Raw genomic sequence first — 57,081 nt, 5'->3', positions numbered from 1 at the left:
CGATGGCGACGGAGGGCACGAGGAAGGCGAGCCCGGTCTCCAGGGCGCTGAAGCCGTGCACCGACTGCAGCAGCACGGTGAGGAAGTAGGGCAGGGTGCCGAACGTGGCCATGTACAGGAACGTCACCGTGATGGCCACGCTCAGGCTGCGGTTGCGGAACAGGCGGAACGGCATCAGCGGGTCGGCGCTGCGGGACTCGATCGCGGCGAACGCGGCGAGGCACACCACGGCGGCGGCCGCCGCCCCGATGACCGCCGGCGCGCCCCAGCCCCACTCCGGGCCCTCGACCAGCGCGAAGACGAGCAGGGTGGCGCCGGCGGTGACGGTCAGGGCGCCGGGCAGGTCGAACCGGCGGCCCGCGCCGCCCGCCGGGTCGCGCGGGATCACGAACACGGCGGCCAGGGCCACGAGCCCGGCCAGCGGTACGTTGACGAAGAACACGGCGGGCCAGCCGAATGCCTCGGTGAGCACACCGCCCAGCAGCGCGCCGACGGTCAGGCCGCTGGCCCCGGCCCCGCCCCACACGGCGAGCGCCCGGTTCCGCTTGGGGCCCTCCTCGAACAGGGTGTTGATCAGCGACAGCGTGGACGGCAGCAGCAGCGCGCCGCCGATGCCCTGCACCGCCCGCGCGGCGACGATGACCTCCGGGCTGCCCGCCAGCCCGCCGGCCAGCGAGGAGACGGCGTACACGGACAGCGCGAGCACGAAGATCCGGCGCCGGCCGAGCAGATCGGCGGCCCGGCCGCCGAGCAGCAGGAAGCCACCGGCGAAGACCACGTAGGCGCTGACGACCAGTTGCTGGGTCTGGCCGGGGAAGTCCAGGTCGGCGCCGATGTCGGGCAGGGCGACGAACACGATGTTCAGGTCGAGGGAGAAGATCAGCTGCGCCAGCGCCAGCAGCGCCAGGCTCCAGCCCGGCCGGGTCCGGCCGGGTCCGGTCGGCCGCGGGTGCGGCCCGGGGGAGGGGGACATGGTCGGCCCTTCGGGTCATGGGCAGGGCGGCCCGGCTCACCAAAACAGTTCGTATAATTGCGTACTGTCGAACTTTCGCTCAACGGGGCCATCGGTATCCGGCCACACCGGCGTCGGCCGCGGGGGCCCGTACGGTCCGGTGCCGGATCTGAACGCGCGCCTGGCCGGGCGGTCGCGTTACCGTGGAGCGGTGATCCCGCACGACCCGGACCCGGCAGGGAATCCGGTCCGGGAATCTCCTCCACGGTGACCGGAAAACGACCGTGATCCGCCAAGTGGCCGCACGAGCCGGGAAGTTGCCGCCCGGCCGGAAGACTCTTGTCGCGGGCAGGGTCGGTGTGTTCTTGTGGTGCCATCGGATGATCGGAAGGGGTGTGCGGGGTGGAGTCGACGGCCGGCGCCGGACAGCTGCTCGCCATCAGCGACCTGCACATCGGCTATCCGGACAACCGCGCCCTCGTGGAGGGCATGCGGCCCGAGAGCGACGAGGACTGGCTGATCGTGGCCGGCGACGTCGCCGAGACCGTGGCCGACATCCGCTGGGCCCTCGGCACGCTCGCGCGCCGCTTCCGCAAGGTGCTGTGGGTGCCCGGCAACCACGAGCTGTGGACCCACCCCCGGGACGAGGTCACCCTGCGCGGCGTCGCCCGCTACGAACACCTGGTCGAGGTCTGCCGGGAACTGGGCGTCGTCACCCCCGAGGACCCCTATCCCGTGTGGCGCGGCGCCGGCGGCCCGGCCGTCGTCGCCCCGCTGTTCCTGCTCTACGACTACTCGTTCCTGCCGGCCGGCTGCGCCACCAAGGCGGAGGGCCTCGCCTACGCGGAGAGCACGGGCATCGTCTGCAACGACGAGTACCTGCTGCACCCCGACCCCTACCCGACCCGTGAGGCATGGTGCCGGGCCCGGGTCGCCGAGACCGAGCGCCGGCTGGCCGAGCTGCCCGATGACCTCCCGACCGTGCTGGCCAACCACTACCCGCTGGACCGGCACCCCACCGAGATCCTCTGGCACCCCGAGTTCGCCATGTGGTGCGGCACCGGGCTGACCGCCGACTGGCACCGCCGGTTCCGGGTCGCCACCATGGTCTACGGCCATCTGCACATCCCCCGCACCACCTGGCACGACGGAGTCCGCTTCATGGAGGTCTCCGTGGGTTACCCCCGCGAATGGCGCAAGCGACCGGACCCGCCGGGAAGGCTGCGCCGCATCCTGCCGATGGAGGTCGAAGCAGGTGATCGAGGAGCTGCTCCCGGAGTCGGTCGTGGCCGTGGAGGCGCACACTGACGACCCGCTGTGGGAGACCCCGCTCTACCCGGCGGAGGAGGCGCTCGTCGTGCGCGCGGTGGCCAAGCGGCGCCGTGAGTTCGCCGCCGTGCGCGGCTGTGCCCGGCGCGCCATGGAGAAGCTCGGCGTGCCGCCGCAGGCCGTGCTCAGCGGCGAGCGGGGCGCCCCGCTGTGGCCGGACGGGGTGGTCGGCAGCATGACCCACTGCGAGGGCTACTGCGCCGCCGCGCTGGTCCGCGCCGGTGACCTCGCCTCCCTCGGCATCGACGCCGAGCCGCACGGACCGCTCCCGGAGGGCGTCGGCGACGCGGTGTTCCTGCCCGCCGAGTCCGCGCGGCTCGACGAGCTGGCCCTGCGCCGGCCCGCCGTGCACTGGGACCGGCTCCTGTTCAGCGCCAAGGAGTCCGTCTACAAGGCGTGGTTCCCGCTCACCCGCAAGTGGCTCGACTTCTCCGAGGCCGACATCACCCTGCACCCGGACACCGGCGGCGAGTCGTACGGCACCCTGCGCGCCGAACTCCTCGTGCCCGGGCCCCTGGTCGGCGGCCGACGCCTCCAGACCTTCGAGGGACGGTGGATCGTCAGGGACGGAGTGGCGGCGACATCGGTCGTCGTACCGCACGCGTCCCCGGCACCGAGTACCTGACGGCCGGCGGACCGCGTACCCCGCGCGCCCGTATGCCTGTGTGCCCCGGCGCCGGGCGCCGCGCGTGCCGACGGGCCGTCAGGCGGGCGGGTACCAGTCGCGCAGCAGGCGGAAGAACTCCGCCTCGTTGCCCGCCAGTCCGGCGTGCGCCAGCGCATGTTCGGCCTCGGCGAGCACCGCGGGCGGCACGACGGCGGGCCGGCCGGTCTCCGGCGGCGCGTCGAGGGCGGCGCGCACCGTGTGGAGCAGCCGCAGATACGCCTGGACGGCGGTGCGCTCACGATCGGTCAGTACGGCGGTGGGCATCGGTCGGCTCTCCCCGGGTAGGCGTCACGGTCGCGCGCCCTGCGGCGCCGTGCACCGCGTCCGGCGGCGCACACCCCCAGCTTGCCGCCCGCCACTGACAATCCCGTCCGGCTCGGCCGGTGTTCGCCCGCTCAGCGCAGGCGCGAGGAGGAAACGGCGGCACCCGGGCGTGCAGTACGGCCCGTCATCGGCGGGTGTCAGGACCCCGCCGCCCGATTCACGACTCGGGCCGCTTCACGCTCTCCAGCAGCATGTCCAGCCACTCCGCGACCTTGTCCCGGTGCTGGTCGGTGGGCAACTGCGCGGCCCGCCAGGCGATTCCGCGCACCCCGTGGTCCTGCAGCAGCCGCTCCAGCGGATCCTCCGCGGCCTCGACATCGGCCCGTTCCCGGTCCGCGAGCTTCTGCAGCAGCTCCTGCTCGACGCGTTGTAACGCGCCCGCCAACGCCTCGGGGTCCTCCGCGGTGAGGAAGCCCGCGTGCACCCGGAAGAAGCGCTGCAGCGCGTCGCAGTGCTCCATGGTGGGCCGCCGGTCGCCGTTGATGAGGGCGCCGGCCTGCTGCCGGGACATGCCCGCGCCGTCGGCGATCTCCTGCTGGGTGTACCGGCGTCCGCCCGGTTTCAGCCGGGTGCGGCGCAACAGGTCCAGGCGCTGCAGGAAACGCGCCTGGACGTCCGGTTCGCCCGCCGGCCGTCCGCTGAGCAGGGCCCTGACCACCGGCTCGGGCACCCCGCAGGCGATGGAGAGCCGCCCGACGTCGAAGACCTCGGCGTGCGGTACGCCGAGGCGGTCGGCGAGCGCGGTGACGCGGGCGACGACGGCCGGCAGCTGGGCGGTCGCCGAGGCGCCCGGATCCTCGTAGCCATCCGTCACCGACAGAACTCCTACGTCTCTAAAGAGGGCTTCAGGTGCGTCCGTGCTTCTCACGAGCGGTCGCCGTGAACTTCCCGGAGAGTAGCCCGTGTCCGGAACCCACATCCAGGTGTCGCCACAACTGTGGCGAATTTCAGCCGTCAACCGGCACGAAATGCCACGATAGTTGACACGACTCTTGCCTGGGCAGCAGGATCGCATCGCCGCGTGAAAGGCCGCAGAGGCAAGAGGGGTGACCTCCCGATGGCACATCAGGCAGGAGGGCAGCGGCCGGCACCGCGGCCCGTCCCCGACACTTGCGACACCCGGGCGTACCTCCAGGACTACGGGGCGCTGCTGGAGTACATGTCGTGCCCGTCCCTGGTCGTCGACCACCAGTGGAACGTGGTCATGGCGAACCGGGCGTTCGAGACGCTGTTCCGTGACGTGCGCCCGCACGAGACGGCCATGCCGGGGGTGAACTTCCTGCGGTTCGTGCTGTTCCACCCGGACGCGGGCCGGGTCCTCGGCGAGCACGAGGCGGCCTGGTGCCTGCCGATGCTGGCCCAGTTGCGCACCGCGCTGGAGGCGTACGCCCACGATCACGAACTCCAGGCCGTGCGCCGGGAGATCGCCCAGGATCCGATCATGGAGGCGGCCTACCGGCACGGCCTGCCGCACTGGATCCGCGCCGTCGGCGAGGCCGCGACCCGGCTCGACGGTGCCGTGCGCCTCCTGCACCACCCGGACCCGCGCCACGGGCGCACCGAGTGCCGCATCGTGGAGGAGGCGCCGCAGCCGCTGCGGGAGCTGGGCTACCGGCGCCTGACGATGGTGCTGCGCGAGCCCCGCCGCCCCACCGCACCGGTACGCCGCCCCCGCCGGACCCGCGGCACCACCTCCCACCTCACAGCGGTCCCGACGTCCGAGGGGTGACCTGCCCTCGGGCGTCGGGGGGCGACTTGGCCGTGCCTCCCCCTCCACCCCGCCGCACTTACGCAAGTGGCTTGCAACGCTTGCGCTACGCTTGCGTTCATGACGCGACGACTTGCGGAAGTGGCCAAGAAGGTCGGGGTCAGCGAGGCCACCGTCAGCCGGGTGCTCAATGGCAAACCCGGGGTCTCGGACGCCACCCGGCAGGCGGTGCTGACGGCTCTCGACGTGCTCGGCTACGAGCGTCCCACCCAGCTGCGCGGCGAACGCGCCCGGCTCGTCGGCCTGGTCCTGCCCGAGCTGCAGAACCCCATCTTCCCGGCGTTCGCCGAGGTCATCGGCGGAGCCCTGGCGCAGCTCGGGCTGACCCCGGTGCTGTGCACCCAGACCAAGGGCGGGGTCTCGGAGGCGGACTACGTCGAGCTGCTGCTCCAGCAGCAGGTCTCCGGTGTCGTGTTCGCCGGCGGCCTGTACGCCCAGGCCGACGCGCCGCACGACCACTACCGGCTGCTCGCCGCGCGCAACATCCCGGTCGTGCTGGTCAACGCGGCCATCGAACACCTCGGCTTCCCGGCCGTGTCCTGCGACGACGCCGTGGCCGTCGAGCAGGCGTGGCGGCACTTGGCCTCCCTCGGTCACGAGCGCATCGGCCTGCTCCTCGGCCCCGGCGACCACGTCCCCTCGGCCCGCAAACTCGCCGCCGCCCGGGCGATCGCCGGCGACCTGCCGGAGGAGTGCGTCGCGCGGGCCATCTTCTCCCTCGAGGGCGGGCACGCCGCCGCCTCCCGGCTGATCGACCGGGGCGTCACCGGCATCATCTGCGCCTCCGACCCGCTGGCCCTCGGCGCCGTCCGGGCGGCCCGCCGCAAGGGGTACGACGTCCCGGGCCGGGTCTCCGTCGTGGGCTACGACGACTCGGCGTTCATGAACTGCACCGAACCCCCGCTGACCACCGTCCGCCAGCCCATCGAGGCCATGGGACGCGCCGCCGTGGAACTGCTGAACGCGCAGATCGGAGGCACCGCCGTACCCGCCGAGGAGCTGCTGTTCGAACCGGAACTGGTGGTACGGGGATCCACCGGGCAAGCCCCCCGGGACTGAGCCACCGGAGAATCCGACTCCCTGTCGAATAATTACAAAGCCTGCGCGACATCTTGCGGTCGGATGTCGGCGGTGCTTGAGTGTGCGGCGCCCACCGCTCCTGCCACGCGTGTCATGAGGGGTCCACCGATGAGACACACCGGGTTCCGCCGTACCGTCGTCGCGATCGGCGTCTGCTGCTCCCTCGCCCTCGCCGCCACCGCCTGCGGGTCCGGTGCCGACGGGGCGGCGAGCGGCAAGACCCGTATCACCGTCAACTGCGAGCCGCCCAGGAGCGCCAAGGTCGACCGCGCCTTCTTCGAAGAGGACACCGCCGCCTTCGAACAGGCCCATCCGGACATCGACGTCGTCGCCCACGACGCCTTCCCCTGCCAGGACCCGAAGACCTTCGACGCCAAACTCGCCGGCGGCCAGATGGAGGACGTGTTCTACACGTACTTCACCGACGTCCGGCACGTCGTGGACCTGGGCCAAGCCGCCGACCTCACCCCGTACCTGAAGGAACTGAAGAGCTACGACAGCATCCAGAAGCAGCTGCGGGACATCTACACCGTCGACGGAAAGGTCTACGGCATCCCGCGCACCGGCTACTCCATGGGGCTGATCTACCACCGCGCCCTGTTCCGTGAGGCCGGACTCGACCCCGACCGGCCCCCGACGACCTGGGCCGAGGTCCGCGCCGCCGCCCGGAAGATCGCCGCCCTCGGCGACGGCACGGTCGGCTACGCCGACTACAGCGCCCAGAACCAGGGCGGCTGGCACTTCACCGCCGAGCTGTACGCGCACGGCGGTGACGTCGTCAGCGCCGACGGCAAGAGGGCCACCATCGACACCCCCGAGGGCCGCGCCGTACTGCGGAACCTGCACGACATGCGGTGGACCGACGACTCGATGGGCGGCAAACAGCTCCTCGTCATCAACGACGTGCAGCAGATGATGGGTTCGGGCAGGCTCGGCATGTACCTCGCCGCCCCCGACAACATCCCGATCCTGGTCAAGGAGAAGGGCGGCGACTACCAGGACCTCGCCCTGGCCCCCATGCCGGGCGGCCACGCCACCCTCATCGGCGGCGACGGCTACATGTTCCGGAAGAAGGCCACGCCCGCCCAGATCCGCGCCGGCCTGAAGTGGCTCGACCACATGTTCCTCACCCCGGGCAAGGGCTTCCTCGGCGACTACGCCCGCGCCAAGAAGCACGGCGCCCCCGTCGGCCTGCCCGAACCGCGCCTGTTCACCGGCGCTGCGGACGCCACCGACCAGCGGATGAAACAGGCCAACGCCAACGTCCCGGTGGAGAACTACCGGACGTTCCTCGACGGCAACGCCGCGCTCCGGCTCAAGACCGAGCCGCCGCACGCCCAGCAGATCTACTCCGTCCTCGACGGCACCGTCTCCGCCGTCCTCACCCAGGAGGACGCCGACATCGATCAGCTCCTCGAGGAGGCGTCCGGCAAGATCGACAGCATCCTGGCCCGGGACTGACCGCCATGACGAAGACGGCCGAGCGACGGCCCGTCGCCCACCCGCCCGTCCCCGCGCTCCCGGCACCCGACCCGGCCGGGCGCCGCCGGCGCTGCCTGGCCGACCAGGCCCGCGCCCACGGCTTCCTCCTCGGCGGCCTGCTCTGCTTCGCCCTGTTCTCCTGGTACCCGGCGATCCGCGCGGTCGTCATCTCCTTCCAGAGGTACACCCCGGGCTCACCGCCAAAGTGGGCCGGCACCGCCAACTTCACCCGCGTCCTCGACGACCCCGAGTTCGCCGACGCCTGGCGCAACACCCTCACCTTCACCCTGCTGGCGCTGCTCATCGGCTTCGCGGTCCCCTTCGTGCTCGCGCTCGTCCTGAACGAACTGCGGCACGCCAAAGCCTTCTTCCACGTGGTGGTCTACCTGCCGGTGATGATCCCGCCGGTGGTCAGCGCCCTGCTGTGGAAGTGGTTCTACGACCCGGGAGCCGGCCTCGCCAACGAGGCCCTGCGCCTGCTGCACCTGCCCACCTCCAACTGGACGAACGGCACCGACACCGCGCTGGTCTCCCTGGTGCTCGTCGCCACCTGGGCCAACATGGGCGGCACCGTCCTCATCTACCTCGCCGCGCTCCAGTCCATCCCCGGCGAGCTGTACGAGGCGGCCGAACTGGACGGCGCGAGCCTCCTCCAGCGCGTGCGGCACGTCACGATCCCACAGACCCGGTTCGTGATCCTGATGCTGATGCTTCTTCAGATCATCGCCACCATGCAGGTGTTCACCGAACCGTTCGTCATCACCGGCGGCGGACCGGAGAACTCCACCGTCACCGTGCTCTACCTCATTCACAAATACGCCTTCCTCTACAACGACTTCGGCGGCGCCTGCGCCCTCAGCGTCATGCTCCTGGTCCTGCTCGGCGCCTTCTCCGCCCTGTATCTGCGGCTCACCCGCACCGAGGGGGACACATGACCCCGGGCACCCGCACCCTGCTCTCCCCGGCCGCCCTCGCCCGTCCGCGCGGAAAGGCCCTCTACTGGACGGTGTTCACCGCCGTCGTGATCCTCTTCGCGCTCGCCTTCCTCTTCCCCGTGTACTGGATGGTGACCGGCGCCCTGAAGTCGCCCGACGAGGTGGCCCGCACCCCGCCCACCCTGCTGCCCGAACACTGGCACCCCGGCGGCTACACCGACGCCTGGGAGCTGATGGAGCTGCCGCGGCACCTGGGGAACACCCTCGTCCAGGCGGCCGGCGCCTGGGCCTTCCAACTGGTGTTCTGCACCGCCGCCGCCTACTCCCTGTCCAAGCTGCGACCGGCGTTCGGCAAGGTGGTCCTCGGCGGCATCCTCGCCACCCTCATGGTCCCGGCGCAGGCGCTGGTCGTCCCCAAGTACCTGACCGTCGCCGACCTGCCGCTGATCCACACCAGCCTGCTCAACGACCCCCTCGCCGTCTGGCTGCCCGCGGTCGCCAACGCCTTCAACCTCTACCTGCTCAAACGCTTCTTCGACCAACTGCCGCGCGATGTGCTGGAGGCCGCCGAGATCGACGGCGCCGGAAAGCTCCGCGTCCTGTGGTCCGTCGTGCTGCCTATGTCCCGGCCGGTGCTCGGCGTGGTGTCGATCTTCGCCCTGGTCGCCGTCTGGCAGGACTTCCTGTGGCCGCTGATGGTCTTCTCCGACACCGGCAAGCAGCCGATCAGCGTGGCCCTGGTGCAGCTGTCGCAGAACGTCCAGCTCACCGTGCTCATCGCCGCCATGGTGATCGCCAGCGTCCCGATGGTGGCGCTCTTCCTCGTCTTCCAGCGGCACATCATCGCCGGGATCGGCGCGGGCAGCACCAAGGGCTGACGCCGCCGCCCCGTCCACAGAAAGGTCACGCCCCGTGGGACAGCCCACCCCTGCCCGGAAAGACCCCGACTGGTGGCGCGACGCCGTCATCTACCAGGTGTACGTCCGCAGCTTCGCGGACGGCGACGGCGACGGCACCGGCGACCTCGCGGGCGTCCGCGCCCGGCTGCCGTACCTCGCCGAACTCGGCGTGGACGCCCTGTGGTTCACCCCCTGGTACCTGTCGCCCCTGAAGGACGGCGGCTACGACGTCGCCGACTACCGGACAGTCGACCCGGCCTTCGGCACCCTCGCCGAGGCGGAGAAACTCATCGCCGAGGCCGCCGGGCTGGGCATCCGCACGATCGTCGACATCGTGCCCAACCACGTCTCCGACCAGCACCCCTGGTTCCGGGCCGCGCTGGCCGCCGGGCCCGGCAGCCCCGAGCGGGAGCTGTTCCACTTCCGGCCCGGACGCGGCCCGCACGGCGAACTCCCGCCCAACGACTGGCCCTCGCAGTTCGCCGGCTCCACCGAACCGGTGTGGACCCGGCTGCCCGACGGCGACTGGTACCTGCACCTGTTCACCCCCGAACAACCCGACCTCAACTGGGCCCACCCGGCCGTCCGCCGGGAACACGAGGAGATCCTGCGCTTCTGGTTCGAGCGGGGCGTCGCGGGCGTCCGCATCGACTCGGCGGCCCTGCTCGCCAAGGACCCGGACCTCCCCGACCTCGCCGCACACCCCGAGCCCCACCCCTTCCTCGACCGCGACGAACTCCACGACATCTACCGCTCCTGGCGGCGCGTGGCCGACGCGTACGACGGCGTCTTCGTCGGCGAGGTCTGGCTCCCCGACCCCGAGCGCTTCGCCCGCTACCTGCGCCCCGACGAACTCCACACCGCCTTCAACTTCTCCTTCCTCACCTGCCCCTGGGACGCCGGCCGGCTGCGCGCCGCGATCGACACCACCCTCGCCGAGCACGCCCCCGTCGGCGCCCCGGCCACCTGGGTGCTGTGCAACCACGACGTCACCCGCACCGTCACCCGCTACGGCCGCGCGGACACCGCCTTCGACTTCGCCACCAAGGCCTTCGGCACCCCGGCGGACCTCGCGCTCGGCACCCGGCGGGCCCGGGCCGCCGCCCTGCTGTCGCTGGCGCTGCCCGGCGCGGTCTACCTCTACCAGGGCGAGGAACTGGGCCTGCCGGAGGCCGACATCCCGCTCCACCGCATCCAGGACCCGATGCACTTCCGCTCGGGCGGCACCGACCCCGGCCGCGACGGCTGCCGGGTCCCGCTGCCCTGGGCCGCCGGCCTGCCGTACGCCGGCTTCGGCTCCCGCGAGGAGCCGTGGCTGCCACAGCCGGCCGACTGGCCGTCGTACGCGGTCGACCGCCAGCGACGGGACCCGCACTCCATGCTCTCCCTCTACCGCACGGCCATCGCCCTGCGCCGCGTGTTCGGCGACGGCCCCCTGACCTGGCTGCCCGCCCCCGACGGCGGGCTCGCCTTCGCCCGCGCGGACGCACTGTGCGTGGTCAACCTCTCGGCCACGCCCGCCCCGCTCCCCGCGCACTCCCGGCCCCTGCTCACCAGCGGCCCCCTGGACCACACCGGCCGGCTGCCCCAGGACACGGCGGCCTGGCTGCGCGCCTGAGCCACGCCCCCACGCACCACCGCGCTCCGCGCGCCCGCGCCAGACCCCCACGCACCACCGCGCTGTCCCACGCACCCCACCACGAAGGGAACGGCACATGCACAGCAGCACCGCCGGACAGCTCCGGCGCATCCCGGCCATCGGGGCGGTCGTCGCCCTCACCGCCGGCATGCTCGTCACCCTCGCCCCGGCCGCCCACGCGGCGGCGGGCGCCACGCTCCCCTTCACCTCCGTGGAGGCCGAGTCGGCGAGCGGCAACGGCACCCGTATCGGGCCCGACCACACGCAGGGCACACTCGCCTCGGAGGCATCCGGCCGGCAGGCCGTCCGGCTGGCCCCCGGGCAGCGGGTGGAGTTCACCGTGCCGCGCACGGCCGACGCGCTCAACGTCGCCTACAGCGTCCCCGACGGCCAGTCGGGCGCGCTGGCCGTGTACGTCAACGGCAGCCGGCTCGCCAAGTCCCTGCCGGTGACCGCCAAGTACTCCTACGTCGACACCGGCTGGATCACCGGCTCCAAGACCCACCACTTCTACGACAACACCCGCATGCTGCTGGGCCGGACCGTCCAGGCCGGCGACAAGGTCGCCGTCGAGGCGACCGGTGTGCAAGTGACCGTGGACGTCGCCGACTTCGAGCTGGCGGCCCCGGCCGCCGGCCAGCCGGCCGGGTCGGTGTCCGTCGTCGCCAAGGGCGCCGACCCCAGCGGCAACGGCGACTCCACCCAGGCGTTCCGGGACGCCATGGCCGCCGCCCAGGGCGGCACGGTCTGGATCCCGCCGGGCGACTACCGGCTCACCTCCTCCCTGAACGGCGTCCAGAAAGTCACCCTCCAGGGCGCCGGCCACTGGTACTCGGTCGTGCACGCCTCCCGCTTCATCGACCAGCCGAACTCCGCCGGCAACGTGCGCGTCAAGGACTTCGCGGTCATCGGCGAGGTCACCGAGCGCGTCGACTCCAGCCCGGACAACTTCGTCAACGGCTCGCTCGGACCCGGCAGTTCGGTGTCGGGCATGTGGCTCCAGCACCTGAAGGTCGGCCTGTGGCTCACGGGTAACAACGACAACCTGGTGGTGGAGAACAACCGCATCCTCGACACCACCGCCGACGGCCTCAACCTGAACGGCAACGCCAAGGGCGTCCGGGTGCGCCACAACTTCCTGCGCAACCAGGGCGACGACGCGCTGGCCATGTGGTCCCTGTACGCCCCGGACACCGACTCGTCCTTCGAGCACAACACCATCTCGCAGCCCAACCTCGCCAACGGCATCGCCGTCTACGGCGGCACCGACATCGCCGTACGCGACAACCTGATCTCCGACACCAACGCCCTCGGCAGCGGCATCGCGATCTCCAACCAGAAGTTCCTCGACCCCTTCCACCCCCTGGCCGGCACCATCACGGTCGACGGCAACACACTGGTGCGCGCCGGTGCCATGAACCCCAACTGGAACCACCCGATGGGCGCGCTGCGCGTCGACTCCTACGACAGCGCCGTCGACGCCACCGTGAACATCACCGACACCACGATCACCGACAGCCCGTACAGCGCCTTCGAGTTCGTCTCCGGCGGCGGGCAGGGCCACCCGGTGCGCAACGTCAACGTCACCGGGGCGAGTGTGCGGAACACCGGGACGGTCGTCGTCCAGGCCGAGGCGCAGGGCGCCGCCGCCTTCAGGAACGTCATTGCCACCCAGGTCGGCGCGGCCGGCGTGTACAACTGCCCCTTCCCGGCGAACTCCGGCTCCTTCACGCTCACTGACGGCGGCGGCAACTCCGGCTGGTCCAGCACCTGGTCCGACTGCTCCACCTGGCCGCGGCCCGGACAGGGCAACCCCGAACCCGACCCGAACCGCAACCTCGCGGGGGGCCGCCCGGCCACAGCGACCGGCTCGCAGGACGTCTACACGCCCGGCAAGGCGGTCGACGGGGACGCGAACTCCTACTGGGAGTCGGCCAACAACGCCTTCCCGCAGTCCTGGACGGTCGACCTCGGCGCGTCCTACGGCGTGCGCCGCGTGGTGCTGAAGCTGCCGCCGTCGGCGGCCTGGGGCGCCCGCACCCAGACCGTCGCGGTGCTCGGCAGCACCGACGGCGCGAACTACACGACGGTGGCCGGCGCCCAGGGCTACCGCTTCGACCCGGCCACCGGCAACACCGCGACCGTGTCCCTGCCCGACGGCGCGCGCCTGCGCCAGCTGCGCCTGACCGTCAGCGCCAACACCGGCTGGCCGGCGGGCCAGTTCGGCGAGGTGGAGGTCTACTCGTCCTGACCGCGCACCGGAGAGCCGCGCCCCCGGCGCGGCTCCCTCCTCAGCGCTCCAGCTCCCCGTGGGCCGTCTCCGGCAGCCGCAGGTACACCAGGGAGGACAGCAGGCAGAGCACGGCGACGTACCAGGGGAAGAGCCCCGAGTGGCCCAGGTCCTTGAACAGCGTGCCGAGGTAAGGGGCCGTACCGCCGAACAGTGCCACGGTGAGCGAGTACGGGAAACCGATTCCGGCCGCGCGCACCCGGGGCGGGAACACCTCGGCGTTGACGGCCGCGCTGATGGACGTGAACCCGGTCAGCAGCACCATGCCCGCGCACTGCACCACGAGCAGCACGGCGAAGGAGTCGCGCAGCGCGTGCAGCAGCGGCACGCACAGCACGGCGAAGCCCACCCCGAAGCCGAGCAGCAGGGGCCGCCGCCCGACCCGATCGGACAGCAGCCCGCCGAGCGGCTGGAGCAGGGCGAAGAAGGCCAGCGAGACGGTGCTGGCGAGCAGCGCGTCCGACTTCGCGACGTCCGCGTTGAGCTCGGCGTACGTCGGCAGGTACGACGTCCAGGTGTAGTAGGCGAGGGTGCCGCCCGCGGTGATGCCGACGATGAGCAGGGACTGGCGCGGATGGCGGCGCAGCGCCTCGAACAGGCCCGGCCGCGGCGCCTGCCGCTGCTCGGCGCTGCGGGTCTCCGCGGCGCCGCGCCGGATCCAGAAGCCGACCAGGCTGAACGCCCCGCCGAGCCAGAACGGCACGCGCCAGCCCCAGCCGTCCATCGAGGGTTCGGCGAGCGTGTTCACGAGCAGGGTGGCGATGCCGGAGGCGACCAGCTGGCCGGCGGTCGTCGAGACGTACTGGAAGCTGGAGAACAGCCCGCGCCGGCCCGGCCCCGCCGACTCCACGAGGAAGGTGGTGGAGGCCGCGAACTCCCCGCCCACCGACAGCCCTTGGAGCAGCCGGGCGACGACCAGCACCACCGGGGCCGCGACGCCCGCCGAGGCGTAGGTCGGGGTCAGGCCCACCAGCAGGCTGCTGCCGCCCATCAGCAGGATGGTGACGGTGAGGGCGGCCCGCCGGCCGCGCCGGTCGGCGACCGCCCCCATGAGCAGCCCGCCCACGGGCCGCATGAAGAAGCCGACCGCGAACACGGCGAACGTCGACAGCAGCGGTACCAGGGAGTTGCCGGTGCCCTTGGGGAAGACCGCGGCGGCGATGTAGGTGGCGAGGAACGTGTAGGCGTACCAGTCGTACCACTCCACGGCGTTGCCCACGGAAGCGGCAACGAGCTGTCGCGCGGATCGCCCGGTCCGCTCCGGTGCCGTCGTCTGCTTGCCTGTCATGATCGCGTCTCTCCCCGGTCGGCGGGTGCCGCACACCTCATGTAGCGATGAGTTCACATCCGTGCCACCGCACCCTTCCCTGACGTTTGACGCTCTTGGAACACTCGCTCCGCGCACATTCCGTCAGCCGGCGGCAATCGTGTACGTCAGGATGAGAGGACCCTCACTCATGCCCGAAGTCAACCGGCGGCGCTTCCTCCAGCTCGCGGGCGCCTCCACGGCGTTCACGGCGCTGGCCGGCAGCATCCAGCGCGCGGCGGCCCTGCCCGCCCGCTACCGCACCGGATCGCTGGACGACGTGGAGCACATCGTCGTCCTGATGCAGGAGAACCGTTCCTTCGATCACTACTTCGGCTCCCTGCGCGGAGTGCGCGGCTTCGGCGACCCCCGCCCGGTCACCCGGAACGGCCGGTCCGTCTGGAAGCAGTCCGACGGCACCAAGGACATCCTGCCCTTCCGCCCCGACGCCGACGACCTGGGCCTGGCCTTCCTCCAGGACCTCCCGCACGGCTGGAACGACGGCCACGCCGCGTTCAACGGCGGCAAGTACGACAAGTGGGTGCCCGCCAAGTCCGCGACGACCATGGCGTACCTGACGCGCGACGACATCCCCTTCCACTACGCGCTCGCGGACGCCTTCACCGTCTGCGACGCCTACCACTGCTCGTTCATCGGCTCCACCGACCCCAACCGCTACTACATGTGGACGGGCTACACCGGCAACGACGGCAAGGGCGGCGGACCGGTCCTCGGCAACGAGGAGAAGGGCTACGGCTGGACGACGTACCCCGAGCGCCTGGAGCAGGCCGGCGTCTCCTGGAAGATCTACCAGGACGTCGGCGACGGCCTCGACGCGAACGGCTCCTGGGGCTGGATCAACGACGCCTACCGCGGCAACTACGGCGACAACTCGCTGCTCTACTTCAACCAGTACCGCACCGCCCAGCCCGGCAGCCCGCTCTACGACAAGGCCCGCACCGGCACCGACGCCCGCAAGGGCGAGGGCTTCTTCGACCGGCTGCGGGCGGACGTCAAGGCGGGCACGCTGCCCCAGGTCTCCTGGATCGTCGCCCCCGAGGCGTTCACCGAACACCCCAACTGGCCCGCGAACTACGGCGCCTGGTACGTCTCCCAGGTCCTGGACGCGCTCACCGCCGACCCCGACGTGTGGGGCAGGACCGCGCTGTTCATCACCTACGACGAGAACGACGGCTTCTTCGACCACGTCATCCCGCCCTACCCGCCGGCCTCCGCCGCCCAGGGCAAGTCGACGGCCGACCCCGCGCCCGACGTGTTCAAGGGCGACAGCGGCCATGTCGCCGGCCCCTACGGGCTCGGCCAGCGGGTGCCGATGCTGGTCGTCTCCCCGTGGAGCAAGGGCGGTTACGTCTGCTCCGAGACCTTCGACCACACCTCGATCATCCGCTTCATCGAGCGCCGGTTCGGCGTCCGGGAGCCCAACATCTCGCCCTGGCGCCGCGCCATATGCGGCGACCTGACGAGCGCCTTCGACTTCTCGCGCCAGGACACCGCGCCGGTGGCGCTGCCCTCCACGGCCGGCTACCGGCCGCCGGACCGGAACCGGCACCCGGACTACGTGCCGAAGCCCCCCGCCCAGGGCGCGCTGCCCCGGCAGGAGCCCGGCAGCCGGCCCACCCGCCCGCTGAAGTACGCCCCGGTGACGGACGGTTCGGCGGACACGGCGGCCGGCAAGTACACGCTCACGTTCGCCTCCGGGGCGGGCGCCGGCGCCGCCTTCCTGGTGACGTCCGACAGCCGCACCGACGGCCCCTGGACGTACACCACCGAGGCGGGCAAGACGGTGTCGGACACCTGGAACTCGGTGTACTCCGGCGGCAACTACGACCTCACCGTGCACGGGCCCAACGGCTTCCTGCGCGTTTTCAAGGGCCGCAACAAGGTGGCCGGCCCCGAGGTCACCGCCCGGCACACGGGCGACGACATCGAGCTGGCCTTCACCAACAAGGGCTCCGGCACGGCACGGCTGAAGGTCACCGACGGTTACGGCGGCAGCCCGCTCACGGTGACGGTGCGGCCCGGCGCCACCGTGCGGCAGACGGTGCGCCTCGCGGCGAGCAAGCGCTGGTACGACCTGACCGTGACCTCGGACGCCGACCCCGCCTTCCTGCGCGGTTTCGCGGGTCATGTGGAGAACGGACAGCCCGGCGTCAGCGACCCGGCGATCGCCACGGGGTGAACGACCGATGAACACCGCTCCGTGCGGACTGGTCAGGTACCGGTCACATCAGGGTAGTGTGCCCCGGTGACCACGCAATCGAACACCCCTGCCGGCTGGTACCCGGATCCGCACGGAGCGCAGAACACGCTGCGTTACTGGGACGGCACGCAGTGGACCGACCACACCAACCCGGCGCAGCAGGCCGCCGGGCAGGTTCCGCCGCAGCAGGCCCCGGCCCAGCAGGCCGCCTTCCCGCAGCAGCAGGCTGCCGCCGCCGACCCCAAGGTCCAGCGCCAGGTGCAGCAGCAGGCCGGTGTCTCGGCCGGCGGCGCCGGCGGCGGCACCCTCTTCACCGAGCCCGTCCTGGTCGTGAACCAGAAGGCCAAGCTCATCGAGCTGACCAACGAGTACAAGGTCATGGACCAGGGCGGCCGGGAGATCGGCTCGGTCACCCAGGTCGGCCAGGGCGTCCTGCGCAAGATCCTGCGCTTCGTCTCCAGCCTGGACCAGTTCCTGACCCACAAGCTGGAGATCCGCGATGCTCACGGCCAGCCGCAGCTGCTGCTGACCCGGCCCGCGAAGATCTTCAAGTCCCGGGTGATCGTGACCCGCCCGGACGGCTCCCCGGTGGGCGAGATCGTCCAGAAGAACATGATCGGCAAGATCAACTTCGCGATGATGGCGAACGGCCAGCAGGTCGGCGCGATCAAGGCGGAGAACTGGCGGGCCTGGAACTTCGCGATCGTCGACCACGCGGACAACGAGGTCGCCCGCATCACCAAGACGTGGGAGGGCCTGGCCAAGACGCTCTTCACGACCGCGGACAACTACGTTCTGCAGATCCACTACCAGCTGCCCGAACCCCTGCTGAGCCTGGTGGTGGCCACGGCGCTGACCGTGGACACCGCGCTCAAGCAGGACTCCCGCGGCTGGGGCTGAGCCGCGGCGGACGCGCGAAGCGGTGCGGCCGGTGCCCGGGGACTCCCCGCGCACCGGCCGCCGCCGTATCCGCGTCTCACAGGGCCGTGAGATGCCCCGGCTGCTCCGGCTGCCGGGGCACACGCGCCGGCCCCTCGCCGCCCGTGCCCGTCACCGTGCCCGGCTTGGAACGGCGCGCGACGAGGGCCGGTTCGGCGGTGGCCGTGCCCGGCTCCAGGGCCAGTACGGCCGCCACCGGATGTTCGTCGTCCGCCGCCGGCCCGCCGGGATCCGGGGCGGGGGTCGCCCGGGTGAGCAGCAGCACACCCCAGGCGGCCAGCCCCGCGCCGGCGACCGCCAGCAGCACCCCGCCGGCCCCGCCCCGCAGCCCCTGCCCCAGCAGGCTGAGGCCGATCACCGCGGCGGCGACCGGGTTGGCGAGGGTGACCACGGCCAGCGGCGCGCCCAGCCCGCCGCGGTAGGCCGTCTGGGAGAGCAGCAGCCCGCCCACGGCGAACGCGGCGACGAGCACGGCACCCACGATCACCTCGGTGCTCAGCACCGGACCCGAGCGGTCCGTGGCCGCCACGGTCACCGTCTGGGTGAGCGCGGAGGCCACCCCGGAGGCGAAACCGGACGCGGTCGCGTGCCGCAGCCCCGGCCGCGCGCCGGGCCAGGACAGCAGCCCGATCGCGGCGGCCGTCGCCCCCGCGACCAGTAGCGCCGCCGGCAGCGACAGCACCCGCGAGGGCGCCGGACCGGACGCGGCGACCAGCAGCGCGGCCAGCCCCAGCAGGGTGAGCGCCGTACCGCGCCACTCCACCGCGCTGACCCGCCGCCCGGCCGCCCGCGCGCCCAGCGGCACGGCCGCGACCAGGGTGAGCGCCCCGAGCGGCTGTACGACGGTCAGCGGGCCGTACTTCAGGGCGACGACGTGCAGCAGCGCGGCGGCGGCGTTCAGCCCGACCGCCGACCACCAGGCGCCGGTGCCCAGCAGCCGCAGCAGCCCGGTGCCGGTGCTTCGGGCGGCCAGGCGCTCCTGGGCGACGGCGGCCAGCGCGTAGGCGACGGCCGACACCAGCGACAGGCCGAGGGCGGCCAGGGCGGCGGCGCTCATCGGCCCGCCCCCACCGGCACGGGCTCCAGGGCGACCGGCACACCGGTGCCGCGTCCCGCCGTGCTGGCGGTGCGCCGGGGCGGATGGATGACGGCGAGGGCGAGGCCGAGCATGGCCGTGGCCACGAGCGCGTCGAGCCAGTAGTGGTTCGCCGTGCCCACGATCACCAGCAGGGTGATCAGCGGGTGCAGCAGCCACAGCCAACGCCGGCGGGTCTTGGTCGCGGCGATCAGGCCGATGGCCACCATCAGCGCCCAGCCGAAGTGCAGCGAGGGCATCGCCGCGAACTGGTTGGAGAGGTGGTCGCTGGACGGCGGCCCGTACACGCTGGGCCCGTAGACCCGGCCGGTGTCCACCAGCCCCGTGCCGGTCAGCATCCGCGGCGGGGCCAGCGGGAAGGTGAACGGCAGCACCAGGGCGGCCGTGGTGACCACCGCGAGGACCCGGCGGGCCCAGACGTAGTGCGCCGGTCGACGCACGTACAGCCAGACCAGGAAGGCCAGCGTGGCCGGGAAGTGGACGGTCGCGTAGTAGGTGTTCGCCAGATGGACGAGGGTGTCGCCGTGCAGCAGCGCGGACTGCACGGCGTTCTCGTGGGGGAGATGCGCGGCCCGCTCCAGGTCCCACACGCGGCGGGCGTTGCGGAACGCGTCGCCGGTGTGGCCGGTGGCCAGTTGGCGGCCGAGTTTGTAGACCAGGAAGAGCCCGGCTACCAGCAGGAACTCACGTATCAGAGGCGGGCGTGCCGGGGTGGCCGGTGCCGTTGCCGCCTCCGCAGGCTCGGTTCGGGCATTCATCCCCCGGCCCCTTCACTGACGGTGGTGCGTGTGGTGGTGCGTGCGCGTCCCGGCCGGTCACCGGAACTCATCGATACGTTGCCGTACCGATACGCCAGTGTACCGATACGGTCGAGTACCGGTACACTGGCGTATCGATTGATGTGCGCCACACTGGACGCAGCACGAGCGAGGGGAAGCACCGCATGACGTCGCAGGCCGCGGAGGGACCGGAGACGGTCGTCGCCTCGCGCCGCTCCAAGATCACGCCGGAGCGTGAGCGGGAGTTCTTCGACGCCGTGCTGGAACAGATCCGCGAGTGCGGCTACGAATCCGTCACCATGGAGGGCATCGCCGCCAGCACCCGGTGCAGCAAGTCCACGCTCTACCGGCAGTGGAAGACCAAGCCGCAGTTCGTCGCCGCGGCCCTGCGCGCCAGCCGCCGGGTGCGGTTCGCCGGCATCGACACCGGGTCGCTCGCCGAGGACCTGCGCCAGGCCGCCCGGGCCGCGGGCGACTGGTCCGGCAAGGACACCCGGCTGCTCCAGGCGCTGGGGCACGCGGTGACCTCGGACCAGGAACTGGCCCGGGCACTGCGCGAGGCGCTGATCCACCCGGAGATCGCCGCGCTGGAGGAGATGCTCGCCCGGGGCGTCGCCCGGGGCGAGGTCCGGGCGGACCACCCCGCGCTGGAGTACATCCCCGCCATGATGTTCGGCGTCCTGCGTGTACGGCCGGTGCTGAACGGGCAGTACGCCGACGCCGACTATCTGGTCCGGTTCGTGGAGGCCGCGGTGCTGCCCGCGCTCGGACTGGGATAGACGCGGGCCGCCGTTCACGGGATGACTGAACGGCGGTCTGCCCGCGCCGCACCGTGGGGACGGGGGCGGCGCGCACCCCCCGGCCGGGTGGGATTCCTCTTGAGCGGAGGGGAATCCCACCCGGCTGATTCATGTCTCCGGCACCCCCGGCGGCGGCCGGCACCCCCGGCGGCGGCCGGCACCTCCGGCGGTGGCCGGCTCCCGCGCGCGTCGGCCCGGCAGTGACCGCGGCTCCCGGCCCGTCGTTGGCGGCATGTCACTCGTGTGGCTTGATCGCTTGATCGAAGGAGAGCCCGCCCCCATGGCCGCCATCTGCCCGAACTGCCACCTGCCGGAGATGATCGCCTACGTGGTCAACGACGACGGGCTGCACCCCTTCCCGTGCCTGGAGTGCAACACCGGAACCGTCCGCTGCACCCCTTATGGGCACCTCTCCGGGGCGGCACCGTGCGGCACCGACGGCTGCCAGGGGTCCGTGCGGGACGACTACCAGTACGACCCCAAGGGACGCCTCTCCCGCCTGGACCGCGTCAGGTGCCGGCTGTGCGCGACCGACGGCACGGCTTCGCTCCCCGCCGGGAGCGCGCCGGAACGCGCCGTGCCCGACCCCCGGCTGCCGGGGAGCGCGATGCCCGGCCCCCGGCTGGCCGGGAGCGCGTTCCGGTCCCGCCCGCGCGGATGAGCGGAGCCGTGTCGGCGGCTACACGGCCTGTCCGTTGCCCGAGCCGGCCGACGAGACCTTCACGCCCTTCAGGATCTCGTCGATGACGGACGGCTTCTGGCCGACGTCCAGGCCGAAGCGGATCACGACGATCCGCTCGGGGGCGTCGGGGGAGGGGAAGGCGACGGACTCGACGTAGCCGTCGGCGCCCTTGCTGGTGACCGCCTTCCAGCGGACCAGGTACCCCTTCTGCCCGGCCACCGTGACCGCCTCGGAGGCCAGCTCCTCGTGCGAGGTGATGCCGCCGTAGGTGGTGCCGCCGTAGGACTCCTCGGCGTTGGCCGCGATGTCCGCCTTGGCGACCTCCTCGGGGGTGTCCCCCTTGACGCGCAGCACCATCGCCGGGGCCGTGTAGGCGCCGCCCGCCGTGCAGGTCTGCGTCGTGTCACCGGGGCACTTGTAGGTGTCCCCGGAGGTCACCTGCGCACCCGCGCTCATCGTCTGCCCCGTCCAGCCCTTCGGCACCGGCAGGCTGATCCCGTTGACCGGGTCCGGCACCGTGCCGCCGCCCTCGATCTCCGGCGCCCCCGACGGCCCCGGGGCCGGCGAGTCGCCACCGGAACCACCCGACCCACCTGACCCGCCAGACCCGCCAGACCCGCCAGATCCACCGGACCCGCCGGGATCTCCCGGGCCGCCCTGCGGGCCCCGGCCGCCGTCCCCGCCGGCCGGCCCCTGCCCCGACCCCGCGCGGTCGCCCCCGCCGTCGCCCTCGGCCAGGGCGTACACGCCGACCCCGATGCTCGCCAGTACCGCGGCCGCCACCGCGACGGCTATCCCCGTGCGCAGCCCGCGCCGGGACCGGGCCGGCGGCTGTGCCGGATACGGGGGATATCCCGGGTACCCGCCGTACCCCCCGGGAGCCGGGGCGCCCTGCGGCGCCGCCTGCGGTGCCGGGGGACCCCACGGGGCGGCCGTGCCCGCCGGGCGGGTCCGGTCCGTCCAGGCCGTACCGTCCCACCAGCGCTCGGTGGGCGGGGCGTCGTTCGTCTGCCCGGGGTCGGGATACCACCCGGGAGGAGTCACCTGCGTCATGCCCCCACCGTATGAGGTGTCGGTGAAAGTGCGATGAGAGGATTCGGCGTTGGGCGGGCGGACCGGCAAGTCCCGCCCCGGGCACCCCGCGTGCCGGTGGCCGCCCGCGGCCCGCGGTCCCTCCCGGCGCCGCCCTCACCGCCGGCCGGCCCGGGACCGGAGTCACCCGCGCGCACCGTCTTTCACCCGGCCGGGCAGCACCTGCCCCGACCGCCCCCACGGGCCGTGCCGGACGGCTACGCTCGGTGCCTGCATGCCGTGCGGGCGACCTTGGGGAGGGAACGGGATGACGGACGGACGGCCAACGGCGGCCGGCTCGGCACCCCTGTGGGAGCGGGACGCCGAGATCGCCACCGTCACGGCGGCGCTCGACGCCCTGTGCGCCGGCCGGCACGCCCCGGGCGCCCTGCTGGTCTTCCGCGGCAAGGCCGGACTCGGCAAGACCGCGCTGCTGGCCGAGACCCGCCGCATGGCCGAACGCCGCGGCTGCTCCGTGTGGACCGCCCGCGGCGCCGAGACCCTCAGATCCGTCCCGTTCCACGTCCTGCGGCAACTGCTCCAGCCCGCACTGCTGTCCCTGCCGCCCGCAGAGATCCGCGACCACCTCGGCGACTGGCACGACATCGCCGGCCCCGCCCTCGGCATAACCGAACCGCGCGGGGACAACGCCGACCCGCACTACGTCCGCGACGGACTCGTCTCCGCCGTACGCCGGATCGCCCGCCGCACCTGGCCGCTCGTCCTGCTGCTCGACGACGCCCACTGGGCCGACCCGGAAACCCTGCGCTGGCTCGCCGCGTTCGCCGAACGCCTGGACGACGTGCCCGTACTCGTCGTGGTCGCCCGCAGGCCCGACCAGGCCGGCGGGGTCGGCGCCCGCCACCTCGACGCGGTCGCCGCCGCCGCGGGCCGCCCGGTCAACGACCTCAACGCCCTCACCCCGGCCGCCACCGCCGGACTCACCCGCGCCACCCTCGGCCGGCACGCCGACGACGCGTTCTGCCGCGAGGTCTGGGCGGTCACCGACGGCAACCCGTACGAGACGGTCGAACTCCTCGCCAAGGTGCACGACAGCGAACTGGACCCGGTCGAGGCACACGCCGGGGAACTGCGCGCCCTCAACCGCGCGGCCCGCGGCGGCGGACTGGTCGACCGGCTCAAGGGCCTCGGCCTGGAGGCCACCCGGTTCGCCTGGGCCGCCGCCATCCTCGGCACCGGCATCACCGTCGACATGGTCGCCCGCCTCGCCACCATGGACGACGACCTCGCCCGCAGCTGCGCCGACGTGCTGTGCACCGCCCGCATCCTCACCCGCCCCGGACCCGCCACGGGCACCGAAGGCGACAGCGACGAGCTGGAGTTCGTCCACCCGCTCATCGCCACCGACGTCTACCAGTCCATCCCCTCCGGGGTGTGCACCGCCATGCACGGCGTCGCCGCACAGATCATCAACGAGCTGGGCCGGGGCGCCGCCGAGGCCGCCCGGCACCTGCTGAAGGTGCACCCGGACGAGGACGAGGAACTCGTCGAGCAGTTGCGGCAGGCGGCCCGTGAACACCTCGCCGTCGGCGCCCCGGACGCCGCCCGTCGCTGCCTGGAACGCGCGCTGCGGGAACCGCCCCTGCCCGAGGTGCACGCGCATGTGCTGTACGAACTGGGCTGCGCCACCCTGCTGACCAACCCCGCCGTCTCCATCGACCAGTTGCGCAGCGCGCTCGGCATGCCCGGCCTGGACGGGGACGACCGGGTCGACGCCGTCGTCCGCCTCTCCCAGGCACTGCTCCACAACGACCAGTTGGAGGAGGCCGTCCGCACCGTCGAGGCCGAGACCGCCCGGCACGCGGCCGGACCGGTCCGACTGCGGCTCCAGGCGTTCCAGTTCATGTGGGAGGGCATCCACGGCGAGACCGTCGCTCCCGCCCGCTCCCGGCGTCTCGCCGAACTCGCGAGCACCTGCACCGGCCGTGACAACGCCGAACGCGCCCTGCTGATCCTGCGCGCCTTCGACGCCATGACCCACGGCGAGAGCGCCGACGCGGTCGTCGACCTGTGCGACCGCGCCCTCGTCAACGGCCGCCTCGCGCCCGGCCTCGGCTGGACCGACCCCGAGTGGGGCATGGAACTGCTGATGATGCTCGGCAGCGCGTACGCCTACGCCGACCGGCTCGACCGCGCCGAAAGCCTGTTCTCCGAGGCCCGGCGCGTCTACACCTCGGCCGGCTGGCGCGGCGTCCACCTCTCCCTGGCCAACGCCTTCCTCGGGCTCGCCTACCGCAGACAGGGCCGACTGCCCGACGCCGAGTCCACCCTGCGCGAAGCCGTGCGGCTCGCCGAACGCGTCGGCCGCCGCCTGCCGTTGTACTGGTCGGCCACCTGCGGACTGGTCGACACCCTGCTGGCCCGCGGCCGGGTGGAGGAAGCATGGTCGGTCGCCGAGCAGTACGGCTTCGCACCGCCGTACCCGTCCACCATCGTGCTGCCCGACATCCGCTCCGTACGCGGCCGGCTGCTGCTCGCCGTCGGCCGCACCGCGGAAGGCGTCGGCGAACTGGAGGCCGCCGAGAAGACCGCCGCCTCCCGCGGCGGCCACAACCCGGTCCTCGCGCCCTGGTCCGTCGACCTCGCCCGGGCCCTCGCCACGACGGACCCGGCCCGCGCCGCCCGGCTCGCCGCCGACGCCCGCAAACAGGCCGAGCGGTTCGGCACGGACACCGCCATCGGCGAGGCCCTGCGCTGCGCCGCCGCGCTGGAGACCGGTCAGCGCGCGGTACGGCTCGCCGCCCGCGCCGTGGCCTACCTGGAGGCATCGCCCTGCCAGTACGAACACGCGGCGGCCCGCGTCGAGTACGGCATCGCCACCGGCTCGACCGCCGAACTCGCCCGCGGCCTGGACCTCGCCCACCTCTGCGGCGCGGACGGCCTGGCGGCCCGAGCCCAGAAGGCCCTGGCCGGCGGTCCGGGCCCGCGCTGAACCCCGGTCCGGCCAGTCCGCTCAGCGCGCGGCCAGGTCAGTGAGGATTGCCTGAAGGCGGGCCGTGCATTCGGCCACGAAGGCGGGGAAGGTGCGCCAGTAGTACGAGATGCCGCTGATGCCCACCGCGATGGCCCAGGCGCGGGCGCGGGCCCAGGTCAGGTCATCGAGGTTCAAGGCGTCCCAGTAGGCCTCACGGGCTCGCTGCGGAAAGTCCCAGAGCGTGGAGTGCTCGGCGTCGGGAAAGCCGACCGACAGTCCGCCGAAGTCGATCACCGCGTGCAGCCTGCCCTTCCGGACCAAGAGGTTGGTCGGCTTGAGGTCGCCGTGCAGCCACACGTGCGGTCCGCGGGGCTCGGGCAACTCGAGCGCGGCACGCCACAACTGCTCCAGGGCGTCGACATCGAGCTCGGAACCCACCGTGGTGCGGCAGTCGTCGAGGCACCTGCTGATCCACTGGTCGCATGGCGACAGACTGCCTCCGCGATACCAGGCGAGACCGTCCGCGCGAGTCGCTCCCATGAGGTCAACGCGGTGGAGCTCCCTCACGACCGCCGCCAGGTCGGCTCCGAAGGCGGCCCAGTCCCCGACGGTGTCAAGGCCGGCCTCGGCACCGTCGATCCAACGGTAGACAGACCAGGCCAGCGGAAAGGCGTCGGTGGGCTTCCCCGCGTGCACAGGTTCGGGAATGCGGCACGAAAGGTGGGGCGCCAGGCGAGGAAGCCACTCCTGTTCCTTCCGCACGGACCGTCCGACGCCGGCGGTGCGTGGAAGGCGCACGAGCAGGTCATCGCCCAGCCGATACATGGTGTTGTCCGTACCCGCACCCGCGGGCGACAACGGTAAGGCAGCCCACTCCGGGCGCTGCGCCTTCAGCAATGATCGGACCAGCGTCTCGTCGACTGGCATCTCATTCTCGTGAAGCGTCACGCCGGAAGTCTCGCACCGACGGAAGACGGAGAGCCGGGTCCGCGACCCGGCTCTCGGTCACGGCGCCGCCACCGAACGTCGGCCTCCTGGTAGCGCCACGGGCAACGAGCCGCTGCCGCGCGTACGACCGGAACGAGCCGTCGACGGGCGTACGACCGGCAGCGGCGCCCCCGTCCTCGGTCAGTCCAGGTCCTCCTCGGTGAGTACCCGTTGGGCAGTTGCGAAGGCGGAGTTGGCGGCTGGTACGCCGCAGTACACCGCGGTCTGCAGGAGCACCGCGCCGATCTCCTCCGGTGTCAGTCCGTTGCGCCGGGCCGCTCGGACGTGCATCGCCAGCTCGTCGTAGTGGCCGTGGGCGACCAGCGCGGTCAGTGTGATCATGCTGCGCTCGCGGCGCGACAGCGTCGGGTCGGTCCAGATCTCGCCCCACGCGTAGCGGGAGATGAAGTCCTGGAAACGGGCGGTGAACGGGGTCTGCCGGGCCTGCGCGCGGTCCACATGGGCGTCGCCCAGCACCTGGCGGCGCACCGCGAGACCGCTCGCCGGCGGCCCGTCGAGCTGGGTGCGCAGCGCCGCCAGCACCGCCCGGGGAACCTGCGCCGGGGCCAGATGGGAAGCTCCGGGCAGCTCCACCAGCGCCGCGCCCGGCACCGCGTCCGCGATCTCCCGCAGGTGCGCGGGCGGGGTCGCGGGATCCTCCCGCCCGGCCACCAGCAGCGTCGGTACGGTGATGTCGGCCAGCCGGTCCCGCAGGTCGAACGCGGCGAGCGCGTCGCAGCAGGCGGCATACGCCTCCGGGTCGGCCGTCCGGTGGTCCCGGACCAGCTCCGGCACGCTGAACCCGGGCGTGAACCAGCGCGCGTCGGCGCTCTCGGCCAGCCACTGAAGGCCCTCGCGGCGCGCCCGCTCCGCCCGCTCCCGCCAGGGCGCCGCACCGCCGAAGTGGGCCGAGGAGCACAGCACCGCCAGCGAGGTCAGCCGCTCGGGGTGGTGGACGGCCAGGTGCAGGCCGACCGCGCCGCCCAGGGACACGCCCGCGTAGGCGAACCGGTCGACGCCGAGCGCGTCCGCGAGCGCCAGCACCAGCGCGGCCAGGTCGCCGACGGTCGCGCCCGGCCCGATCAGGTCCGCCGCCGAACCGCCGTGCCCCGGCAGGTCCCAGCGGATCACCCGGTGGGACGCGGACAGTTCGGGCGCCACCTGGTCCCACAGGGCGAGCGAGGTGCCGAGCGAGGGCCCGAGCAGCAGCGGCGGCGCGGAAGCGGGGCCTTCCGCACGGTGGTTGAGGAGGGTCACGGTCAACGTCGCTCCAGAGCACGGTCGGTGAGGATGCCGGCGAAACCGGTGTACCGGGCGGGGTTGGTCGCCTCCGCCAGATCGATGTCTGCCAACTCCTCCTGTTCTTCCAGGAGTTCGCGCAGCGGGCGGTTCTCCGCGTGGGCGCGGCCGGCCAGTTCGGTCAGCAGCTCCTTGGCCCGCGCCCGGCCGAGGACGGGCGCGAGGACGGCGGTCAGCCGCTCGGAGACGATCAGCCCCCGGGTACGGCCGAGATCCCGGCGCATCGCGTCCGGGTGCACCCGCAGCCCCTCGGCCAGCTCCGCCGCCTGCCCGGCCGCGCCGCCCGCCAGCCGGAGCAGATCGCGCAGCGGCTCCCACTCGGCGTGCCAGGCGCCGGCCGGCCGCTCGTCCTCGGCGGCCAGGCAGCCGTACAGCGTCGCCGCGAGCTGGGGAGCGCGCCGGGCGGCGGACGCCAGGAGCGTGGCGCGCACCGGGTTCGCCTTGTGCGGCATGGCGGACGAACCGCCGCCGCTGCCCTCGCTCACCTCGCCGATCTCGGTGCGCGACAACGTCAGCACGTCCACGGCGAGTTTGCCCAGCGCGCCCGCCGTGAAGGCCAGGCACCCGGCCAGGTCCGCGATCGGCGTGCGCAGCGTGTGCCAGGGCAACGCCGGTGCGGCCAGCCCGACTTCACGGGCGTACGCCTCCGTCAGCGCGGCCGGGTCCGGGGCGCCGTACGCCTGGAAGGCCGCCAGGGTGCCGGCGGCCCCGCCGAGCTGGGCGGGGAGCGAGTCGCGTACCCGGGTGAGGCGGTCGCGCGCGTCCAGGACCAGCGCGCGCCAGCCGGCCGCCTTCAGCCCGAACGTGGTCGGTACGGCGTGCTGGGTGAGCGTCCGGCCCGGCAGCACGGTGTCCCGGTGCCCGGCCGCGAGGCGGGCCAGCGCCCGCTCGGCACGCCCGAGATCGGCCAGGACCGGGCCGAGCACGCGCACGGCGACCAGCATCGTCGCCGTGTCCATGATGTCCTGGCTGGTGGCGCCCCGGTGGACATAGGGGCCGTACTCGGCGCCGACCGCCGCCGTCAGGTCGGCGGCCAGCGGGATCACCGGATTGCCCCCGCCGGCGGCGCGGGCGGCCAGGGAACGCAGGTCGAACCGGTCCGGATCGGCCGCCTCCGTCACCGCCGCCGCGGCCTCGGCCGGGGCGAGCCCCAGCGCGGCCTGCGCCCGGGTCAGCGCGGCCTCGGCGTCGAGCAGCGCCCGCAGATACGCGGGGTCGCCGGTCTCGGACCCGGCGCCTGCCGCCCCCAGCCCGGGGGCCAGCAGACCGGTGTCGGTGCAGGAAGGGAACTCGGGTGTCACTGGTACTCCAGGAAGACCGTCTCGCCTTCGCCCTGAAGGCGGATGTCGAAACGGTAGGTGCCGTTCCCCTCGTCGGCCGCGATCAGCGTGTCACGCCGGTCGCCCACCCGGGTGAGCAGCGGGTCCGCGGCCAGGGCGGCGTCATCGCCCGGCAGGTAGACACGGGTGAACAGGTGTACGAGCAGACCCCGCGCGAAGACGCAGACACTGAGGTAGGGGGCGTTGCGCCCACGCGCCCCGGGGCGCAGCGTACGCGCGTACCAGTGCCCGTTCGCATCCGTCTGGATCCGTCCCCAGCCGGTGAACTCCACCCCGTTGCGGCCCAGGAAACCGCCCGTGGCCGGATCCCGCCGCAGCGCGCCGTCCGCCTGCGGCACCGTGCCGTCGGGCCGCGGCCCCCACACTTCGAGCAGCGCGTCGGGCAGTGGGTCACCCGCGCCGTCGAGGACGTAGCCGTGCACGGTGACGGTGTCCGGATGGCCGAGCGGGGCGATGTCCTCGCCGCCGCTGAACGGCAGCGCGTACCCGTAGAACGGGCCGACCGTGTGGGACGGGGTGGGCAGCACCTGCTCCGGGCTGCCCGGGTCGATGAGCGTCATGGCGGTCAGCGTCCTTCTTCGATCCAGGTGGCGGCCGGGCCGTCCAGCACGATGTCCCAGCGGTAGCCCAGGGAGAACTCGGGCACCGACAGCCCGTGGTCGTAGGCGGCGACCAGCCGCTGCCGGGCCGCGTCGTCCGTCACCGACTGCAGGATCGGGTCGTAGGGGAACAGCGGGTCGTTCGGGAAGTACATCTGGGTCACCAGCCGCTGGGTGAACGCCGTGCCGAACACCGAGAAGTGGATGTGGGCCGGACGCCAGGCGTTCACGTGGTTGCGCCAGGGGTAGGGGCCCGGCTGGATGGTGGTGAAGTGATAGCGGCCCTCGCCGTCGGTGAGGGTACGGCCGACGCCCGTGAAGTTCGGATCCAGCGGCGCGTCGTGCTGCTCGCGCCGATGGGCGTACCGGCCGGCCGAGTTGGCCTGCCAGATCTCGATCAGCTGACCGCGCACCGGGCGCCCGTCGCGGTCCAGCAGCCGCCCGGAGACCGTGATGCGCTCGCCGATGGGCTCCCCGGTGTGCTGCCGGGTGAGGTCGTTGTCGATCTCGGTGATGTCCCGTTCCCCGAAGGCGGGGGAGCGCAGCTCCACCAGCTCGGGATCCCGGCGCGTGTCGATCGCCACCAGGGGCTGCTTCGGATGGCGCAGCACGGAGGAGCGGTACGGCGCGTAGTCGCGGCGCGGATGGTGCTCGACCGGCGCGCCGTCGGCGACGCGCTTGGCGTACGCGACGCGCTCGGCGGCCATCTCCTGGTCGATGTCGTCCTGGGTGAGAGTCATCGGGGTACCTGACGCTTCCTTATCGTTCGAGGACGAGGGCGAGGCCCTGGCCCACGCCGATGCAGAGGGTGGCCACGCCGGTGCCGGAGCCGCGGCGGGCGAGCTGGTGGGCGACCGTCCCGGCGAGCCGGGCCCCGGAGGCGCCGAGCGGGTGGCCGAGCGCGATGGCGCCGCCCTGCGGGTTGAGGACCGCCGGGTCGAACTCCGGCCATTCGGCGAGGCAGCCCAGCACCTGGGCGGCGAACGCCTCGTTCAGCTCCAGCACCGACAGATCGCCGAAGCCCTTGCCGGCCTTGGCGAGGGCCCGGTTGACGGCCTCCACGGGCGCCAGCCCGAAGAACTGGGGGTCGATCGCGGAGAGGCCGGTCGCGCTGATCCGGGCCAGCGGCTCCCGGCCGGTGGCCCGCAACCCCTCCTCGTCGGCGAGGAGCAGAGCCGCCGCGCCGTCGTTGAGGGGAGAGGCGTTGCCCGCGGTGACCGTGCCGCCCTCGGCGCGGAAGGCGGGCTTCAGCTTCGCCATGGCGGCGAGGGAGGCGTCCGCCCGTACGCACTCGTCGGCGTCGAAACCGACCGGCTCACCCTTGCGCCGCGGCACCGGAACGGACACCGACTCGGCATCGAACAGGCCCTGTTCCCGCGCGCTGGCGGCCTTGCGGTGGGAGTGCAGCGCGAACTCGTCCTGCCGCTCGCGGCCGATGCCGTGCTTGTCGGCGATCCTCTCGGCGCTCTCGCCCAGCGGGATGGTCCACTGCGGGTCCATCCGCGGGTTGACCATGCGCCAGCCGAGCGTGGTCGAGTACAGCTCGGTGTGCGCGGCCGGGAACGGGCTGTCCGCCTTCGGCAGCACGTACGGCGCCCGGGTCATGGACTCCACCCCGCCGGCCACGGCGAGGGACGCGTCACCCAGGGCGATGGCCCGGGCCGCCTGGATCACCGCCTCCAGACCGGAGGCGCACAGCCGGTTCACGGTCACGCCGGGCACGGAGGTCGGCAGCCCGGCGAGCAGGGCGGCCATGCGGGCGACGTTACGGTTCTCCTCGCCGGCGCCGTTGGCGTTGCCGAGGTAGACGTCGTCGATCCGGGCGGGATCCAGCTCAGGGGTGCGGTCGAGCAGCGCGCGGAGGGTGTGGGCGGCGAGGTCGTCGGGGCGGACCGTGGCCAGGGCGCCGTTGTACCGGCCGAAAGGGGTGCGGACGGCGTCGACGATGTAAACGGGTTTCGGGGTGTGAGCGGTGTTCACAGCAGACCCTCCGCAACGCTCAGTTCCGCGTCCGTCCTCGCGATGACCTCGTCCACACTCACACCCGGCGCGGTCTCCGTCAGCGTCAGCCCCTCCGCGGTGACGTCCAGCACCGCCAGGTCCGTGATGACTCGGTTCACACACCCCTTGCCTGTCAACGGCAGCGTGCACTCCTTGAGGATCTTCGCCGAGCCGTCCTTGGCGGTGTGCGTCATCACCACGATCACCTGCCGGGCACCGTGCACCAGGTCCATCGCGCCCCCGATCCCGGTGACCAGCTTCCCGGGCACCGCCCAGTTGGCCAGGTCGCCCCGGGCGGACACCTGCATCGCGCCCAGCACGGCGACATCGATGTGCCCGCCCCGGATCATCGCGAAGGACAGCGCCGAGTCGAAGAAGGAGGCGCCCGGCAGCACCGTCACGGTCTCCTTGCCGGCGTTGATCAGATCCGGGTCGACCTGGTCCTCCGTGGGATACGGGCCGGTGCCCAGGATGCCGTTCTCCGACTCCAGCACCACCTCGACCCCCTCGGGAAGGTGGTTCGGGATCAGTGTCGGCAGACCGATCCCCAGGTTCACGTACTGGCCGTCCCGCAGTTCACGGGCCGCGCGGGCGGCCATCTCCTCGCGTGTCCACGCCATCAGCCGCTCACCGTCCGGAACTCGATCCGCTTGTCCGCCGCCTGCTCCGGGGTGAGCGGCACCACCCGCCGCACGAAGACACCCGGCACGTGCACCGCGTCCGGATCGATCGCGCCGGGCTCGACCAGCTCCTCCACCTCGGCGATCGTGACCCGGCCGGCCATCGCGGCCAGCGGGTTGAAGTTCCGCGCCGACCGGTGGAACACCAGATTTCCGTGCCGGTCCCCGCGCGCCGCCCTGACCAGCGCGAAGTCGGTGCGGATGCCCCGCTCCAGCACGTACTCCACGCCGTCGAACTCCCGCACCTCCTTCGGGGGCGAGGCCAGCGCGACCCCGCCCGAGCCGTCGTAGCGCCAGGGCAGTCCGCCGTCGGCGACCTGGGTGCCGACGCCGGCCGGGGTGTAGAAGGCGGGGATGCCGGCGCCGCCCGCGCGCAGCCGTTCGGCCAGCGTGCCCTGCGGGATCAACTCCAGTTCCAGTTCACCGGCCAGGTACTGGCGGGCGAACTCCTTGTTGCCGCCGATGTACGAGCCGGTCACCCGGGCGATCCGGCCCGCGGCCAGCAGCACCGCCAGCCCGGACTCCATCGCCCCGCAGTTGTTCGACACCACTTCCAGCCCGCCGACACCGCGCTCGTACAGCGCCTGGATCAGCACGTTGGGCACGCCGCTGAGCCCGAACCCGCCGACGGCGAGGGACGCGCCGTCCGGCACATCGGCCACCGCCTCGCCGGCGGTGGCCACCACCTTGTCCATGCGTGAAGCTCCGTCTCTCCGGCCTGATAGTCAGGGCACTGAGTAATTCGTGAGGTGCCGCTCACGCTGCCACCGGAGAAGAAGACCGTCAAGACCTGGATTTTCTGTGCCTACTGAACGAGACGGCCAGTTCGGCGGCCGGGTATCGTTCAGTGCACCAACGAATCGATCAGGGGAGCGCACATGGCCGCGGTGGACCTCAGCACCCATCCCGGACACCTCGCCCGGCGGCTCCAGCAGGCGCACTACCTGCTGTGGAACACCATGGTCTCGGAAGAGATCACCTCGCCGCAGTTCGCGGTCATGAACGCGCTCGTCGCCGAGCCCGGACTCGACCAGCGGACCGTGGGGGAGCGGGTGGGTCTGGACCGCTCCACGATCGCCGAGGTGATCAGCCGCCTCGACCGCCGCGGACTGCTGCACAAGGTGCGCGACCCGCGCGACGGCCGGCGCTTCCTGCTGCGCCTCACCGACGAGGGCGCGCGCACCCACCGCAAGCTGTCCGTCCGCACCGCCCGGATGAACCAGGTCTTCCTCGCCCCGCTGTCCGCCGAGGAGCAGGCCGTGTTCTTCGACCTCATCCGCCGGGTCGCCGACGCGGCCGAGAGCCTGCGCAACCCGGCCGAGCCCCTGCGTGACCCATCCGAGCCCCTGCGTGAGCCGGCCGAGCCCTTGGCCGCCCAAGGCTGACCGGCCCCACGGCCACCGCCCCACCACGGCCACCGCCCCACCGGGGCCTCCCCGCACCGGGGCCTCCCCGCGCCGGGCGCAAAGTGCTGGGGCGGACGCCCCGCCCTGGATACTCAGCGCCCCCGCCCCGCACGCCAAGCGCGAAGCGCCAAGCGCCGTGCGCCGCCCGAGCCCTTGGCCGCCCAAGGCTGACCGGCCCCACGGCCACCGCCCCACCGGGGCCTCCCCGCACCGGGGCCTCCCCGCGCCGGGCGCAAAGTGCCGGGGCGGACGCCCCGCCCTGGATACTCAGCGCCCCCGCCCCGCACGCCAAGGGCCAAGCGCGAAGCGCCGTGTGCCGAGCGCCGCCCGAGCCCGCCCCCGGGTTCGGCCCCGGCGCGCCCGGGTACCCGGCCGCCACCGCACACGGACGAGGCCGAACGTGACCTAGGGAGTGCGATCGATGAAGGCAGTCACCTGGCAGGGCAAGCGCGACGTCCGGGTCGAGGACGTCCCCGACCCGAGGATCGAGGAACCCACGGACGCGGTGATCCGCGTGACGTCCACCGGACTGTGCGGCTCCGACCTGCATCTGTACGAGGTGCTCACCCCGTTCATGACGCCCGGCGACATCCTCGGTCACGAGCCCATGGGCATCGTGGAGGAGGTCGGCCCGGAAGTACCGCACCTGCGCCCCGGCGACCGGGTCGTGGTGCCCTTCCAGATCGCCTGCGGGCACTGCTTCATGTGCGACACGGGCCTGCCCACCCAGTGCGAGACGACCCAGGTCACCGGCGAGGGCATGGGCGCGGCCCTGTTCGGCTACACCCGCCTGTACGGCGCCGTGCCCGGCGGCCAGGCCGAGTATCTGCGGGTCCCGCAGGCGCAGTTCGGCCCGATCAAGGTCCCCGAGGGACCGCCGGACGACCGGTTCGTCTACCTCTCCGACGTGCTGCCCACCGCCTGGCAGGCCGTCGAGTACGCCGCCGTACCGCCCGGCGGAACCCTCGCCGTCCTCGGCCTCGGCCCGATCGGCGACATGGCCTGCCGCATCGCCAGGGCCCGCGGCGCGGAACGCGTCTTCGGCGTGGACCTGGTGCCCGAGCGGCTCGCCCGGGCGCAGCGGCGCGGGGTCGAGACGTACGACCTCAGGGCCTTCGACGACGAGAAGGCGCTGGTCCACGCCATCCGGGAGGTGACCGGCGGCCGGGGCCCGGACGCCGTGATCGACGCGGTGGGCACCGAGGCGCACGGCAGCGCCGCCGCCAAGCTCGCCCAGACGGCGACCGCGATGATGCCCCGCAAGCTGAGCGGTCCGCTAGCCGAACGCTTCAGCGTCGACCGGCTCGGCGCCCTGTACATGGCGATCGACCTGGTCCGCCGCGGCGGCACGATCTCGCTCAGCGGCGTCTACGGCGGCATGGCCGACCCGATGCCGATGCTCACCCTCTTCGACAAGCAGATCCAGCTCCGCATGGGCCAGGCCAACGTCCGCCGCTGGTCCGACCAGATCATCCCCTACCTCACGGACGACGACCCGCTCGGCGTGGACGACTTCGCCACGCACCGGCTGCCGCTGGCGGAGGCACCGCACGCCTACGACATGTTCCAGCGCAAGCAGGACGGCGCCGTCAAGGTGCTCATGCAGCCGTAGACGACGCGGAGGCCGGACGCGGCCGTAGCGCGTACCGTTCACGGACGCTCAGCCCGGCTCCCGTGAGCCCTTCTCGCCGAGCACCTCCGCGAGGTCGTAGCGCACCGGCTCCTCCAACTGGGCGTAGGTGCAGCTCTCCGGCGTACGGTCCGGGCGCCAGCGGCGGAAGCGGGCGGTGTGCCGGAAACGCTGCCCGTTCTCCATGTGGTCGTAGGCCACCTCGGCAACCCGCTCCGGCCGCAGCGGCACCCAGGACAGGTCCTTCTTCCCGGACCAGCGGCTCGGCGCGCCCGGCAGCCGGGCCGTCTCGTGCGCTGCCTCGTCCGTCCAGGCGGCCCACGGGTGCCCCGAGACGTCGTCCATCCGCAGCGGCTCGAGTTCCTCGATCAGTTCGGCGCGTTTCTTCATGGAGAACGCGGCCGACACGCCGACGTGCTGGAGCCGGCCCCGTTCGTCGTAGAGGCCCAGCAGCAGCGAGCCCACCACCGGGCCGCTCTTGTGGAGGCGGTACCCGGCGACGACGACGTCCGCCGTCCGCTCGTGCTTGACCTTGAACATGGCCCGCTCGTCCTGGAGGTAGCGCAGGTCCGGCGGTTTGGCGACGACGCCGTCCAGCCCGGCGCCCTCGAACTGCTCGAACCAGTGCCGGGCCACCTCGATGTCGGCCGTCGAGGGCGCCAGGTGCACCGGCGGGGTGGCGTCCGCCAGGGCGCGGTCCAGCAGGGCGCGGCGGTCGGTCAGCCCCACGTCGAGCAGGGCGTGGTCGTCCAGGGCCAGCAGGTCGAAGGCGACGAAGGAGGCCGGGTTCTTCTCGGCCAGCATCCGCACCCGGGAGGCGGCAGGATGGATGCGCTCGGTCAGCGCGTCGAAGTCCAGCCGCCCGCCGCGCGCGATCACGATCTCCCCGTCCAGTACGCACCGCTCGGGCACCCGCTCCTTCAGCGCCTCGACCAGCTCGGGAAAGTACCTGGTCAGCGGCTTGCCGGTGCGGCTGCCCAGCTCGACCTCGGCCCCGTCGCGGAACACGATCGACCGGAAGCCGTCCCACTTGGCCTCGTAGTGCATGCCCGGCGGGATCGTCGCCACCGACTTGGCGAGCATCGGCTTCACGGGCGGCATGACGGGCAGATCCATGCCTCCGATTCTGCTCGCATACATGCGGCTTCGCCCGGTGTGCGAGGTATGCGGGGTGCGCCTACGGTGGCCGCATGGGCGACGCGGTGGAACTGGAGGTGGGCGGCCGGACCGTACGGCTGTCCAGCCCGGACAAGGTGTTCTTCCCGGAGCGGGGCTTCACCAAGCTGGACCTCGCCCGGTACTACGTGTCGGTCGCCCCCGGCATCCTGCGCGCCCTGCGCGAGCGCCCCACCACCCTGGAGCGCTATCCGGACGGCGTCGGCGGCGAGTGGTTCTTCCAGAAGCGGGCGCCCAAGAGCATGCCCGACTGGATCCCGACCGCCCACATCACCTTCCCCAGCGGCCGCAGCGCCGACGAGATGTGCCCCACCGAGGAGGCCGCCGTGGTGTGGGCCGCCCAGTACGGCACCCTCACCTTCCACCCCTGGCCGGTCCGCGCCACCGACGTCGACCACCCCGACGAACTCCGCATCGACCTCGACCCGCAGCCCGGCACCGACTACGCCGACGCGGCCCGCGCCGCCCACGAACTGCGCGCGGTACTGGAGGAGTTCGGCGGACTGCGCGGCTGGCCGAAGACCTCCGGCGGCCGGGGTCTGCACGTCTTCGTCCCCATCGAACCCCGCTGGACCTTCACCCAGGTGCGCCGCGCGGCGATCGCGGTCGGCCGGGAGATGGAACGCCGGATGCCCGAGCACGTCACCATCAAGTGGTGGAAGGAGGAGCGCGGGCGCCGCATCTTCCTCGACTACAACCAGACGGCACGGGACCGCACCATCGCCTCCGCCTATTCGGTACGGCCCCGCCCGCACGCCCCCGTCTCCGCGCCCCTGCGCTGGGAGGAGGTCGGCGTCGCCCAGCCCCGTGACTTCGACCTCGTCACCATGCCCGCCCGGTTCGCCGAACTCGGCGACGTGCACGCCGACATGGACGACCACGCCTACTCCCTGGACGCGCTGCTGGAACTGGCCCGGCGGGACGAACACGACCACGGCCTGGGCGACCTGCCGTACCCGCCGGAGTACCCGAAGATGCCCGGCGAGCCCACCCGCGTCCAGCCGAGCCGGGCCCGCCGCACCACGTCGGACTGAGCCCCGCCGGGAGCGGGCGGGGGATCACGGCGCGGTCCGGGAAGCGGAGCGCCGGGGTGCCAGGCCGCTCGGCCCGGCCCCGGCCGGGCCGGTGCGCGGCGGCTATCCTGAGTGCCGGCCGCCGAGGAGGGGGTGTCCCGCAGTGACCGAGGCCGTGTCGCGTCCCACCCTGGAGGCCGTGGCCGCGCGGGCCGGGGTGTCCCGGGCCACCGTGTCCCGGGTGGTCAACGGCGGCGACGGGGTCCGCGCACCCCTGGCCGAACGGGTCCGGCGGGCCGTGGAGGAACTGGGCTACGTCCCCAACCAGGCGGCACGCAGCCTGGTGACCCGGCGCCACGACGCGGTCGCGGTCGTCGTCGCCGAGCCCGAGACCCGGGTCTTCGCCGACCCCTTCTTCGCGCTCCAACTGCGCGGCATCAGCAAGGAGCTGACCGCGCACGACAACCAACTGGTGCTGCTGCTCACCGAGGGCCGCGCCGACCACACCCGCGTGGCCCGCTATCTCGCCGGCGGCCATGTCGACGGCGCGCTCGTGTTCTCCCTGCATCTGGACGACCCGCTGCCCGGCCTCATCCGCGACGCCGGGGTGCCCACCGTGTTCGGCGGACGCCCCCACTGGAGCGCGAACCCCGGGGCGCCGGACCCCGGCGTGGTGTACGTCGACTGCGACAACCGGGGCGGGGCCCGGGCGGCGGTACGGCATCTGCTGGGCCTCGGCCGCCGGCGTGTCGCCCATCTCACCGGCGCGCTGGACCAGACCTCGGCGGTGGACCGGCTCGACGGCTACCGGGACGCCGTCGCCGAGGTGTCCGGCGCGTACGATCCCGGGCTGGTCGCGGAGGGCGACTTCACCCCGGCCGGTGGTGAGCGCGCCATGCGGGAACTCCTGGCCCGCTGCCCGGACGTCGACGCCGTGTTCGCCGCCAACGACCTCAGCGCGCTCGGCGCCCTGCGGGTGCTGCGCGAGAGCGGCCGGCGGGTTCCCGAGGACGTGGCCGTGGCCGGCTTCGACGACATGGCGCCGGTCGCCGAGCAGACCGATCCGCCGCTGACGACGGTACGCCAGGACATCGAGGGGATGGGTGGGCTGATGGCCCGCCTGCTGCTGGAGGGCCTGTCCGGCGACCGGGACCGGGAGCGGACGACGCCCGGTGCGCGGGGCGGGGGCGTGATCCTGCCGACCACCCTGATACGCCGCGCCTCCGCGTGAGCCGCCCGCGGGTCAGCCGACGGGCGGCCCGGGCCTGAGCACCGCGAACCGGGCCCCGCACGGATCGGCGAGCCGGACCGTCCGCCCCACCCTCGGCACGGACGTCGCGGGCCCGCAGGCCCGCGGGCCGCCCCGCCGAGCCGCCGGGCCCGGTCGACGACGGCGTCCGCGTCCGCCACCTCGAAGTACGGCAGCCAGTACGCGCCGGACTCCGCCTCGGCGGGATCGCCGGCCGTCGGCACCAGCCCCCGACCATCGCCTCCTCACCGGCACCGCCGGGATGAACGCACGTACAGGTCCCGCCCGGGAAGGACACCCCGGACGTCTCCAGGTCGAGCACCCGGCGATAGAACGCGGCGGCGGCCGCGATGTCCGGCGTGTGCGGCTCTACCCAGCACAGCGTGCCCGGCCCGCCCGCCGCCTCCACGCCTCCGGTCCGGTTGCCGGATCCCGAACGGCGCGCCCGCCCGGTCGGCGAGCACCGCGCTGCCGCCCCGCCCCGGCTCGTCCGCCGGCCCCACCGGCACGCTGCCGTGCGCCTGTCCGGTGGCCTCGGTGGTGGCCCGGACGTCCTCGTCGCGGAAGTACACCGTCCAGCCCGGCGGCCCTTGCCCAGGAGCGGTACCACACGAGCACACGCTTTCCCGGGTTCCTCGGCTTTTCACACCGGCCCCGCGCGCCGCCGTGCGCGCGCCGGGAACGAGGGGGCATCATCGGGGCGGTTCGGGGGCCGGCGGCCGAGGGCCCGGGTACGCCGTTGAGCCGGCGTTGATCGAACGTTTTTCTGTCTGGGGCAGGCTCCTTGCCATGCACTCAGACACCATCACCCCGGCCGACGACACCTGGCAGACGCAGGCCCTGTGCGCGCAGACCGGGCCGGACTTCTTCTTCCCCGAGCCCGGCAGCTCGGTGCGCGAGGCGAAGCGCATCTGCGCCATGTGCGAGCTGCGCCCGGCCTGCCTGGAATACGCCCTCGCCCATGACGAGCGGTTCGGCGTCTGGGGCGGCCTGTCGGAGAAGGAACGCCTGGCCCTCCGGCGCACCGCCCGCTGATCCTCGCCTCCGGCACCCGCCGCCGCCGGCCCGAGTGCGGGGCGTCAGCCCCCGGCGCGCGCCGCCATCCGGGCCTTGCGCGCGGCCAGCTTCTCGTCGAACTTCGACGCCTCCGCGTTCAGCCCGCCCAGGAACAGGCCGAGTTCCTCCTGCGCCCGCAGACCCTCGGGGCCGAGGCCGTCGATCTCCATGACCTTCAGGAAGCGCAGCACCGGCTGCAGCACGTCGTCGTGGTGGATGCGCAGGTTGTACACCTCGCCGATCGCCATCTGCGCGGCGGCCCGCTCGAAGCCGGGGATGCCGTGGCCCGGCATGCGGAAGTTCACCACCACGTCCCGGACCGCCCGCATGGTCAGGTCGGGGGCGAGCTCGAAGGCGGCCTTGAGCAGGTTGCGGTAGAACACCATGTGCAGGTTCTCGTCGGTCGCGATGCGGGCCAGCATGCGGTCGCAGACCGGGTCCCCGGACTGGTGGCCGGTGTTGCGGTGCGAGATCCGCGTGGCCAGCTCCTGGAAGGCGACATAGGCGATCGAGTGCAGCATCGAGTGTCCGTTGTCGGACTCGAAGCCCTCGCTCATGTGCGCCATACGGAAGCGTTCCAGCTGGTCGGGGTCCACCGCGCGCGAGGCCAGCAGATAGTCGCGCATCACGATGCCGTGCCGGCCCTCCTCGGCCGTCCAGCGGTGCACCCAGGTGCCCCAGGCGCCGTCGCGGCCGAACAGCGTGGCGATCTCGTGGTGGTAGCTCGGCAGGTTGTCCTCGGTGAGCAGGTTGACCACGAGGGCGATACGGCCGACCTCCGTCACCTTCGACTGGCCCTTCTCCCAGGCCTCCCCGTCCTCGAACAGACCGGGGAAGTTACGGGCGTCGCTCCACGGCACGTACTCGTGCGGCATCCAGTCCTTGGCGACCTTCAGATGCCGGTTCAATTCGTTTTCGACCACTTCCTCCAGTGCGTACAGGAGCCGCGCGTCGGTCCAGACGGACGGGCTGCCGAGGTGAGGGGAAGTGATCGTCACAGGAACTCCAGGGGGACGCCGGACATGGGGCGAGGGGAAGGGGAACGACCCGGCGAGCGGTGCCGGGAACCTACGTGATCGTAGGCTACGAATCCGTAGGTTACGAAGCCGTAGGTTAAGACGGCGGTAAAGAACCGCTGATCAGCCTTGCCGGGCGGGCTCCCGCGCACGCCGGACAGCCCCGGGACCCGCAGGTCCCGGGGCTGTCGAAGGGGCGGAATCACCCGATCAGGCGTACAACTCCCGCAGGCGTACGGAGAGGCAGGTCACACAGCCCTCCAGCTTCTCGAACTCGCTGATGTCGACCGTGACCACGCCATGACCGAGATCGCTCAGCAGCTCCGCCGTGCGCGGCGCGCTCGCCGCCATCAGCAGCTTGCCGCCGCCCAGCAGCACCACGTGCGCCCCGGACTCCTCCGGCACCGACAGGAACCCCGGGAACAGCGACGGCCGGTCTACCCGCGGGATGTGCCCGATCACCGTGCCGTCGGGCAGCGCGGTCACCGCCGACTTCAGGTGCAGCACCTTGCTCACCGGGACGGCCACCACCCGGGCGCCCAGCGGTTCGAAGGCCGCGCGCAGCTGCTGCACACCGGCCGCGTTGGTGCGTCCGCCACGGCCGACGTACACGGTGTCGCCGACCTTGAGGACGTCACCGCCGTCCAGCGTGCCCGGATCCCAGATCCAGTTCACCGAGCAGCCGAGGCTCGCCACGGCCTCCTCCACACCGGCGGTCTCCGCGCGCCGGGCGGCGGCACCCGGACGGGTGATCAACGCCACGTTCCGGAACATGACGACGGTGTCCTCGACGAACACCGAGTCCGGGCAGTCGTCGGCCGGTTCGACCTCGATCGTCTCCCAGCCGTGCGCGCGCAGGGCCGCCACATAGGCCTCCCACTGCTCCACGGCGAGCCCCACGTCGACCTGCTCCCGCGCGATGTGCGTCACCAGGCCGTCGGCGAGGCGGGGGCTGGGGCGGCGGACGAGGGCCTTCTTGCTGGGCACGACGGGCCTTTCGGATCGGTCGGTACGGCGGTGCGGTGGCCGGCGCCGGTCACCCGGCGCCGGTCCGTCATCATGCAGCGCGCTCCGGCCAGGGCAAAACCCCGGTCACCGGGGTGAGCCCCGGCCGCCGGGTCAGGCCGGTTCGCGCAGCGCCCCGGGCGTGGTCTCCGTCAGCTCGCCTCCTTCCAGCAGCAGCCAGCGGGTGATCCCGATCGACTCCAGGAACGGCAGGTCGTGGGCGGCGACGAGCAGGGCGCCCTCGTACGACTCCAGGGCCTGGGTCAGCTGCCGGACGCTGGCCATGTCCAGGTTGTTCGTCGGCTCGTCCAGCAGCAGCAACTGCGGTGCCGGCTCGGCGAGCAGCAGCGCGGCCAGGGCCGCCCGGAAGCGTTCGCCGCCGGAGAGGGTGCCCGCCTGCTGGTCGGCCCGGGCGCCCCGGAACAGGAAGCGGGCGAGACGGGCCCGGATCCGGTTGTTGGTGGCGTCCGGCGCGAACCGGGCCACGTTCTCGGCCACCGACAGGCCGTCGTCCAGCACGTCCAGCCGCTGCGGCAGGAACCGGAGCGGCACGTGGGCCGTCACGGTGCCGGCCAGCGGCGCCAGTTGGCCGGCGACGGTCCGCAGCAGCGTCGTCTTGCCGGCGCCGTTGCGGCCGACGAGCGCGATCCGCTCCGGGCCGCGCAGATCGAGGATGCCCGGCACGCGCGCGTGGCAGGCCGTTTCCAGGTTCTCCAGAGTGAGCACCTGCCGGCCCGGAGGCACGGCCGTGTACGGCAGTTCGACGCGGATCTCGTCGTCGTCCCGTACGGCTTCCACCGCCTCGTCCAGCCGTTCCCTGGCCTCGGCGAGCCGTTCCTCGTGCAGGATGCGGTGCTTGCCCGCCGACTCCTGGGCGGCGCGTTTGCGCGCGCCCATGACGATCTTCGGTTCGCGCTTGGAGTCGTACATCTTCTGGCCGTACCGCTTGCGGCGGGCCAGTTTCAGGTGGGCGTCGGACAGTTCGCGCTTCTGCTTGCGCACATCGGCCTCGGCGACGCGCACCATGCGCTCGGCCGCCTCCTGCTCTACGGCCAGCGCCTCCTCGTAGGCCGAGAAGTTGCCGCCGTACCAGGACACCTCGCCCGCGCGCAGGTCCGCGATCTGGTCGACCAGGTCGAGCAGGGCCCGGTCGTGGCTGACCACGACCAGGACGCCCGGCCACGCGGTGACGGCCTGGTGGAGCCGCCGGCGCGCGTACAGGTCGAGGTTGTTGGTGGGCTCGTCCAGCAGCAGGATGTCGGGGCGGCGCAGCAGCAGCGCGGCGAGCCGCAGCAGCACCGACTCGCCGCCGGACACCTCGCCGACGGTCCGGTCCAGGCCGAGGTGGCCAAGGCCGAGTTCGCCGAGGGTGGCCAGGGCGCGCTCCTCGACGTCCCAGTCGTCGCCGACGGTCTCGAAGTGCTCCTCGGAGACGTCGCCCGCCTCGATGGCGTGCAGGGCGGCCCGCCGCTCGGCGATGCCGAGGGCCTGGTCGACCCGGAGCGCGGTGTCCAGGGTGACGTTCTGCGGGAGGTAGCCGATCTCGCCGGTCGCCTTGACGGTGCCGTCGGCCGGGGCGAGTTTTCCGGCCAGCAGCTTGAGCAGGGTGGACTTGCCCGATCCGTTGACGCCGACGAGTCCGGTCCGGCCGGGGCCGAACGCGATGTCGAGGCCGTCGAAGACGGCGGTGCCGTCGGGCCAGGCGAAGGACAGGGAGGTGCAGGTGAGGGAAGCTGACATGGTGGGCGCCTCGCGAGGGTGTGGGCGTTCGGGTGGACGCGTATCGAGACACCGCGAGGCGGAAACCGAGGGGCCGGGCAGGGAAGGGCCGCGGAAGAAGGGGCCTGTGCCTGGGGGACGGCTCGGACGCCGAGGTCGTCGTACGCCGCGCACACCTCACCGGTGCGACGCGGTGTCTCGGGACCTCAGACGAGCAACGTCCTTCTCCAATCGGCGGCAACAGAACCGCTGAACACCGTACGAGCGGCGGGAAGGGGTGTCAACGCGTTTTCCACCGAGGTGCTCGCGGCGCTGACCGAGGCGTTCCGCACGCGCGTGCACGCGCGCGTGCCGTTCATCGGGCACCCCCCCGCTCATCGGGCACCCCCGCTCATCGGGCACCCCCGCTCATCGGGCACCCCCGCTCATCAGGCACCCCCCGCGCGTGTGCCCTTCAGCAGGCGTCCCGCATCAGCTCGGCGAGGCCGTGGTCCAGGTCGAGCTGGAGGTGTTCCAGGCCGGCGGGGACCAGTTCGTCCGCGGCCTTGAGGAACCGCCGTATCTCGCCCGAGCGCACGTGCACGATCGCGGTGCCCTCCGGGGCGTGGAACTCCAGCACCGTGCGGTCGTACCCGTAGGGCCGCACCCGGACGTCGCCCTGGCCCGCGGGGTCCTCCAGCCCGGCCGTCAGCAGCTCACGGGCGAAGGTCCAGCACACGTCGACGCCCTCCAGGGTGGCCGGCGCCGGGAAGGTCATGCGGACGGCGAACGGGTCGCGCCGGTCGTAGCGCAGCGTGGCGGGAATGCTCGGCATGCGCGGTGCGGCGGCGACGAGACGGGCCTCTACGGGCTGCTCGATGACGGTGGACAACGCCTTGCTCCCTCGTGACGGCTGGACAGCGCCCGGATGCGCCCACACCCGGCACAGGGAGAGACGACGGAAACGGCCGGTGCGTGCACCCCCGGACCGAGTGACCTCGGTCACCGCGTTCATGCACCGGGAGCACGATCCGATCGGCCCGTCCCCCGCCGCGCACCGGCGCACCCGGCCCCCTGGACGTGCCCCGGCGGCCCCGAGCCGGGTCCTCAGGACACCGGGTGGCCGGTCCGGTGACGTGAGCGTGCGTGAGACGGGTACTCGTCTCTACGCCGCGAAGGAAAGGAGCGATCATGCCAGCCGGTTCAAGCCCCAAGCGCGAGCGTCAGTACGAGCACATCAAGAAGAGCGCGCAGGACCGGGGCGAGAGCACCGGGCGCGCCAAGGAGATCGCCGCGCGGACGGTGAACAAGGAACGCGCCCGCTCCGGCGAGTCCAAGACCGCCAGCCGCACCTCGACGCAGGACATGTCCTCCGGCAAGCGGGGCGGTCAGCGGTCCGGCAACCGGGTCGGCTCGCACGGCCCGACCCGCGACCAGTTGTACAACGAGGCCAGGCAGCGCGGCATCGAAGGCCGTTCGCACATGAACAAGGAGCAGTTGCAGCGCGCACTGGACCGCAAGAAGGGATGACCCGCCGGCTCAGCCGAGCGTCTGCCGGTGCCGCTCCAGCTCGGGGCCCGTCTTCGTGGCGAGGAACTCGACGACGCGGTAGGAGCACACCCCGGCGGTGACGAACGGGTCGGTGGCCACGACCTCCTCGATCTCGGCGCGGTCCCCCGTGACGGCCAGGATCACCCCGCCGTCGCGGGGGTTCTTGCGTCCGGAGGCCAGGAACAGGCCCTTGTCGTACTGCCGCTCCAGCCAGGCCACATGGTCGGGCAGGACGGCGTCCACGGCATCGAGGGGCGCGGTGTAGGTCAGCTCGAGGACGAACATGGGCCGGAGCCTACCCCGCCCCGCCGCCGGCCACCGGCGAACCGTACAGTCACCCGCGTGACGATCGTTGGCGTACCCGCGGGCTGGCCCGCGACCGAGGAGGAGGCCCGCGCCGTCCAGGACGAGCTGCGCGGCCGAGTGGTGCTGGACGAGCCCGGCCCACCGCCCGGCACGGGCCGGGTCACCGGGGTCGACGTCGCCTACGACGACGAGCTGGACCTGGTCGCGGCGGCGGCCGTGGTGCTGGACGCCGCCACCCTGGACGTCGTCGCGGAGGCGACGGCCGTCGGCCGGGTCTCCTTCCCGTACGTGCCCGGGCTCCTCGCCTTCCGCGAGCTCCCGGCCGTGCTGGCCGCCCTGGACCGGCTGCCCGGCCCGCCCGGCCTCGTCGTGTGCGACGGCTACGGCCTGGCCCACCCGCGCCGCTTCGGCCTGGCCAGCCACCTCGGGGTGCTCACGGACCTGCCGGTCATCGGCGTCGCCAAGAACCCGTTCACCTTCACCCACGACGACCCCGGCCCGGCGCGCGGCGCCGACGCGCCGCTGATGGCGGGAACCGAGGAGGTCGGGCGCGCCCTGCGCACCAGGGACGGCGTGAAACCGGTCTTCGTCTCCGTCGGCCACCGGGTGAGCCTGCCCGGTGCCGTGGCGCACACCCTCGCGCTGACCCCGCGGTTCCGGCTCCCGGAGACCACGCGCCGGGCCGACGCCCTGTGCCGGCGGGCCCTGCGCGAGGCGGCGCGGCGCCCGGCCGGCGCCGGTCAGGACGCCTCGACCCGCCAGGCGCCCACCTCCTGATACGCCGAGTCGTAGACGGCCGAACCGGCACCGGGTTCCACGGCGTAGTGGCGCAGGTTGCCACCCCAGTAGCGCAGGATGCGCTCCAGCTCGCGCGCCCGGTCCCGCGCCTCCACACCGTCGTCCACGGTCACTTCCAGCACGAACTTCACGTACGCTCCGCCTCCTCGGGGATCCTCCGGCCGAGGCCCCATCGTCGCAGCCGGGCACCGGAGGGCGGGCCGGGACCGACGCGTTCCGGTCAGCGCCGCGCCGCCACCCGGAAGGTGATCCCGGCCGCGCGCAGCCGCTCGGTCAGGGCGTCGCCCATCGCCTCGGCCGTGGTGACCTGGCCGGCCGTCGGCGGCAGCTCGTCGAAGGCCAGGCAGAGGGCGGCCTCGGCGAACATCTTCGCCGTCTCGTCGTAGCCCGGGTCGCCGCCCGCGACCTCGGTGTACACGCGCTCCCCGCCGCCCTCGCCGACGAACCGCACCCGGAACCAGCTCTTCGCCCGCTTGTCCGGGCCCGGGCCGTCGCCCGGCCGGAGCAGGTCCGACAGCCGGCGCCGCACGGGCGGCAGCTGGGCCGCGACGGCCAGCGCGCCGACGGCGGCGACCCCGCCGAGGGCGACCGGCAAGTGGCGTACGGCGGCGTAGTGGCGATAGCGGAAGTCCGGCCCGTACCGCTCCAGCGCCCGTGCCGAACGGCGCACGACCCGCGGGTCGATGGTGGGCAGCGGCAGCGCCCACGCGCCGGCCTCCGGGGCGAACCTCGGCGCGCCGGGCGGCGCGGTGACCCGGCGGCCCGGCAGCCGTGGCTCGTGCCGGGCCCGTTCGCGGGCGGCGGCCCGCATCCGCCCGGCGCGGCCCAGCTGGTTCAGCGCCGAGGCGAGGGTGCCGCCGGAGAAGGCCGCGTCCACGGTCACGTAGCCGTCCACGGTCAGCGGCACGCCCTCGGGCAGTCGGCGGACCGTGAAGTACACGCCGAGGTCGTGCGGCACCGAGTCGAAGCCGCAGGCGTGCACCAGGCGCGCGCCCGTCTCCCGCGCGCGTGCGTCGTGCCGGACGTACATCAGGTCCACGAACTCCGGCTCGCCCGTGAGGTCCAGGTAGTCGGTGCCGCTGTCGGCGCAGGCGGCGACGAGTTCCTCGCCGTGGAGCACGTACGGTCCGACGGTCGTGGCGACCACGCGCGCGTGCCCGGCGAGCGCGCGCAGGGTGGCCGGTTCGCCCGTGTCGGCCCGCAGGACGCCGATGCCCTCGCCGCCGGGCAGGCTCTCCCGCAGCCGCTCCAGCCGCCGTTCGTCGCGGCCGGCGACCGCCCAGCGCAGCCCCGGCGGCGCGTGCTCGGCGAGATAGCGGGCCGTGAGCGCGCCGACGAAGCCCGTGGCTCCGAAGAGCACGAGGTCGTAGGGACGGCCGGTCCTGCCGATGCTGCTCATGTCACCCCTTGTCCGCACACCCCCAGCGCAGCCCGCGCCGCTGTCGGTGGCCGAGGCTAGCGTGAGGAGTGCGCAGTCCGAAGACCAGCCCGGAGGCAGCGGTGCCCGCAGCCAGGAACACCCCGCGCCCGCGGCGGCCGGCGCACCCGTCCGGGCGGGCGTGCCGGCATCGCGGACACGGCGGGGGAGGGGGGAGTCCCGTTCACTCGTCCGGGTGATGGCTGACGCGCCGGGCACTTGGCTAAGCGCTTGCTCGTTGGGTCTTGTGTTCGGTGGAACACGTTCTTAGCATCACCGGTGTTACAGCAACGGTGTCACACACGCTTGGGGGCTGGACGGATGACAACGGCACAGACGCCGCCGGTGCCGGGTACCGGCCCGCTCTCCGGCGTGCGCGTGGTGGAACTGGCCGGCATCGGGCCCGGCCCGTTCGCCGCCATGCTGCTGGCCGACCTGGGCGCCGACGTGGTCCGGGTGGACCGCCCGGGCGGCGCGGGCCTCGGCCTCGACCCGGCCCGCGACCTCACCAACCGCAACAAGCGCTCGGTCGTGGTCGACCTCAAGGCACCGGACGGCCCCGCGCGCGTGCTGGACCTCGCCGAACGGGCCGACATCCTCGTGGAGGGCTACCGCCCGGGCGTCGCCGAACGGCTCGGCGTCGGCCCCGGGGACTGCCACGCCCGCAACCCCGGCCTGGTCTACGGCCGGATGACCGGCTGGGGTCAGGACGGCCCCTTCGCCCACCGCGCCGGCCACGACATCGCCTACATCGCGCTCACCGGCACCCTCGGCATGATCGGCCGCCCGGACGAACCCCCGGCCGTGCCCGCCAACCTCCTCGGGGACTACGCGGGCGGCGCCCTCTACCTGGTCGTCGGCGTCCTCGCCGCGCTGCACCACGCGCGCGCGACCGGCACCGGCCAGGTGGTCGACGCGGCCATCGTCGACGGCACGGCCCACCTGTCCACGATGATCCACGCCATGCTCGCCGCCGGCGCCTGGCAGGACCGGCGCGCCGCCAATCTCCTGGACGGCGGCTGCCCGTACTACGGCACCTACGAGACCGCCGACGGCCGGTACATGGCGGTAGGCGCCCTGGAAGAGAAGTTCTACGACGAGTTCCTGCGCCTGCTGGGCCTCGCCCCCCTCGCCTCCGCCCGCACCGACGTCACCCGCTGGGGAGAGCTGCGCGAACGGATCGCCGCCGCCTTCAAGACCCGCACCCGGGCCGAGTGGACGGCCGTCTTCGAGGACTCCGACGCCTGCGTGGCACCCGTGCTCGGCCTGCGCGAGGCCCCGCACCACCCGCACCTCGCCGCCCGCGCCACCTTCACCGACCACGACGGCACCACCCAGCCCGCCCCCGCGCCCCGGTTCTCCGCCACCCCGACCGCCGTCCGCACCGGCCCCGCCCGGCCCGGCGCGGACGGCGCGGCGGTCGCCCGGGACTGGCGCATACCGCCCCGCCCCGCCCACGGCCCCGACGCCCCGGCCACCGAAGACGCGGTCACCGACGGCGGCTGACCCCGCCGACTCCGCCCGGCCCACCCTCCCGAAAGGCACCCCAGTGAGCACCGAAGCGTACGTGTACGACGCGATCCGCACCCCGCGCGGGCGCGGCAAGGCCAACGGCGCCCTGCACGGCACGAAGCCCATCGACCTGGTCGTCGGCCTCATCCACGAGATCCGCGACCGCTTCCCGGACCTGGACCCGGCCGGGATCGACGACATCGTGCTCGGCGTCGTCAGCCCCGTCGGCGACCAGGGCTCCGACATCGCTCGGATCGCCGCCCTCGCCGCCGGGCTGCCGGACACCGTCGCGGGCGTCCAGGAGAACCGCTTCTGTGCCTCCGGCCTGGAGGCCGTCAACCTGGCCGCCGCCAAGGTCCGGGCCGGCTGGGAGGACCTGGTCCTGGCCGGCGGCGTCGAGTCCATGTCCCGCGTCCCGATGGCCTCGGACGGCGGCGCCTGGTTCAACGACCCGATGACCAACCTCTCCGTGAATTTCGTCCCGCAGGGCATCAGCGCCGACCTGATCGCCACCATCGAGGGCTTCTCCCGCCGCGACGTGGACGAGTACGCGGCCCTGTCCCAGGAGCGCGCCGCCACCGCCTGGAAGGAGAACCGCTTCGAGCGCTCGGTGGTCCCCGTCAAGGACCGCAACGGCCTGGTCGTCCTCGACCACGACGAGCACCCGCGCCCCGGCACCACCGCCGACTCCCTCGCGAAGCTCAAGCCGTCCTTCGCGGACATCGGCGACCTGGGCGGCTTCGACGCGGTCGCGCTGCAGAGGTACCACTGGGTGGAGAAGATCGACCACGTCCACCACGCGGGCAACTCCTCCGGCATCGTGGACGGCGCCGCGCTCGTCGCGATCGGCTCCCGGGAGGCCGGAGAACGCCACGGCCTCACCCCGCGCGCGCGGATCGTCTCCGCCGCCGTCTCCGGCTCCGAGCCGACCATCATGCTCACCGGCCCCGCCCCCGCCAGCCGCAAGGCCCTGGCCAAGGCCGGTCTCACCATCGACGACATCGACCTGGTCGAGATCAACGAGGCGTTCGCCGCGGTCGTCCTGCGCTACGCGAAGGACATGGGCCTGAGCCTGGACAAGATCAACGTCAATGGCGGCGCCATCGCCTACGGCCACCCGCTCGGCGCCACCGGCGCGATGATCCTCGGCACCCTCGTCGACGAACTGGAGCGCCAGGACAAGCGCTACGGCCTCGCCACGCTGTGCGTCGGCGGCGGCATGGGCATCGCCACCGTCCTCGAACGCATCTGAACTCCCCGCGGAACCAAGCGACTTCAACGGAGACGACTGTCATGACCGAGAGCACCACCATCCGCTGGGAGCAGGACGACACCGGTGTCGTCACCCTCGTCCTGGACGACCCGGACCAGTCCGCGAACACCATGAACCAGGCGTTCCGCGCCTCCCTCGCCGCGATCACCGACCGGCTGGAGGCCGAGCGGGACTCCATCCGCGGCGTCATCCTCACCTCGGCGAAGAAGACCTTCTTCGCCGGCGGCGACCTGCGCGACCTCATCCGGGTCACCCCCGAGACCGCGCGGGAACTCTTCGAAGGCGGCCTCGCCATCAAGCGCGACCTGCGCCGCATCGAGACCCTCGGCAAACCGGTCGTCGCGGCGATCAACGGCGCGGCCCTCGGCGGCGGCTTCGAGCTGGCCCTCGCCTGCCACCACCGGATCGCCCTGGACACCCCCGGCACCCGGATCGGCTGCCCCGAGGTCACCCTCGGGCTGCTTCCCGGCGGCGGCGGAGTGGTGCGCACCGTACGCCTGCTGGGCATCGCGGACGCCCTGCTGAAGGTGCTCCTGCAGGGCACCCAGTACAACGCCCGGCGCGCCCGGGACAACGGCCTGGTCCACGAGGTGGCCGAGACCCGCGAGGAACTGATCGCCAAGGCCCGCGCGTTCATCGACGCCCACCCCGAGTCCCGGCAGCCCTGGGACACGCCCGGCTACAAGATCCCCGGCGGCACCCCGGCCCACCCGAAGTTCGCCGCCAACCTGCCCGCCTTCCCGGCCAACCTGCGCAAGCAGACGAACGGCGCCCCCTACCCGGCCCCGCGCAACATCCTCGCCGCGGCGGTCGAGGGCGCCCAGGTCGACTTCGAGACCGCCCAGGTCATCGAGGCCCGCTACTTCGTGGAACTGGCCGCCGGGCAGATCTCGAAGAACATGATCCAGGCGTTCTTCTTCGACCTCCAGGCGGTCAACTCCGGCGCCAGCCGGCCCAAGGGCGTCGAGCCCCGCCAGGTGCGCAAGGTGGCCGTCCTCGGCGCCGGCATGATGGGCGCCGGCATCGCCTACGCGTGCGCCCGCGCGGGCATCGACGTCGTCCTCAAGGACGTCTCCCCGGAAGCCGCGGCCAAGGGCAAGGGCTACTCGGAGAAGCTGTGCGCCAAGGCCGTCGCCAAGGGCCGCACCAGCCAGGAGAAGGCCGACGCGCTGCTCGCCCGGATCACCCCCACGGCGGAGACGGCCGACCTCGCGGGCTGTGACGCGGTCATCGAGGCCGTGTTCGAGGACACCGCCCTCAAGCACAAGGTGTTCCAGGAGATCGAGTCGGTCGTCGCCCCCGACGCGCTGCTGTGCTCCAACACCTCCACCCTGCCGATCACCGCGCTCGCCGAGGGCGTCGGCCGCCAGGCCGACTTCATCGGGCTGCACTTCTTCTCGCCGGTCGACAAGATGCCGCTGGTCGAGATCATCAAGGGCGAGCGCACCGGCGAGGAGGCGCTGGCGCGCGCCTTCGACCTGGTCCGGCAGATCAACAAGACGCCGATCGTCGTCAACGACTCGCGCGGCTTCTTCACCTCCCGGGTGATCGGCCACTTCATCAACGAGGGCGTCGCCATGGTCGGCGAGGGCGTCGAGCCCGCCTCCGTGGAACAGGCCGCCGCCCAGGCCGGCTACCCCGCCAAGGTGCTCTCCCTGATGGACGAGCTGACCCTCACCCTGCCCCGCAAGATCCGGGCCGAGACCAAGAGGGCCGTGGAGGAGGCCGGCGGCACCTGGACCGCGCACCCCGCCGAGACGGTCGTCGACCGCATGGTGGACGAGTTCGGCCGCACCGGCCGCAGCGGCGGCGCCGGCTTCTACGACTACACCGAGGCCGGCGAGCGGGCCGGACTCTGGCCGGGGCTGCGCGAGCACTTCACCAAGCCCGGCCACGACATCCCGTTCCGGGACATGCAGGAACGCATGCTCTTCGCCGAGGCGCTCGACACCGTACGCCTCCTGGAGGAGGGCGTGCTGACCTCGGTCGCCGACGCCAACATCGGCTCCCTCCTCGGTATCGGCTTCCCCGGCTGGACCGGCGGTGTGCTCCAGTACATCAACGGCTACGAAGGCGGCCTGCCCGGCTTCGTGGCCCGCGCGCGCGAGCTGGCCGAGCGCTACGGCGACCGGTTCGCCCCGCCCGCGCTGCTCGTGGCGAAGGCGGAGAAGGGGGAGACCTTCACCGACGCCCGCTGAGCCGCCACACCCGGACGGCGCGCCCCGGGACTCAGCGCCCGGGGCGCGCCGCGCCGTCCGCTGTCCGCGCCGTCCGCTTCGTCAGGGCCGTCCGAGTGTCCGCGCGCCCTCCGGCTCTCCGGCCGTCCGCTTCGTCAGGGCCGTCCGGGGCCGCCGCTCATGCGGTGCCGTCCGCGTTCGCGGTGCGGTCAGGGCCGTCCCCAGAACGTTCAGGGCCGTCCGCGTCCCCGGCTCGTCCGGGGCCGTCCGCCCCCACCGCCCCCTCCGGGCCGGCCGCTCCGTCCAGCCACTGGCGCAGTTCCTCCCGCAGCGACCGCTGGAACGTGGTGAGCAGCGCCTGGACCACGAGGGGGTGCATATGGGCCGACAGGGACTTCACGTCCCGCGTGTCGCGTTCGGCCACCGCCTCGCGCAGCAGGTCCGACAGCTCGTGCGCCGCCGCCCGCGCGTGGCCGGTCAGCACGGTCCGCGCGGCCAGGATCGTCTCCTGCGCCAGCGGTACGTCCAGCAGCTGCACCGCGAGCCGCAGCAGACCGCAGTCCACGCGGAAGGACTCCTCGTCCCGCTCCCCGTCCCGCTCCGTGTCCGGCGTCACCACGTTCATCGCGGCCAGCCGGTCCAGGTCCTCCCCGGTCAGCCGCCGCCCCGCCCGCCGCTCCAGCTCCGGGCGGGACACGGTCTCGACGGTGTCCGGCGCCCAGGAGGCGACCACCGCCCGGTGGATCGCCAGATCGTGCGGGCCGAGGCCGGCCGGCAGCTGCCGCAGGTGCCGCTCGATCGCGGCCAGGGTCATGCCCTGGTGCTGCATCTCCTCGATCAGCGTCAGCCGGGCCAGGTGCTCACGGCCGTAGTGGCCCACCCGGCGCGGACCGATCACCGGCGGCGGCAGCAGCCCCTTGGTGCCGTAGAAGCGGACCGTGCGGACCGTGACGCCCGCCCGCGCGGCCAGCTCGTCGATCGTCAGGATGGGCTCCCCGGTGTCGGTCGTCATGTACAGCAGTATCGCTGTCTCACCATTGGTGTGAAACCCGCGAGGACCCCGTGTGCGCGGTGTGAGAAGTACCGCTCTGTGACCTGGAACACCGCTTAAAGGCCGGTGCGTCTGGGAAGCTGCTGCCTTGGTCTGTGCCGCGACAAAGGGTGGTGCGGGCCAAGACCTGCACGACCCCCGGATCCACGAGGTCCGGGCGCACCAGGAAGTGAAACCACCCGTGAGCAAGGAAGCCGTGGAATCGGCACAGGCCACCCCCCACCCCCAGGTGGCCGCAGCGCCCGCGGACGCGGGCGACGCCGGATACAGCAAGGACCTCAAGGCCCGCCACGTCAACATGATCGCCATCGGCGGCGCCATCGGCACCGGCCTGTTCCTGGGCGCCGGCGGCCGCCTGCACAACGCCGGTCCGGCGCTCGCCCTGGCCTACCTGGTCTGCGGTGTCTTCGCGTTCTTCGTCGTGCGGGCCCTCGGCGAGCTGGTCCTCTACCGCCCGTCCTCCGGGTCCTTCGTGTCGTACGCGCGCGAGTTCCTCGGCGAGAAGGGCGCCTACGTCGCCGGCTGGATGTACTTCCTGAACTGGTCGACCACCGGCATCGCGGACATCACCGCGATCGCGCTGTACACGCACTACTGGAGCATGTTCACCTCCATCCCCCAGTGGGTGCTGGCGCTGATCGCCCTCGCCGTCGTCCTCACCGTGAACCTGATCTCGGTGAAGATCTTCGGCGAGATGGAGTTCTGGTTCGCGATCATCAAGGTCGCCACCCTCGTGGGCTTCATGCTGATCGGCATCTTCCTGCTGGCCACCCAGCACGACGTCGGCGGCAGCAAGCCGGGCCTGAGCGTCATCACCGACCACGGCGGTGTCTTCCCGCACGGCGTGATGCCGGTCGTCCTGGTCATGCAGGGCGTGATCTTCGCCTACGCCGCGCTGGAGCTGGTCGGCGTGGCCGCCGGCGAGACCGCCGAGCCGGAGAAGGTCGTCCCGCGCGCGGTGAACTCGATCATGTGGCGGGTGGGCCTGTTCTACGTCGGCTCCGTCGTACTGCTCGCCCTGCTGCTGCCCGGTTCGGTGTACTCCGCCGACCAGAGCCCCTTCGTGACCGTGCTGTCCAAGATCGGCGTCCCGGCGGCCGGTGACGTGATGAACCTGGTCGTGCTGACCGCGGCCATGTCCTCGCTGAACTCCGGCCTGTACTCCACCGGCCGCATCCTGCGCTCGATGGCCATGGCCGGGTCGGCGCCGAAGTTCACCCGCGTGATGAGCCGCAGCCAGGTGCCCTACGGCGGCATCCTGCTGACCTGCGCGGTCTGTGTGCTCGGTGTCGTCCTGAACTACCTGGTGCCCAGCAAGGCGTTCGAGATCGTGCTGAACGTCGCCTCGCTCGGCATCATCAGCACCTGGGTGATCATCATGATCTGCCACGCGATCTTCGTCCGCCGCGCCCGCGCCGGCCTGGTCACCCGGCCGCACTTCCAGCTGAAGTTCAGCCCGGTCACCGAGATCGCCACCGTCGTCTTCCTGCTCGTCTGCCTCGGCATGATGTGGAACGACGAGGAGGTCGGCCGCAAGACCCTGCTGCTGATCCCCGTGATCGCCGTCATGCTGGTCGTCGGCTGGTTCGGCATCCGCCGTCAGGCGGCCAAGGACGCCGCCCACGCCGCGTCGGAGCCGTCGAAGTAGCGGCCCGGCGCCACTGTCGGTGGCAGCGTCTACGGTGGCGTCATGCCGGAGAACACGTGTCTCCGGGGTGACGCCACCGTGCCGTCGGGCGAGGGCGTCAGGGTGATCGTGACGGTGTACGACCACGGGGAGGGCGGGGCATGACCGCAGCCGGGCGCGCGGCCGATGTACTGGTGTTGGGCGGGGCCGGGGTGGACACGATCGTCCGGGTCCCCGAGCTGCCCCTGCCGTACGCCGACAGCTACATGATCGACTCGGGCATCCGCACCCGCGCCGGGCAGACCGGCGACTTCGTCGCCCTCGGGCTGGCCGCGCTGGGCCTGCGCACCCACCACCTCGACTTCCTCGGCGACGACCCCGAGGGGGACCTCGTCCGCGCCCTGCACTCCGAGCACGGCATCACCCTCACCGCGCTGCCGCAGCCGGCCGGGACCAAGCGGGCGGTCAACCTGGTCGGCCCGGACGGCCGCCGCCTGTCGCTGTACGACACCACCCGCGCCCACCCCGGCGACCGCTTCCCCGAGGCCGCCCTGCGGGCGCTGGCCGCCGCGAGCCGGCATGTGCACGTGACCATCACCCAGCCCGGCGCCCACGCCCTGCCCGTGCTCCGGGAGACCGGCGTGCCGCTCTCCACGGACCTGCACGACTGGGACGGCGAGAACCCCTACCACGAGGCGTTCGCCCACGCGGCCGACATCGTCTTCCTGTCGGCCGCCGCCCTCGCCGACCCCGAGCGGACCATGCGGCGCATCGCCGAGCGCGGCCGCGCGCGGACCGTCGTCGCCACCGCCGGGGCCGAGGGCGCGTATCTCCTCGCCGACGGCGCGCTGACCCGGATACCGGCGGCGCGGCCGCCCGCGCCGGTGGTGGACTCCAACGGCGCGGGTGACGCCTTCGCCGCCGCGTTCCTCTACGGGCGGCTCGCCGGCGAGCCGCCCGAGCGCTGCGCCCGGTACGGCGCGATCGCGGGCGCCCACGCCTGCACCGTCCCGGCCGACCGCGCGGACGCGATCGACCGGGAGGAACTGCTGCGGCGGGCGGCCGCCCCGACCCACTGAGGCACAGCGGCACCGCGGCTCAGCGGCCGGCTCAGTGCTGGTGCGCCGTGTTCGTCGCCTCGATCTTCTTCCACGACTTCGGCTGCGCCACCGCCGCGGTCGTCTTCACCAGGGCGCGGGCCGACGGCGCGGCCGGCTTCTCCGGCTGGAACAGCCAGGTGTCGAACAGCCCGGCCAGCGGCTTGCCGGACACCCGCTCGGCGTACCGCTGGAAGTCGGCCACCGAGGCGTTGCCGTAGGCGTGCTCCTTCGGCCAGCCCTTCAGGACGGCGAAGAACGCGTCGTCGCCGATCTCGTTGCGCAGCGCCTGGATGGCGAGGGCGCCCCGGTCGTAGACGGCGCCGGAGAACTGGTTGTCCGGGCCGGGGTCGCCCGGCGCGATCGTCCAGAACGGGTCGTCGGCCGGGTGCGAGGCGTACACGTAGTCGGCCAGCTCCTGCGCGGTGCCCTCGCCCTCGTGCTCGGACCACAGCCACTGCGCGTAGCGGGCGAAGCCCTCGTTGACCCAGATGTCCTTCCAGCCCTTGACCGACACGTAGTCGCCGTACCACTGGTGGGCCAGCTCGTGCACGACCAGGGAGGTGTTGGCGCCGTTCGCGAACTGCCGCGGGCTGTAGTAGACGCGGGTCTGTGTTTCCAGCGCGTACGAGGTGGTGGTGTTCGGCACGTACCCGCCGGCCGAGGAGAACGGATACGGCCCGAAGTAGCCGCTCAGCCAGTCCACGATCTCGCCGGTGCGCTCCACGCCGGCCCGCGCGGCGCCCGCGTTGTCGCCGAGGTCCTTGCTGTAGGCGTTGACGACGGGCACCCCGCCGTCGGAGGTGCTGGTGGTGATGTCGAACCTGCCCAGCGCGAGCGTGGCCAGATAGGTGGCCTGCGGCTTGTTCTGCCGCCAGGTGTAGCGGGTCCAGCCCAGCTTCGAACTGGTCGACTGGAGCGTG

51 protein-coding genes (2 of these 51 cut by a window edge) are annotated in these 57,081 nt (G+C 72.9%); 26 read left to right on the top strand and 25 right to left on the bottom strand.

Annotation, left to right across the window (positions count from 1 at the left end):
- Positions 1-973, bottom strand: partial view of an MFS transporter gene (locus ACSURM_RS06960; RefSeq protein WP_436954073.1) — the 5' portion only. 545 nt of this gene lie to the left of the window's left edge; 973 of the gene's 1,518 nt are visible here — the first part of the coding sequence; it begins with the start codon at positions 971-973; its stop codon lies off the left edge, out of view.
- A gap of 381 nt (positions 974-1,354) precedes the next feature.
- On the opposite strand from ACSURM_RS06960, the gene ACSURM_RS06955 reads away from it, so the two are divergent.
- Entirely contained in the window at positions 1,355-2,260 is a 906-nt protein-coding gene (locus ACSURM_RS06955; protein WP_436954072.1) for a metallophosphoesterase family protein, read from the top strand.
- Entirely contained in the window at positions 2,208-2,906 is a 699-nt protein-coding gene (locus tag ACSURM_RS06950; RefSeq protein WP_436954071.1) for a 4'-phosphopantetheinyl transferase family protein, read from the top strand. Before ACSURM_RS06955 ends, ACSURM_RS06950 begins: the two co-directional genes overlap by 53 nt.
- Positions 2,907-2,984: 78 nt before the next feature.
- Here the strand turns inward: ACSURM_RS06950 and ACSURM_RS06945 are convergent, their stop codons facing one another.
- Both ACSURM_RS06945 and ACSURM_RS06940 read right to left on the bottom strand, forming a co-directional pair.
- Positions 2,985-3,212: a hypothetical protein gene (locus ACSURM_RS06945; RefSeq protein WP_436954069.1), complete on the bottom strand. Its 228-nt coding sequence runs from the start codon at positions 3,210-3,212 to the stop codon at positions 2,985-2,987.
- A 217-nt stretch (positions 3,213-3,429) separates the two neighbouring features.
- Positions 3,430-4,086, bottom strand: coding sequence for a helix-turn-helix domain-containing protein (locus ACSURM_RS06940; RefSeq protein WP_181798509.1), 657 nt, complete (start codon positions 4,084-4,086; stop codon positions 3,430-3,432).
- 243 nt (positions 4,087-4,329) lie between these two features.
- Between ACSURM_RS06940 and ACSURM_RS06935 the strand changes: the two genes are divergently transcribed.
- The 7 genes from ACSURM_RS06935 to ACSURM_RS06905 all read left to right on the top strand — a co-directional run bounded on the left by ACSURM_RS06935 (position 4,330) and on the right by ACSURM_RS06905 (position 13,326).
- The gene (locus ACSURM_RS06935; protein WP_436954068.1) at positions 4,330-5,001 is read left to right on the top strand and encodes an MmyB family transcriptional regulator; all 672 of its coding nucleotides are present in this window, start codon (positions 4,330-4,332) and stop codon (positions 4,999-5,001) included.
- Between the two features lie 99 nt (positions 5,002-5,100).
- Complete coding sequence (locus tag ACSURM_RS06930; protein WP_436954067.1) at positions 5,101-6,099, top strand: LacI family DNA-binding transcriptional regulator; 999 nt, start codon at positions 5,101-5,103, stop codon at positions 6,097-6,099.
- 129 nt (positions 6,100-6,228) lie between these two features.
- Positions 6,229-7,581 (top strand): ABC transporter substrate-binding protein, encoded by a 1,353-nt coding sequence (locus ACSURM_RS06925; protein WP_436954066.1) that lies wholly within the window; start codon positions 6,229-6,231, stop codon positions 7,579-7,581.
- Between the two features lie 5 nt (positions 7,582-7,586).
- Positions 7,587-8,537: a carbohydrate ABC transporter permease gene (locus tag ACSURM_RS06920; RefSeq protein WP_436954065.1), complete on the top strand. Its 951-nt coding sequence runs from the start codon at positions 7,587-7,589 to the stop codon at positions 8,535-8,537.
- The gene (locus tag ACSURM_RS06915; RefSeq protein WP_436954064.1) at positions 8,534-9,415 is read left to right on the top strand and encodes a carbohydrate ABC transporter permease; all 882 of its coding nucleotides are present in this window, start codon (positions 8,534-8,536) and stop codon (positions 9,413-9,415) included. Before ACSURM_RS06920 ends, ACSURM_RS06915 begins: the two co-directional genes overlap by 4 nt.
- A gap of 34 nt (positions 9,416-9,449) precedes the next feature.
- Positions 9,450-11,054 (top strand): glycoside hydrolase family 13 protein, encoded by a 1,605-nt coding sequence (locus ACSURM_RS06910; RefSeq protein WP_436954063.1) that lies wholly within the window; start codon positions 9,450-9,452, stop codon positions 11,052-11,054.
- Positions 11,055-11,151: 97 nt separating this feature from the next.
- Positions 11,152-13,326, top strand: a complete 2,175-nt coding sequence (locus ACSURM_RS06905; RefSeq protein WP_436954062.1) for a galactose-binding domain-containing protein — start codon at positions 11,152-11,154, stop codon at positions 13,324-13,326.
- Between the two features lie 40 nt (positions 13,327-13,366).
- On the opposite strand, the gene ACSURM_RS06900 is transcribed toward ACSURM_RS06905, so the two are convergent.
- The gene (locus tag ACSURM_RS06900; protein WP_436954061.1) at positions 13,367-14,653 is read right to left on the bottom strand and encodes an MFS transporter; all 1,287 of its coding nucleotides are present in this window, start codon (positions 14,651-14,653) and stop codon (positions 13,367-13,369) included.
- A 169-nt stretch (positions 14,654-14,822) separates the two neighbouring features.
- Here ACSURM_RS06900 and ACSURM_RS06895 point away from each other — a divergent pair, with 169 nt between their 5' ends.
- The gene (locus tag ACSURM_RS06895) at positions 14,823-16,871 is read left to right on the top strand and encodes a phosphocholine-specific phospholipase C (protein WP_436954060.1); all 2,049 of its coding nucleotides are present in this window, start codon (positions 14,823-14,825) and stop codon (positions 16,869-16,871) included.
- 66 nt (positions 16,872-16,937) lie between these two features.
- Complete coding sequence (locus ACSURM_RS06890; protein ID WP_436954059.1) at positions 16,938-17,792, top strand: phospholipid scramblase-related protein; 855 nt, start codon at positions 16,938-16,940, stop codon at positions 17,790-17,792.
- 76 nt (positions 17,793-17,868) lie between these two features.
- Here ACSURM_RS06890 and ACSURM_RS06885 read toward each other — a convergent pair whose 3' ends face one another.
- A complete protein-coding gene (locus ACSURM_RS06885) occupies positions 17,869-18,888 on the bottom strand; it encodes a hypothetical protein (RefSeq protein WP_436954058.1) in 1,020 nt (339 codons plus the stop codon).
- Positions 18,885-19,685: a phosphatase PAP2 family protein gene (locus ACSURM_RS06880; protein WP_436954057.1), complete on the bottom strand. Its 801-nt coding sequence runs from the start codon at positions 19,683-19,685 to the stop codon at positions 18,885-18,887. Before ACSURM_RS06880 ends, ACSURM_RS06885 begins: the two co-directional genes overlap by 4 nt.
- A 185-nt stretch (positions 19,686-19,870) precedes the next feature.
- Here ACSURM_RS06880 and ACSURM_RS06875 point away from each other — a divergent pair, with 185 nt between their 5' ends.
- Both ACSURM_RS06875 and ACSURM_RS06870 read left to right on the top strand, forming a co-directional pair.
- Positions 19,871-20,485: a TetR/AcrR family transcriptional regulator C-terminal ligand-binding domain-containing protein gene (locus ACSURM_RS06875; protein ID WP_436954056.1), complete on the top strand. Its 615-nt coding sequence runs from the start codon at positions 19,871-19,873 to the stop codon at positions 20,483-20,485.
- Between the two features lie 301 nt (positions 20,486-20,786).
- Positions 20,787-21,167 (top strand): hypothetical protein, encoded by a 381-nt coding sequence (locus ACSURM_RS06870; RefSeq protein ID WP_436954055.1) that lies wholly within the window; start codon positions 20,787-20,789, stop codon positions 21,165-21,167.
- An 18-nt stretch (positions 21,168-21,185) separates the two neighbouring features.
- Here the strand turns inward: ACSURM_RS06870 and ACSURM_RS06865 are convergent, their stop codons facing one another.
- Positions 21,186-22,241: a DUF2510 domain-containing protein gene (locus ACSURM_RS06865; RefSeq protein WP_436954054.1), complete on the bottom strand. Its 1,056-nt coding sequence runs from the start codon at positions 22,239-22,241 to the stop codon at positions 21,186-21,188.
- A 286-nt stretch (positions 22,242-22,527) separates the two neighbouring features.
- Here ACSURM_RS06865 and ACSURM_RS06860 point away from each other — a divergent pair, with 286 nt between their 5' ends.
- Positions 22,528-25,212, top strand: coding sequence for an ATP-binding protein (locus tag ACSURM_RS06860; protein ID WP_436954053.1), 2,685 nt, complete (start codon positions 22,528-22,530; stop codon positions 25,210-25,212).
- Positions 25,213-25,233: 21 nt separating this feature from the next.
- Here the strand turns inward: ACSURM_RS06860 and ACSURM_RS06855 are convergent, their stop codons facing one another.
- From ACSURM_RS06855 to ACSURM_RS06820, 8 genes are all read right to left on the bottom strand, one after another.
- A complete protein-coding gene (locus tag ACSURM_RS06855; protein ID WP_436954052.1) occupies positions 25,234-26,142 on the bottom strand; it encodes an aminoglycoside phosphotransferase family protein in 909 nt (302 codons plus the stop codon).
- A 180-nt stretch (positions 26,143-26,322) separates the two neighbouring features.
- Positions 26,323-27,444 (bottom strand): bifunctional 3-oxoadipate enol-lactonase/4-carboxymuconolactone decarboxylase PcaDC, encoded by a 1,122-nt coding sequence (gene pcaDC / locus ACSURM_RS06850; protein ID WP_436954051.1) that lies wholly within the window; start codon positions 27,442-27,444, stop codon positions 26,323-26,325.
- Positions 27,441-28,781: a 3-carboxy-cis,cis-muconate cycloisomerase gene (gene pcaB / locus ACSURM_RS06845; protein WP_436954050.1), complete on the bottom strand. Its 1,341-nt coding sequence runs from the start codon at positions 28,779-28,781 to the stop codon at positions 27,441-27,443. Before pcaB ends, pcaDC begins: the two co-directional genes overlap by 4 nt.
- Positions 28,778-29,380: a protocatechuate 3,4-dioxygenase subunit alpha gene (gene pcaG / locus ACSURM_RS06840; protein ID WP_436954049.1), complete on the bottom strand. Its 603-nt coding sequence runs from the start codon at positions 29,378-29,380 to the stop codon at positions 28,778-28,780. The genes pcaB and pcaG overlap by 4 nt, the downstream gene beginning before the upstream one ends.
- A 5-nt stretch (positions 29,381-29,385) precedes the next feature.
- Positions 29,386-30,159, bottom strand: a complete 774-nt coding sequence (pcaH, locus tag ACSURM_RS06835; protein WP_436954048.1) for a protocatechuate 3,4-dioxygenase subunit beta — start codon at positions 30,157-30,159, stop codon at positions 29,386-29,388.
- Positions 30,160-30,178: 19 nt separating this feature from the next.
- Positions 30,179-31,399: a thiolase family protein gene (locus ACSURM_RS06830; protein ID WP_436954047.1), complete on the bottom strand. Its 1,221-nt coding sequence runs from the start codon at positions 31,397-31,399 to the stop codon at positions 30,179-30,181.
- Positions 31,396-32,040, bottom strand: a complete 645-nt coding sequence (locus ACSURM_RS06825) for a CoA transferase subunit B (RefSeq protein ID WP_436954046.1) — start codon at positions 32,038-32,040, stop codon at positions 31,396-31,398. Before ACSURM_RS06825 ends, ACSURM_RS06830 begins: the two co-directional genes overlap by 4 nt.
- Positions 32,040-32,795, bottom strand: a complete 756-nt coding sequence (locus tag ACSURM_RS06820) for a CoA transferase subunit A (RefSeq protein WP_436954045.1) — start codon at positions 32,793-32,795, stop codon at positions 32,040-32,042. The genes ACSURM_RS06825 and ACSURM_RS06820 overlap by 1 nt, the downstream gene beginning before the upstream one ends.
- A gap of 183 nt (positions 32,796-32,978) precedes the next feature.
- On the opposite strand from ACSURM_RS06820, the gene ACSURM_RS06815 reads away from it, so the two are divergent.
- Together ACSURM_RS06815 and ACSURM_RS06810 are read left to right on the top strand one after the other, a co-directional pair.
- Positions 32,979-33,485: a MarR family winged helix-turn-helix transcriptional regulator gene (locus tag ACSURM_RS06815; protein WP_436954044.1), complete on the top strand. Its 507-nt coding sequence runs from the start codon at positions 32,979-32,981 to the stop codon at positions 33,483-33,485.
- A 442-nt stretch (positions 33,486-33,927) separates the two neighbouring features.
- Entirely contained in the window at positions 33,928-35,118 is a 1,191-nt protein-coding gene (locus tag ACSURM_RS06810; protein WP_436954043.1) for a zinc-dependent alcohol dehydrogenase, read from the top strand.
- A 48-nt stretch (positions 35,119-35,166) separates the two neighbouring features.
- Here ACSURM_RS06810 and ACSURM_RS06805 read toward each other — a convergent pair whose 3' ends face one another.
- On the bottom strand, positions 35,167-36,252 hold the full coding sequence (locus ACSURM_RS06805; RefSeq protein ID WP_436954042.1) for an ATP-dependent DNA ligase: 1,086 nt from the start codon (positions 36,250-36,252) through the stop codon (positions 35,167-35,169).
- 74 nt (positions 36,253-36,326) lie between these two features.
- On the opposite strand from ACSURM_RS06805, the gene ligD reads away from it, so the two are divergent.
- From ligD to ACSURM_RS06790, 3 genes are all read left to right on the top strand, one after another.
- The gene (ligD, locus tag ACSURM_RS06800; protein WP_436954041.1) at positions 36,327-37,346 is read left to right on the top strand and encodes a non-homologous end-joining DNA ligase; all 1,020 of its coding nucleotides are present in this window, start codon (positions 36,327-36,329) and stop codon (positions 37,344-37,346) included.
- A gap of 142 nt (positions 37,347-37,488) precedes the next feature.
- Positions 37,489-38,556 (top strand): LacI family DNA-binding transcriptional regulator, encoded by a 1,068-nt coding sequence (locus ACSURM_RS06795; protein WP_436954040.1) that lies wholly within the window; start codon positions 37,489-37,491, stop codon positions 38,554-38,556.
- Between the two features lie 807 nt (positions 38,557-39,363).
- A complete protein-coding gene (locus ACSURM_RS06790; RefSeq protein WP_289968773.1) occupies positions 39,364-39,609 on the top strand; it encodes a WhiB family transcriptional regulator in 246 nt (81 codons plus the stop codon).
- A 44-nt stretch (positions 39,610-39,653) separates the two neighbouring features.
- On the opposite strand, the gene ACSURM_RS06785 is transcribed toward ACSURM_RS06790, so the two are convergent.
- The 4 genes from ACSURM_RS06785 to ACSURM_RS06770 form a co-directional block, all read right to left on the bottom strand.
- Positions 39,654-40,628: an acyl-ACP desaturase gene (locus tag ACSURM_RS06785; RefSeq protein WP_359049426.1), complete on the bottom strand. Its 975-nt coding sequence runs from the start codon at positions 40,626-40,628 to the stop codon at positions 39,654-39,656.
- Between the two features lie 228 nt (positions 40,629-40,856).
- A complete protein-coding gene (ddaH, locus tag ACSURM_RS06780; protein ID WP_436954039.1) occupies positions 40,857-41,633 on the bottom strand; it encodes a dimethylargininase in 777 nt (258 codons plus the stop codon).
- 132 nt (positions 41,634-41,765) lie between these two features.
- A complete protein-coding gene (locus tag ACSURM_RS06775; RefSeq protein ID WP_436954038.1) occupies positions 41,766-43,391 on the bottom strand; it encodes an ABC-F family ATP-binding cassette domain-containing protein in 1,626 nt (541 codons plus the stop codon).
- Between the two features lie 433 nt (positions 43,392-43,824).
- Entirely contained in the window at positions 43,825-44,241 is a 417-nt protein-coding gene (locus ACSURM_RS06770; protein WP_436954037.1) for an SsgA family sporulation/cell division regulator, read from the bottom strand.
- Positions 44,242-44,540: 299 nt separating this feature from the next.
- On the opposite strand from ACSURM_RS06770, the gene ACSURM_RS06765 reads away from it, so the two are divergent.
- Positions 44,541-44,879: a hypothetical protein gene (locus tag ACSURM_RS06765; RefSeq protein WP_030618251.1), complete on the top strand. Its 339-nt coding sequence runs from the start codon at positions 44,541-44,543 to the stop codon at positions 44,877-44,879.
- A gap of 9 nt (positions 44,880-44,888) precedes the next feature.
- Here the strand turns inward: ACSURM_RS06765 and ACSURM_RS06760 are convergent, their stop codons facing one another.
- The gene (locus tag ACSURM_RS06760) at positions 44,889-45,185 is read right to left on the bottom strand and encodes a YciI family protein (protein ID WP_436954036.1); all 297 of its coding nucleotides are present in this window, start codon (positions 45,183-45,185) and stop codon (positions 44,889-44,891) included.
- Positions 45,186-45,242: 57 nt separating this feature from the next.
- Between ACSURM_RS06760 and ACSURM_RS06755 the strand changes: the two genes are divergently transcribed.
- On the top strand, positions 45,243-45,983 hold the full coding sequence (locus ACSURM_RS06755) for an endonuclease V (protein ID WP_436954035.1): 741 nt from the start codon (positions 45,243-45,245) through the stop codon (positions 45,981-45,983).
- On the opposite strand, the gene ACSURM_RS06750 is transcribed toward ACSURM_RS06755, so the two are convergent.
- Positions 45,947-46,135, bottom strand: a complete 189-nt coding sequence (locus ACSURM_RS06750; RefSeq protein WP_436954034.1) for a hypothetical protein — start codon at positions 46,133-46,135, stop codon at positions 45,947-45,949. The genes ACSURM_RS06755 and ACSURM_RS06750 overlap by 37 nt on opposite strands.
- Before the next feature lie 89 nt (positions 46,136-46,224).
- Positions 46,225-47,403: a saccharopine dehydrogenase family protein gene (locus tag ACSURM_RS06745; RefSeq protein WP_436954033.1), complete on the bottom strand. Its 1,179-nt coding sequence runs from the start codon at positions 47,401-47,403 to the stop codon at positions 46,225-46,227.
- 339 nt (positions 47,404-47,742) lie between these two features.
- Between ACSURM_RS06745 and ACSURM_RS06740 the strand changes: the two genes are divergently transcribed.
- Genes ACSURM_RS06740 through ACSURM_RS06730 form a run of 3 tightly spaced genes read left to right on the top strand, consistent with a single transcriptional unit; the run spans position 47,743 to position 52,404 of the window.
- Positions 47,743-48,927, top strand: coding sequence for a CaiB/BaiF CoA transferase family protein (locus ACSURM_RS06740; protein WP_436954032.1), 1,185 nt, complete (start codon positions 47,743-47,745; stop codon positions 48,925-48,927).
- Positions 48,928-48,970: 43 nt separating this feature from the next.
- Positions 48,971-50,185, top strand: coding sequence for an acetyl-CoA C-acetyltransferase (locus tag ACSURM_RS06735; RefSeq protein WP_436954031.1), 1,215 nt, complete (start codon positions 48,971-48,973; stop codon positions 50,183-50,185).
- Between the two features lie 41 nt (positions 50,186-50,226).
- The gene (locus ACSURM_RS06730; protein WP_436954030.1) at positions 50,227-52,404 is read left to right on the top strand and encodes a 3-hydroxyacyl-CoA dehydrogenase NAD-binding domain-containing protein; all 2,178 of its coding nucleotides are present in this window, start codon (positions 50,227-50,229) and stop codon (positions 52,402-52,404) included.
- Positions 52,405-52,561: 157 nt separating this feature from the next.
- Here the strand turns inward: ACSURM_RS06730 and ACSURM_RS06725 are convergent, their stop codons facing one another.
- Positions 52,562-53,395, bottom strand: a complete 834-nt coding sequence (locus ACSURM_RS06725) for a MerR family transcriptional regulator (RefSeq protein ID WP_436954028.1) — start codon at positions 53,393-53,395, stop codon at positions 52,562-52,564.
- A 220-nt stretch (positions 53,396-53,615) separates the two neighbouring features.
- Between ACSURM_RS06725 and ACSURM_RS06720 the strand changes: the two genes are divergently transcribed.
- Together ACSURM_RS06720 and ACSURM_RS06715 are read left to right on the top strand one after the other, a co-directional pair.
- Positions 53,616-55,082 carry an amino acid permease gene (locus ACSURM_RS06720; protein ID WP_436954027.1) on the top strand — a complete coding sequence of 489 codons (1,467 nt, stop codon included), beginning with the start codon at positions 53,616-53,618 and terminating at the stop codon, positions 55,080-55,082.
- Positions 55,083-55,222: 140 nt separating this feature from the next.
- Positions 55,223-56,140, top strand: a complete 918-nt coding sequence (locus ACSURM_RS06715) for an adenosine kinase (RefSeq protein ID WP_436954025.1) — start codon at positions 55,223-55,225, stop codon at positions 56,138-56,140.
- 31 nt (positions 56,141-56,171) lie between these two features.
- On the opposite strand, the gene ACSURM_RS06710 is transcribed toward ACSURM_RS06715, so the two are convergent.
- Positions 56,172-57,081: the 3' portion of a M1 family metallopeptidase gene (locus ACSURM_RS06710; protein WP_436954024.1), read on the bottom strand. 578 nt of this gene lie beyond the right edge of the window; 910 of the gene's 1,488 nt are visible here — the last part of the coding sequence; its start codon lies off the right edge, out of view — the gene reads right to left on this strand; the stop codon is at positions 56,172-56,174.

The sequence above is a fragment of the Streptomyces sp. SudanB182_2057 genome (genome assembly GCF_964272715.1).
Classification (GTDB): domain Bacteria; phylum Actinomycetota; class Actinomycetes; order Streptomycetales; family Streptomycetaceae; genus Streptomyces; species Streptomyces rubradiris.
The sequence above is the reverse complement of the archived record's forward strand: the minus strand, read 5'-3'. Positions and strand labels throughout refer to the sequence as shown.

Coding starts and splice junctions, on each gene's coding strand:
- ACSURM_RS06945 (WP_436954069.1), bottom strand. CDS start 3,212: ATGCCCACCGCCGTACTGACCGATCGTGAGCGCACCGCCGTCCAGGCG.
- ACSURM_RS06935 (WP_436954068.1), top strand. CDS start 4,330: ATGGCACATCAGGCAGGAGGGCAGCGGCCGGCACCGCGGCCCGTCCCC.
- ACSURM_RS06930 (WP_436954067.1), top strand. CDS start 5,101: ATGACGCGACGACTTGCGGAAGTGGCCAAGAAGGTCGGGGTCAGCGAG.
- ACSURM_RS06925 (WP_436954066.1), top strand. CDS start 6,229: ATGAGACACACCGGGTTCCGCCGTACCGTCGTCGCGATCGGCGTCTGC.
- ACSURM_RS06920 (WP_436954065.1), top strand. CDS start 7,587: ATGACGAAGACGGCCGAGCGACGGCCCGTCGCCCACCCGCCCGTCCCC.
- ACSURM_RS06915 (WP_436954064.1), top strand. CDS start 8,534: ATGACCCCGGGCACCCGCACCCTGCTCTCCCCGGCCGCCCTCGCCCGT.
- ACSURM_RS06905 (WP_436954062.1), top strand. CDS start 11,152: ATGCACAGCAGCACCGCCGGACAGCTCCGGCGCATCCCGGCCATCGGG.
- ACSURM_RS06900 (WP_436954061.1), bottom strand. CDS start 14,653: ATGACAGGCAAGCAGACGACGGCACCGGAGCGGACCGGGCGATCCGCG.
- ACSURM_RS06895 (WP_436954060.1), top strand. CDS start 14,823: ATGCCCGAAGTCAACCGGCGGCGCTTCCTCCAGCTCGCGGGCGCCTCC.
- ACSURM_RS06885 (WP_436954058.1), bottom strand. CDS start 18,888: ATGAGCGCCGCCGCCCTGGCCGCCCTCGGCCTGTCGCTGGTGTCGGCC.
- ACSURM_RS06880 (WP_436954057.1), bottom strand. CDS start 19,685: ATGAATGCCCGAACCGAGCCTGCGGAGGCGGCAACGGCACCGGCCACC.
- ACSURM_RS06875 (WP_436954056.1), top strand. CDS start 19,871: ATGACGTCGCAGGCCGCGGAGGGACCGGAGACGGTCGTCGCCTCGCGC.
- ACSURM_RS06870 (WP_436954055.1), top strand. CDS start 20,787: ATGGCCGCCATCTGCCCGAACTGCCACCTGCCGGAGATGATCGCCTAC.
- ACSURM_RS06865 (WP_436954054.1), bottom strand. CDS start 22,241: ATGACGCAGGTGACTCCTCCCGGGTGGTATCCCGACCCCGGGCAGACG.
- ACSURM_RS06860 (WP_436954053.1), top strand. CDS start 22,528: ATGACGGACGGACGGCCAACGGCGGCCGGCTCGGCACCCCTGTGGGAG.
- pcaG (WP_436954049.1), bottom strand. CDS start 29,380: ATGACGCTCATCGACCCGGGCAGCCCGGAGCAGGTGCTGCCCACCCCG.
- pcaH (WP_436954048.1), bottom strand. CDS start 30,159: ATGACTCTCACCCAGGACGACATCGACCAGGAGATGGCCGCCGAGCGC.
- ACSURM_RS06825 (WP_436954046.1), bottom strand. CDS start 32,040: ATGGCGTGGACACGCGAGGAGATGGCCGCCCGCGCGGCCCGTGAACTG.
- ACSURM_RS06820 (WP_436954045.1), bottom strand. CDS start 32,795: ATGGACAAGGTGGTGGCCACCGCCGGCGAGGCGGTGGCCGATGTGCCG.
- ACSURM_RS06815 (WP_436954044.1), top strand. CDS start 32,979: ATGGCCGCGGTGGACCTCAGCACCCATCCCGGACACCTCGCCCGGCGG.
- ACSURM_RS06810 (WP_436954043.1), top strand. CDS start 33,928: ATGAAGGCAGTCACCTGGCAGGGCAAGCGCGACGTCCGGGTCGAGGAC.
- ACSURM_RS06805 (WP_436954042.1), bottom strand. CDS start 36,252: ATGGATCTGCCCGTCATGCCGCCCGTGAAGCCGATGCTCGCCAAGTCG.
- ligD (WP_436954041.1), top strand. CDS start 36,327: ATGGGCGACGCGGTGGAACTGGAGGTGGGCGGCCGGACCGTACGGCTG.
- ACSURM_RS06790 (WP_289968773.1), top strand. CDS start 39,364: ATGCACTCAGACACCATCACCCCGGCCGACGACACCTGGCAGACGCAG.
- ACSURM_RS06775 (WP_436954038.1), bottom strand. CDS start 43,391: ATGTCAGCTTCCCTCACCTGCACCTCCCTGTCCTTCGCCTGGCCCGAC.
- ACSURM_RS06765 (WP_030618251.1), top strand. CDS start 44,541: ATGCCAGCCGGTTCAAGCCCCAAGCGCGAGCGTCAGTACGAGCACATC.
- ACSURM_RS06760 (WP_436954036.1), bottom strand. CDS start 45,185: ATGTTCGTCCTCGAGCTGACCTACACCGCGCCCCTCGATGCCGTGGAC.
- ACSURM_RS06745 (WP_436954033.1), bottom strand. CDS start 47,403: ATGAGCAGCATCGGCAGGACCGGCCGTCCCTACGACCTCGTGCTCTTC.
- ACSURM_RS06740 (WP_436954032.1), top strand. CDS start 47,743: ATGACAACGGCACAGACGCCGCCGGTGCCGGGTACCGGCCCGCTCTCC.
- ACSURM_RS06730 (WP_436954030.1), top strand. CDS start 50,227: ATGACCGAGAGCACCACCATCCGCTGGGAGCAGGACGACACCGGTGTC.
- ACSURM_RS06725 (WP_436954028.1), bottom strand. CDS start 53,395: ATGACGACCGACACCGGGGAGCCCATCCTGACGATCGACGAGCTGGCC.
- ACSURM_RS06715 (WP_436954025.1), top strand. CDS start 55,223: ATGACCGCAGCCGGGCGCGCGGCCGATGTACTGGTGTTGGGCGGGGCC.